This window comes from Nevskia sp. (assembly GCF_051860985.1).
GTDB lineage: Bacteria > Pseudomonadota > Gammaproteobacteria > Nevskiales > Nevskiaceae > Nevskia.
In genome coordinates, this window is the sequence record NZ_JBIMKV010000009.1 from 56,006 (window position 1) to 107,607 (window position 51,602).

The window sequence follows — 51,602 nt, forward strand, 5'->3', positions numbered from 1 at the left end:
GATCAGCGGTTCGGCCGCCAGCAGCGCCACCGTGTTCAGCCGCCGGCCGAGCGTGGCTTCATCGAAATGCGCGTGGATGAAGTCATGGCAGGGGCGGCACAGCCAGGCACCGCGCAGGCGCATTTCGGCCAGCGTGAAGTGATCGCGGAACCAGCGGCGGTCGTGCATGCGGCGCGGAATCAGGTGGTGGAAGCTCAGCGGCAGCGGCCGGCGGCACAGCGCGCAGCCGCCATCGTTGGGCGGTTTCGGGCGACGCGCCGCAAGCCGCGATTCGTCGGCTTCAGGCGGCAGGGCAGGACGGGCGCGCGGCATCGGCAGCGGTGCGGGCGGGGTCGACGGGAGCGTGGCTTCGGTACGATGCCACGATGATGCCGCAGTCGCCGCCGATCACGCCCGCCCACCTGAAACGCCTGCGCGATTACTGGCGCTCGGCCGGCTGGCCGGTGCGCGACAACCTGGAGATCGACCTGCTGGTCGCTGGCCTTGCCGAGCTGTACCGCGATCCGTCTGGCATCGAGACGATCCGCGTCAGCGCCGCCGGCATTGCCGCGCTCGGCAGTCTGCTGGCGCGCAACCGCGCCGCGCTGGACCGTCACGAGGGACTGGTCCGGCAGGTCGCCGCCCAGCTGCAGCGCGACGGCTGGATGACCTTCACCGGCCGCAGCTTCAAGGTGAAACCGGACGCACGCTGGATCACCGTGCGGCCGGATATCTTCGCGCTGCCGCGCACGCTCGACGAGCGCCGCATCCGGCCGCGTGTCTACGAAATCAAGGTGTCGCGCGCCGATCTGAAATCGGACCTGCGCAACGCCGCCAAGCGGCTCGGCTACGAACAGCTGTCGCAGCAGCTCTGGTACGTGCTGCCGGCAGCGATCGCCAGGCCCGCCGATCTCGATGCGATTCCCGAAACCTGCGGCGTGCTGCTCGGCGACGGCCACCGCCTGCGCGAGCACCGCCCGGCGCCGCTGCGCGCCGAGATCAGCCTGCGGCCGATCCACTGGCTGCAATTGCTGGCCAGCTGCCGTGACGCCGAAGCCGCCGAGCCGGCCCAGCGGCTGCTGGGCGAATCTATCGACGGTGCCGAAACCGTCGAAGTCGAAGCGCTGGCGGCGCCGCGCTGACCCTCATTCCCTCTTCCCGTTATCCCGCATGAACACGATCGCCATCGTCGGCGCCGGTGTCACCGGCCTGAGCGCCGCCCGTTCGCTGACCGCCGCCGGCTACGCCGTCACGCTGTTCGACAAAGGCCGCCGGCCGGGCGGCCGCATGGCCTCGCGCGAAGGCGCGGCCGGCAGCTTCGATCACGGCGTGCAATACCTGCGGGCCACGGCCGCCGAGGCAGACGCGATCGGCGCTGGCCAGCTGCTGTCGTGGCCGGCCATCACGCCCCGTGACGGCACCGGCGGCTGGCTGGCAGCGCCCACCTTCAACCACCTTGCCCGCCACTGGGCCAACGGGCTGGACGTGCGCTGCAGCCACACAGTCAGCACGCTGCAGCCGGGCGCTGCGGGCCACGGCTGGCGGCTGCGCTTCGCCGAGACCGACGCCGTGTTCGACTGCGACGCGCTGCTGCTGACCCTGCCGACACCGCAGGCGATCCCGCTGCTGGCGGCGGCCGGTATCGCCCCCGGCCGGCTGGCCGAGGTGCGCTACGACCCGAACTGGACGCTGATGTGGACGCCGGCCGATCCGCTGCCGGCCAGCTTCAGCCATCACGCCGGCGCGGCCGACGCGCCGCTGGCCTGGATCGCCCGCGAAGATCTGAAGCCCGGTCGCAGCGGTCCGCCACGGCTCACCGTGCAGGCCAGCGCCCGCTGGTCGACCATGCACCTGGAATTGCCGGCCGAGACGGCCGCGCTCGAACTGCAGTCGCTGGCTGCGCGGCAGTTGGGCATCGGCAGCAGCGGCCTGGCCGCCACTGCCCACCGCTGGCGCTATGCCTTCGTCAGCCGGCCGCTCGGCGAACCGGTGCTGACCCTGGGACGCGACCTGCATTACGCCAGCGACGCCGGCCTGGGCAGCCGGGTCACGCTGGCATGGCAGGCCGGGCGGGCCGCCGCCGCACGGATCGCCGCGCGCTGACGCGCCGATCATTCAGCCAACGCTCATCTGGAGCGCGCCACTCTCGCCGCGCCTGATGACGCCCCCGCGCATCGGCATCGGCCCGATCGGGGCCACCACCGGATCCTTTGACGCGCAATGAACATCAAGACGCTGCTGACCACCGCCGCCTTCCTCGCTCCCGTGTCCGCCTTTGCGCAGGGCGGGCCGGGCGTCGACCTGTACGGCTTCGCCGGCCTCAACTTCCTCGAATACAACGACGGCTTCGAGAAGGTGAAGCCGGAAGGTGCCGATCTCGGCGTGCGCGGCAAGCTGTACCTCGGCGACACCGGTCTGTTCCTCGGCGGCGAATACACCTACTCGGATACCGATACCGACTTCGCCGGCTCGAAGCTGACCTACCAGTCGGACGAGTACCGGCTCGGCGGCGGCGTGCTGCTGCCGATGTCGCCGGTGTTCCGCCTCGGCGGCTACGGCCACTACGTCAACCAGCAGGTCGACACCCGCTTCGAAGGGCTGACCACCCGCGGCGAGGCCAGCGGCTTCGATGTCGGCGCGCTGTTCGAGTACGACGCCACGCCGGACATCCAGACCTACGGTCGCATCGGCTACATGAACCTGTCGCCGGAAGGCAGCAATGACGATCAGGACCGCGTCGACGGCGTCGACCTGCTGGCCGGCCTGAGCTTCCGCGTCAGCCATTCGCTGAGCCTGTTTGGCGAATACCGCTACACGCACCTGGAAAACGACTTCACCGAGCAGGACTACAACTCGGTGCGCGGCGGCGTCCGTCTGCGCTTCTGAGGCCCGGCGGGCGCCGGCTGACGTAAGCTCGGCGGCATCTCCCTGCCGAGGCGTCGCCGATGCCCGCCCTGCTCCCGCCGCGCGAACTTCGCCAGCGCTTCGTCGCCGAAGCCACCGCGAAGTTCGCGCGCAACGTGCCTGACTTCGTTCGCCTGCAGCAGCTGATCGCCGCCCGTGGCGGCCGCTTCGTCAACGACCACGGCGCGATCCGTACGGCCGACCCGCAGCTGGCCGCGCTGTTCGTGCGCGCCGCCCGCGTGCTCGGCCTGCACCGCGACCGCGATTACCTGTTCCCGGCCAAGCGCCTGCGCAGCTTCGACCTGCAGGTGCCGGGCGACGACGCGCAGGCGTTCAAGATCTTCGTCAGCGAGGTCGACCTGGCCGCATTCCCGCCGCCGGTGGCCGCGCTGATCCGCGACGACTGCGCCGCCCAGGCCGCTGCCGTCGACCACACCGCGTTCATCGCGCAGATCGGCAAGGCCGAGGCCGCCGGCGGGCTCGCCGAGGCCGACGCGCGTGCGTTCATCCGGCACTTCTGCGAGGTGCTGATGGCCCGCAGCGGCCCGCCGCTGAAGCGCGCCACGCTCGACTCTGTGGCGGCGGAATCCGGCGAAGCCGCCAGCGCGCTAGCGCTGGGCCCGGATTTCAATCACGTCACCGTCGATGTCACGGCGGCCGGTTTCGGCGGCATCGAAGCGATGGCGGCGGCGATGCAGGCCGCCGGTCTGGTGCTGCTGCCGGCGATCCAGGGCGCGCCCGGCAGCATGCTGCGACAGACCGCGACGATGGCGGCGACGATGGCGACGCCGGTGATCGAGGCTGATGGCCGCACCGGCAGCGCCAGCACCGAAAAACAGTTCGTCGAGATCATCGAGCGCGGCCCGGCGCGCGACGCCGACGGTGCCGTGCTGTGGACCGACGACGGCCAGCCTCGCACCTACCGCCATTTCCTGGCCGCCAATGCCGAGCAGATCTTCGGCGCCGCCGCGACCCGCAGCCGCCCATCGCCACGCGGCTGACCGCAGCCCTCGCCGCCGCCGACGCGGCAGCCGACAATCCGCCCTGATCCCGAACTTCCCCACCCGCCGATGACGATGACCGCGCCCGACCGCAGCCTGATGACCCCTTCGCCCAAGCTCCTGCTGTGGGAACTGCGTGCGGTGCCGGAACTGCTGGGCAGCTTCCTGCCACGGCCGTTCGCCGCCGAGCCAGCACGCGGCCAGGGTCAGCCGGTGATGGTGGTGCCCGGCTTCGCGGCCGACGATCTGGCCGTGGCGCTGCTGACCCGGCGGCTGAAGGCGCTCGGCTATCACGCGATCAGCTGGGGCCTGGGCCGCAACACCGGCAACCTCAAGAAGCTGCAGCCCCGGCTGGTCGAGCAGGTGCAGCGTCTGGCCGCCAGCCGGGGCGCGAAGGTCAAGCTGGTCGGCTGGAGCCTGGGCGGCGCGATGGCCCGCGACATCGCCCGCGAGTATCCGGAGATCGTCGACCAGGTGATCACGCTGGGCTCGCCGGTGATCGGCGGCGCCAAGTTCACCGCCGTCGGCCGCAGCTACCGGAAGAAAGGCATGGACCTGGACCGGATGGCGCAGGCCGCCGATGCCCGCGAAACCGCCAAGACCATTCCGGTGCCGGTCACCGCGCTGTACGACCGCCACGACGGCATCGTCAGCTGGGGTGCCTGCATCGATCGCCACAACCGCCACGTGCGGCACATCGAAGTGCGCTGCAGCCATCTCGGCATGGTCGTCGACCGCAGCGTGTTCGGCATCGTCGCCGAGACGCTGGCGCGGCCGTGAAGCTCCACACCGACTACACGCAGCGGGTGGTGATCGACACCACGGCAATGGCGTGGACGCCGTCGCCGCTACCGGGTGTGGACCGCAAGCCGCTGGATCGCGACGGCGGCGAAGTGGCGCGCGCCACGAGCCTCGTCCGCTACGCGCCGGGCTCCGCCTTCAGCGCCCACACGCACGGCGGCGGCGAGGAGTTCTACGTGCTTGATGGCGTGTTCGAGGACGAGCACGGCGCCTACCCGGCTGGCACCTATGTGCGCAACCCGATCGGCAGCCGCCACATTCCGAAGTCGACCGCCGGCTGCACGATCCTGGTCAAGCTCTGGCAGTTCGAGGCCGGCGACAGCGCGCAGTTGGCGATTGATACGAATGCAGCCGAATGGCAGCCCGGCCGGGTGCCGGGCCAGCGGGAAATCCCGCTGCATCAGTTCGGTGACGAGGTGGTGAAGCTGATCGACTTCGCGCCCGGCTGCCGCTCGCTGGCCCACACCCACGGCGGCGGCGAGGAAGTGCTGGTGCTGGCCGGAACGCTGTCCGACGAGTTCGGCGACTACCCCGCCGGCACCTGGTACCGCGTGCCGCCTGGCTCCTCGCACACGCCGTTCTCGCGTGACGGCTGCCGGATCTGGTTCAAGGCCGGGCACCTGCCGCCACGGGCCAAGCTGCCTCAGTAGTGGTAGCGCAGCTGCGCGATGAGCACGGCACCATCCATCAGCTTGTAGACGATCCGGTGCTCGGCCGTGATCCTCCGCGACCACCAGCCTTTCAGCGCATGTTTCAAGGGCTCGGGCTTGCCGATGCCGCTGTGAGGATTTCGCAGGATGTCCTTCAGCAACTCATGGATGCGCTCGACGATCTTCGGGTCTGTCGCCTGCCACTGCAGGTAGTCCTCCCAGGCGCGGGGGGCGAACGTCAGGTTCACGCGCCCAGATCGATATCGCCGTTGACGCCCTGTCCACGCTCCAGCGCTTCAATCGATTCCAACAGGCGCCGGGCATTCGCCGGGCTCTGCAGCAGGTAAGCGGTTTCCTCCAGCGCCGAATAATCCTCGAGCGACAGCATCACGACCGCCTGATCGCGGTTGCGGGTGATGATCACGGGCGCATGGCTTTCGCAGACCCGATCCATGGTCGCCGCCAGATTCTCGCGGGCGGCGGTATAGCTGATGGCGTGCATGCCGTACAGATTGCTGTACAGATCATGCTGGCGTCAAGCGCGGCCTCAAACCCCCAGCCGCTCCGCGATCAACTCGATCCAGTGCTCCACGGGCCGCTTGGCATCGCTGGCCAGATGGGTCAGGCAGCCGATGTTGGCGGTGGCGATGCGGCTCGGCTGGCCGGCTTCGAGCGCCGCCAGCTTGTTGGCCTTGAGCGTCGCCGACAGCTGCGGCTGCAGGATCGAGTAGGTGCCGGCCGAACCGCAGCAGAGATGGCTGTCGGCGACCACGGTGGTGCGAAAACCCGCGACCGTCAGCAGCCGTTCGACCTGACCCTTGTTCTTCAGCCCGTGCTGCAGGGTGCAGGGCGAGTGGAAGGCGATCGCCTCCGGCCTGGCCGGCGTGCGCGCCAGCGCCGCATCGAAGGCGGCGGCTTCGCGGCTCAGCACGGTGGTGAGGTCGATCAGCGCCGCCGTGACCCGCTCGGCGCGCGCCGCGTAGGCCGGGTCGCCGTGCAGGTGGTGGGCGTATTCGGCAACGAAGCTGGCGCAGCCGGAAGCCGATACCACGATGCCTTCGGCGCCGGCATCGAGCGCGGCACAGAGCCGGTCGATCGCGATGCGTGCGGTGCCCAGGCCATCGGCCTGCGCGTTCAGGTGATAGGCCACCGCGCCACAGCAGCCGATCGCGACCGGCACCGCGCTGATGCCGATCGCATCCAACACGCGGGCGGCGGCGCTGTCGATGTCCGGCGCCAGCGACGGCTGCACGCAGCCACCGGCGATCACCAGCCGCCGCGTGTGGCGCGCGGATGGCCAGGCGCCGGCCGGACGCGGCAGCGGCACCGTGTCCTTCAGCACCTTCGGCAGCAGCGGCCGGAACAGCCGGCCGAACCACAGCAGCAGCCCGAACAAGGCCGGCCTCGGCAGCACCAGGCGCAAGCCCCAGCGGATCAGTCGCTGCGGCGCGCTGCGCGGCACTTTCGCTTCGACGACTTCGCGGCCGATGTCGACCAGCCGGCCGTACTGCACGCCGCTCGGGCAGGTTGATTCGCAGCTGCGGCAGGTCAGGCAGCGGTCGAGGTGATCGCGGGTTTCCTCGGTCACGGCTGCGCCTTCGAGCACCGACTTGATCTGGTAGATGCGGCCGCGCGGGCCGTCCAGTTCGTCGCCGAGCAATTGATACGTCGGGCAGGTGGCGTTGCAGAAGCCGCAGTGCACGCAGGCGCGTTGGATGCGGTCCGCCTCCAAGCCCTGCGGCGTGTCGCGGATGAAATCGGCGAGATTGGTCTGCATGGGCGACTCAGAGATCCGGATACAGGCGGCCGCGATTGAGAATGCCGGCCGGGTCGAAGCTGGCCTTCAGCCGCCGGTGCAAGGCCATCACCGGCGCTGCGGGCGGCTGGAAGGCGTGCCGACGATCGACACCGCGCCAGCCGCTGGCGTGACCGCCGTGACTGGCCGCCAGCGCCTGCACGGCATCCGCCGGCAGCGTGCTGCGCAGCCAGCGCTGGCCACCGCCCCAGTCGATCAGCTCGTCGATGCCATCGGCCGCCAGCGGGGGCGCGGTCGGCCTGACCGCCAGCCGCCACAGTGGCGCGGGTCCGGCGAAGAACGGATCGGTCTGCTCGCGGATCGCGGCCCAGAACGCGCCGGCATCCGGCAGCGTTTCGCCGCCGAGCCGGGCCAGTGCGGCGCCGACCGCCGCCGGGTTGCCGGCCAGCCGCAGCCGCAGGCGGCCGCCGTGATGCACCGCGCCGGCCAGTGGCAACGGCTGACCGGCCAGGCGGTTCATGGTCGCGATCGCGTCGGCGGCCGGCACCTCGAAGACGCGTGTCTCGTCGGCCTCCGGCGTCGGCAGCACCTTGAAGCTGACGTCGGTGATGAGGCCCAGCGTGCCCATCGCGCCGGCCTGCAGCCGGAAGGTGTCGAAGCCGGCGACGTTCTTCATCACCTGGCCACCGAACTTCAGGCAGTCGCCGCGGCCGTCGATCAGGCTGACGCCGAGCAGGTAGTCGCGCACCGCGCCGGTGTACGGCCGGCGCGGGCCGGACAGGCCGCTGGCGACGCAGCCGCCGACCGTCGCGCGGCCGCCGAACAGCGGTGGCTCGAACGGCAGGCACTGGCCGGATGCGGCGAGCGTGGCCGCCACCTCGGTCAGCGGCGTGCCGGCCCTGACGGTCAGCACCAGCTCGCTGGGGTCGTAGGCGACGATGCCGGCGTGGCCGCCGGTGTCGAGCGGTTCGCCAACGGGCTCGCCGCCGAGGAAATCCTTGCTGCCGCCGCCCCGGATGCACAGCGGCGCAGCGCTGGCCTGCGCGGCGCGGATGCGCGCCTGCGCCTGTTCGATGAAATCGGTCATGACGGGCTCAGAAGCGCGGCAGCTCGGGGTGCCGGGTCTGGCCGGCATGGATGTGCATGCGGCCCATTTCGGCGCAGCGGTGCAGGCTCGGCACCGCCTTGCCGGGATTGAGCAGCCCCTTGGGATCGAAGGCTGCCTTCACGGCATGGAAGGCTTGCAGTTCCAGCGCGTGGAACTGCGTGCACATGGCATCGATCTTCTCCACACCCACCCCGTGCTCGCCGGTGATGGTGCCGCCGACCGCGACACTCAGATCGAGAATCCGGTTGCCGAAGGCCTCGGCCTTTTCCAGATCGCCGGGCTTGTTGGCGTCATAGAAGATCAGCGGATGCAGGTTGCCGTCGCCGGCATGGAAAACGTTGGCGCAGCGCAGGCCGAACTCGTCGGAATAGCCGGCGATCTTGCGCAGCACGTCGCCGAGGTGGCGGCGCGGGATGGTGCCGTCCATGCAGTAGTAGTCCGGCGTGATGCGGCCCACGGCCGGGAACGCCGCCTTGCGGCCGGCCCAGAGCTTCAGGCGTTCGGCCTCGTCCTTCGAGGTGCGCATCGCGGTGGCGCCGCTGGCCTTGAGCACCGCTTCGATGCGCTCGATCTCGTTGGCCACTTCCTCCGGCGTGCCGTCGCTTTCGGCCAGCAGGATCGCCTCGGCATCGAGCGGATAGCCGGCCTTGACGAAGTCCTCGACGGCTTCGATCGCAAGCTTGTCCATCATCTCCAGCCCGGCCGGAATGATGCCGGCGGCGATGATCGCGGCGACGCCCTGCCCGGCTTTCTCGACGCTGTCGAAGCAGGCCATCACCACGCGCGCCAGCTGCGGGCGTGGCAGCAGCTTCACGGTGACTTCGGTGACCACGCCGAGCAGGCCCTCGGAGCCAACCAGCAGCGCCATCAGGTCGTAGCCGGGCGCGTCTGGCGCCTCGCTGCCCAGTTCGATGATCTGGCCGTCAGCGAGTGCCAGGCGGGCGGCGACCACGTTGTGCACGGTCAGCCCGTACTTCAGGCAATGCACGCCGCCGGAGTTCTCGGCGACGTTGCCGCCGATCGAGCAGGCGATCTGGCTCGACGGGTCCGGCGCGTAGTACAGCGCATGCGCCGCCGCTGCTTCGCTGATCGCCAGGTTGCGCACCCCGGGCTGCACGCGCGCCGTGCGGGCGACGGGATCGAGCGCCAGGATGCGGTTGAGGCGGGCCAGCGACAGCAGCACGCCGCCCTGTTCGGGCAACGCCCCGCCGGCCAGCCCGGTGCCGTGGCCACGGGCGACGACCGGCACGCCGCCGGCATCGCAGATCCGCAGCACGGCGGCCACCTGCTGCTCGTCGACCGGCAGCGCCACGCACAGCGGCAGGCGCCGGTACATCGACAGGCCATCGCATTCGTACGGCCGCATCTGTTCGACGGTGGTCAGCAGCGCGCCTTTCGGCAGCACCTCGGCCAGCGCGGAGAACAGGGCGGTGGAGTCGATCGGCGGAGGGGTCGGCGCGTTCATGGCCGCAGTGTAGCGGGCGGGTCCGGCCGTCGAAATTGGCTTTGTCGAGCCGGAAGCGGCCGGCTCAGCGCCCGCGCGCCGCGCAGCCGATCAGGTGATCGTTGACCACACAAACCGCCTGCAGATAGGCGTAGATGATCGTCGAGCCGACAAACTTGAAGCCGCGCTTGGCGAGCGCCTTGCTGATCGTGTCACTCAGTTCGGTACGCGCCGGAATCTGCTTCATCTCGGTCCAGTGATTGACCACCGGCTGGCCGCCGACATGGCGCCACAGCCAGGCATCGAGGCTGCCGTGCTCCTCGCACAGCCGGAGGTAAGCCTGGGCGTTGACGATCGTGGCGTTGATCTTGAGCCGGTTGCGGACGATGCCGGCGTCCGCCATCAGGCGTTCGCGATCGGCCTCGGTATAGGCGGCGATCTTCTTCGCATCGAAGCCGTCGAAAGCGCGGCGGTAGCCGTCGCGCTTGGCGAGGATCGTCGACCAGCTCAAGCCGGCCTGCGCGCCTTCGAGAATCAGCATCTCGAACAGCACGCGGTCATCGTGCTGCGGCCGTCCCCACTCGGCATCGTGGTAGGCGCGCTCGGCAGCCGTCTTCATCGCCCATGCGCAAGGCGTCGGCGGCGGGGCGGTGCTGGTCACGCGAACTGGATGCGGCTACCGAACGGCTGCGGGCGCAGCGCGCCGTCGCGGTAGACCAGCTTGCCGTTGACCCAGGTGGCGTCGATGCGCGACTTGAAGCGGTGGCCATCGAACGGCGACCAGCCGCACTTGTAGCGCACGCTTTCCGGCGTCACATCGGTGATGCCGCGCGGATCGACGACCACCAGATCGGCGTAGCCGCCTTCGCGCAGGTAGCCGCGATCGACGATGCCGAAGCGTTCGGCCGGCGCATGGCAAGCGCGCTCGACCACCGTTTCCAGCGGCAGTTCGCCGCGCTCCACCAGTTCCATCAGCGCCAGCAGGCTGTGCTGCACCAGCGGCAGGCCGCTCGGCGCCTTGAAGTAGCTGTTGGCCTTTTCGGCTGCGGTGTGCGGCGCGTGGTCGGTGGCGATGATGTCGATGACGCCATCGCGTACCGCCGCCACCAGCGCTTCGCGATCGGCCAGGGTCTTGACCGCCGGATTGCACTTCAGCTTAGAGCCGAGATGCGGGTAGTAGCTTTCGTCGAAATACAGATGATGGACGCAGGCCTCGACGCTGATCTGCTTGGTCTTGACGTTGCCGGCGGCGAAGAACGGCAGCTCGCTGGCCGAGGTCAGGTGCAGCACGTGCAGCCGGGTGCCGTGCTTCCTGGCGAGCCCGATCGCCAGTTCCGTGGACTTGTAGCAGGCCGCCGCACTGCGGATGTACGGGTGCTCGGAAAACGGCACGTCCTCGCCGTACTTGGCGCGCGCCGCGTCCTCGGCGACCTTGATCATCGGCGTGTCTTCGCAGTGGGTGACGATCATCACCGGCGCCCGCTGGAAGATCTTGTCGAGCGTGTCCGGATTGTCGACCAGCATGTTGCCGGTCGAGGCGCCCATGAAGATCTTGATCGCGCAGGCCTCGCCTTTCTTCAGCGCTTCCAGCTCCGACAGGTTGTCGTTGGTGGTGCCCATGTAGAACGCGTGGTTGGCGAAGGTGCGCCCGGCCGCGATGCGGTATTTGTCGGCCAGCGCTTCGCGCGTGATCGTCTGCGGATTGACGTTCGGCATGTCGAAGAAGCTGGTCACGCCACCAGCGACGGCGGCGGCAGATTCGGTGGCCAGATCGCCCTTGGCGGTCAGCCCCGGCTCGCGGAAATGCACCTGGTCGTCGATCAGCCCGGGCAGCAGCAGCCGGCCCTTGGCGTCGAACACCTCGACCCCGGCGGGTGCGGTGATCGTCGGCGCGATCTTCGCGATCCGCTCGCCGACGATCAGCAGATCGGCTTCGAAGCGCCGGCCTTCGTTGATGAGTGTGGCGTTGGTGATGAGCATGGGGTCGGGATCTTGGAAACCTGTCCAATTATGCGCCTCAGCCCAGGTCCCCCCACAGAACCTGCAGCGCCGCCAGGGTCGCGACCCCGGCGGTCTCGGTGCGCAGCACGCGCGGCCCGAGGCCGATGCCGATGCAGCCGGCGCGGCGGGCCGCGGCGATTTCTGCGTCGGACAGCCCGCCTTCCGGGCCAATCAGCAGCGCGATCGCCGCCGCCGCGTCCAGTGTCCGCAGCGACACCGATTCGGTGGGCGCCAGCACCAGCCGCAGCCGGCCTTCGGCGGGCGTGGCCAGCCAGGCGTCGAGCTTCTGCACCGCCGCGACTTCCGGCACTCGCGTTCGGCCGCTCTGCTCGCAGGCGGACACCGCGACGCCGCGCCAATGCTCCAGCTTCTTGTCCCAGCGTTCGGCATCGAGCTTGACCACGCTGCGCTCCGACAGCAGCGGCACAATCCGGCTGACGCCGAGTTCGACCGCCTTCTGGATCGTGTAGTCCATGCGGTCACCTTTCGACACGCACTGGGCCAAGGTCACGTCGAGACGCGATTCGCGGTCCACCGGATGGTGCTGGTCGATGCGCACACGCACGTCGCGGCGGCCGGCGTCGACGATCACCGCCGCGTACTCGCCGCCGCAGCCATCGAACAGGGTCAGCGCCTCGCCGGTACGCATCCGCAGCACCTGGGCGACATGGCGGGCGGCCTCGTCGGGCAGGTCGAGTTCGGCGCCGGCGGTCAGGGCGGTGGCAACGAAGATGCGGGTCATGGCAGCGGAGCGGTGGGGGTTTCGAGCGCCTGCCGGCGCGCGTCAGGGTCGGCCTTGGACAGCTTTTCAGCCGCCTTGTAGAAGGCCGGCAGGTCGCGGCCGGCGGCCTCGAACAGCCGGGCGAAGCCGGGAATCAGCGCGTGGTACAGGCCGAACGGCACCAGCTTGGCGTTGTTGATCTCGCCGTTCACGAAGTCGTCGTAGCCGGCATAGCCCTGCCATTCGCCGTCGCGCAGCGCGCGGTATTCGTCGCGCATCGTGGTGATCGCCTGCGCCTTGGCGCTGCGCTTGGCGTCATCCGTCTGGCCGCTGTCGTAGACCGCCTGCAGCCTCTCGCGCAGCCGCAGCATCAGGGCGATGAACTGCTCGGCGCGCACGCTGCGCAGGCTGCCCGCTTCCGGCAGGCCGCGCGCCGCCTGCCAGCGGCGCAGGCCCTCGCGCTCGACGAAGCTGGCGAAGGATTCGTTGAACGCGGTATCGCCGGGCAGGTACAGCCGCTGGTGGGCCAGTTCGTGAAAGACGGTGCCGATCAGCTCATCGTCGTCCCAGCGCAGCATGGTGTTGAGCACCGGATCGTCGAACCAGCCGAGCGTCGAGAACGCCGGCACGTCGCCGATGAACACGTCATAGCCCTCCGCCTTCAGACGGGCCGCTTCCTGGTCGGCCCGCGCGGCGTCGTAATAGCCGCGGTAGGCGACGCAGCCGGCAATCGGAAAGCACTGTTCGACCGGCTCCAGCGAAAACGCCTGCGCCGCGAACAGGTTCTTCAGCACCCAGGGCCGGCCGACGTCGGCGTAGTCGGTGTAGCTGCCGTTGCGCGGCAGCGCCAGCACGTCGGAAGCGAAGGCCCGAGCATCGAGCGCCAGCTGCAGCCGGGCGCGCAGGCGGGCATCGGTCGACGGCGCGGCAAGCAGTTCGGTGATCGGCTGGCGCGCCGCCAGCAGCCGGTACTGGCCCTGGGCCAGATGCGCGTAGTAGTCCAGGGTCGAGCAGCCGGACAGCGCGGCAAGCAGCAGGCCCGCGATCACCGCGCGCCGGATCATGCCGGGCGGGCCATCTCGAAATAGGAGCCTTCGATCAGCTGCTCACGGCTCACGCCGAGCGCGGCCAGTGTTGCGTCGACGAACGCGCGCTCGGCTTCCGGATCGCCGCCGTCCGGCACCACGGCCTCGATCTCGCCAAGCAGGCCCAAACCTTCGACCTCGTCCAGATGCAGCCGCACGTTGCGGCACAGCAGCAGGGTGCGGCGCTTGCGCACCTCGGCCAGCACGCCGAGCGTGCCGGCGAGCAGCGTCCGCATCGCCGCCGGATCGGGCACCGGCACCAGCTGGTAGTCGCTGAGCTGCAGGCCATCGCGCTCGACGCGGCCGTAGCCGATCAGGTAGCTGCGCTGGTCTTCCTCGCGCAGCTTGAGCTTGCCGGTGGCGACGACAAAAAAGGTATCGCGCTGGTTCAGCACCGCTTCCGGCCGGTAGCCGATGGCGATCGCGGCAGCCTGCGCGGCGGCATGATCCGGCAGCCGGAATTTCGCTTCGAGATTGAACATGCAGAGTTGGCGTAATCAGGCGGCGGCGACGGTCACCGGCACGCCGTTCAGCGCCGCATTGCCGCTGACCGGATCGAGCAGCAGCTCGTCGGTCAGATCGTTGGGGCTGACGCCGGCATGCGCCTCGGCAATCGCCATGCGGATGCCGGCGCGATCATGGCCCCAGCCATGCGGCAGGCTGACCACGCCCGGCATCATCGCCGCCGAGGCTTCGACCTCGACCTGCACCGCGCCGACTCTCGACGCCACCCGCACCGTCGCGCCATCGGCAAGGCCGCGCGCGGCCAGATCGTCCGGGTGCATCAGCAGCCGGTTGCGCACCGGGCCCTTCACCAGCCGCTGCGCGTTGTGCATCCACGAGTTGTTGCTGCGCACGTCGCGGCGGCCGATCAGCGACAGGCCGGCGGCCTCCGGCGCGGCGTCCAGATGACGGGCGAACGCGGCCAGCTCGGCCATCATCTCCGGCGGCGCGCAGAGCAGAAACTTGCCCGGCGTCTGCAGCCGCGCCGGCAGGCAGGGTTCCAGCGCGCCGAGATCCACCCCGTGCGGCGCGGCCTTCAGCACCGCCAGCGACAGCGCCTGCGGGTGCTTGCGCATCGTGCCGTAGGGGCCGATCTGCAGGCCCATGTCGATCACCTGATCGGGCCGCGGATGCGGGCTGCGCTTGACGCCGAGCCGCGCGGCGATGCGGGCACCGAGCGCTTCGAAGATCTCCCAGTCATGGCGCGCATGCGCCGGCCGCTCGAACAGCGGCGCGCTGTAGCGGGCGGTGTTGCGCACCGCGAAGGCATGGAAGATCAGGTCGTAGTGATCGTGCTCCAAGGTGCAGGTGGGCGGCAGGATCACATCGGCGTGGCGGGTGGTCTCGTTCAGGTAGAAATCGATCGACACCATGAAGTCCAGCGAATCCAGCGCCCGGTCGAGCTGGGTGCCGTTCGGCGTCGACAGCACCGGATTGCCGGCGACCGTGATCAGCGCCCTGACCTGCCCTTCGCCTTCGGTGAGGATTTCCTCGGCGAGCGCCGCCACCGGCAGCTCGCCACCGAACTCCGGCAGGCCGCGCACGCGGCTTTTCCAGCGGCCGAAGCTGCCGGGCTTAGAGGTCGGGTTGTCGATCAGATCGACCGCCGGCCGGGTGAACATCGCCCCGCCCTCGCGGTCGAGGTTGCCGGTGGCGATGTTCAACAGCTGGATCAGCCACTGGCACAGGGTGCCGCGCGCCTGCGTCGACACGCCCATGCGGCCGTAGGCGGCGGCGCGCGGCGCGGCGGCGAATTCGCGGGCGATGCGCTCGATGGTCGCCACCGGAATGCCGCAGTGCGCGGCCAGCTGGTCGAGCTTCAGCGCGCCGATGTCGGCCAGCGCCACTTCCAGGCCATCCTCGAACCCGGCCAGCCGACCCGGATCGCCGAGGTTCTCGTTGTCGATCACCTTCAGCAGGCCAGCGAGGAACGCGGCATCGGTACCCGGCCGGATGAACAGGTGCTCGTCAGCAACCTCGGCGGTTTCGGTGCGGCGCGGGTCGAGCAGCACCATCCGGCCGCCGCGCGCCTGCAGTGCCTTCAGGCGCTTCGGAAACGCCGGCACCGTCATCAGGCTGCCGTTGGAGGCCATCGGGTTGGCGCCGAGTACCAACAAATAGTCGCAGCGGTCGATGTCGGCGATCGGCACCATCAGCTGGTGGCCGTACATCCAGTAGGCGAGCAGCTGGTGCGGCAGCTGGTCGACCGAAGTCGCCGAAAAGCGGTTCCGGGTCTTGATCGTCGACAGGAAGCGCGGCCCGTGGGTGAGCCCGCCGTAGTTGTGCACCGTCGGGTTGCCGAGGTAGTTGGCCACCGCGTCCGGGCCGTGCTGCTCGACGATGCCGCACAGCCGCTCGGCGACCAGATCGAAGGCCGCGTCCCATTCCATCTCGACCCAGCCGTCGGCCGTGCGGCGGATCGGCTTGCGCAGACGGTCCGGGTCGTCGAACAGGTCTTTCAGCGCCACCGCTTTCGGGCAGATGTGGCCCTGCGACAGCGGGTCGGCCTCGTCCGGGCGGATCGACAGGATCTGTTCGCCGGTCACCCGGATTTCCAGCCCGCAGATCGCCTCGCAGAGATTGCAGGCGCGGTGGTGGATGCGTTCGGCAGTGTCGTGGTCGGTCATGGCGCGGCTTCCGTCCGGGGCGGCCGCTACGTTACCGCAACCGTGACGACGGCCGGCTGCCAGCGCCCCGCCGATATACTCGCCGCCCCGTCCCACCCCGCCGTCGCCATGCGCTTCAAGGCCGTCACGCTCGATCTGGATGACACGCTGTGGCCGGTCGCGCCGACCATTCGCGGCGCCGAGGCCGCCGCCAACGCCTGGTTTGCGGACCATGCACCGGCCGTGCTGGCCGACTGGGACCCGCCGGCGCGGCTGGCCTTGCGCCAGCGGATCGTCGAGGACCATCCGCAGCAGGCCCACGATCTGGGCTTCATTCGCCGCGAGATGTTCCGGCAGATGCTGGCCCGCAGCGGCCACGACAGCGGTGCTGCGGAAACCGTCCACGCGATCTTCATGCGCGCCCGCCAGCAGGTGACGCTTTACGACGGCGCAGCCGAGGCGCTGGCCGAACTCGCGGCGCGCTACCCGATCGTCGCGATCTCCAACGGCAATGCCGACCTGCGCGCGATCGGCCTCGACGCGCATTTCCGCGATGCGCTGTCCGCCAGCGATTTCGGCGCTGCCAAGCCTGATCCGGCGATCTTCCACGCCGCCTGCGCCACGCTGGCGCTGCCGCCGGAGGAGGTGCTGCATGTCGGCGACGACGCCCACACCGACGTGATCGGCGCGCGCCGCGCCGGGCTGCGGGCCGGCTGGATCAATGCCGGCGGGCAGGCCTGGACGGATAACGAACATGCGCCGGACATCGAGGCGGAATCGTTCGCGGCGCTGGTCGCGCGGCTGCTGCGCGGCTAGGCCCGGACCGCTCCGGGTCGCCGCGTCCGGTCGCGGATCAGGCGGTAGCGGTCCGCTGCTGCTTGTCCAGCCAGACGCCGAGCCCCTGGGCGTTCAGTTCCAGATCGAAGGCCAGCCAGTCGCGCGCGGTGTCGTCGCTGACCGGCGCTGCCATCGCCGCCAATTCTTCCAGCGCGTGCAGGGTCAGCGCCTCGACGATCCGGGCATGACGGTCCGGCACGTCGGCCAGATGCAGGGCGATGCTCTGGTACATCGCCAGATCGCCGCGCAGGTCGGCGGCCAGCTGCGGCACGTTGCCGACCCGGCCGTAATGGGTCAGGTACATCCAGGCCGGATCGGCGGCCAGGAAGCGATCGAGCGTCTGCAGCCAGGCCTCCGGCTCGAACTGCACCGGCGTCGTGGTCGGCAGCAGGGTCGCGCCGTTGGGGCCATCGAACACCCGGTAGGACAGGCCGAAGGTGTCGCCGGCGAACCAGCCACGGCTCTGCGCGTCCCAGATCGCGTAGTGGTGCCGGGCATGGCCGGGCGCGTCGATGAAGCGCAGCTCGCGGCCGCCGAGATCGAGCTGGAAGCCGTCGTCGGCGACGATCACGCGGCTGGCCTCGATCGGCACGATCTCGCCGTACATCGCGGCCATTTTTTCCGGGCCGTATACCCCGGTGGCACCGGCGATCAGCGCCGTCGGATCGATCAAGTGCTTCGCCCCGCGCGGATGCACCACCAGCTTCGCGTTCGGGCATTCGCGCATCAGCAGGCCGGCGCCGCCGGCGTGATCGAGATGGACGTGGGTCGGCATCACGTAGGCGATCTGCCCGAGCCCGATGCCGCGCGCCGCCAGCACCGCCTTGATGCCCGGCACCGACAGCGAGGTGCCGCAGTCGACGAATGCGTACTGGTCGCCGCCGCCGATCAGGTAGCAGCAGGCCTGGCCCGGTCGTACCTGTTCGGTGTCGATGCAGGTGATGGCGTTCGGATAGTCGACGGTGGCGGGAACGGCAGCGGACATGGCGATCGGTCGGTCTCGGCTCGCCCGGATTATAGGTTTCGCGCTGGCCCTTGCCTGTTCGGGTGGGCCAGCGCCCGCAGCGCAGGCGGCGCTCAGTCCTGCCGCCACTTGAACAGCGCGGCGCCGAGCGCGAGGTAGACCGCGCTCATGGTCGCCAGCGCCGCCAGCGGATAGCCGAGCTGGGCGAGCCCGGCGCCGTCGAGCATGATCGCCCGCGCCGCGTTCAGCAGATGGGTCAGCGGCAGGAACTCGGCGGCGATCTGCAGCGCCCGGGGCGCGCCATCCATCGAGAAGAACACGCCGCAGACCACCATCATCGGCGTCGAGATCACGTTCAGAATGCCGCCGGCCAGCTCCTCGCTGGCCAGCCGGGCCGACACCACCAGCCCCATCGCGATCATCGAGAAGGCGCCGATCGTGACCACCACCAGCAGGTCCAGATAGTGACCTTCCATGCGCAGGCCAAGCAGTAGCCGGCAGGCGCCAAACACCAGGGCGTTGACCACCAGGATCAGCGCCAGCCGGCTCAGCAGCTGGGCGATCAGGAACTCCACCGCGCGCAGCGGCGTGGCGTTGAGCCGCTTCAGGTAGCCGTTCTTGCGGTAGCGGACGATCACGTAGCCGATGCCGAACAGGCAGGCGAACATCATGTTCATGCCGAGCACGCCGGGCGCCACCCAGTCGACGTAGCGGATCTCGTGGCCGGCGGTTTCCTCGCGCTGCAACGCCGGGCCGCCGCTGCCGGCGATCAGGCGTTCCAGCAGCGCGCCCTTCGGCGACTGGGTGTTGACCCAGTAGCGCGGTGGCTGCGCGGCGAGATCGACCAGCAGGTCGATGCGGTGGCGCTGCACCTTGGGCAGCGCGACGGCCACCGTGTCCTCGCGGTAGAACTGCACCTGCGGCGTGCCCAGGAACGGATGCAGGCTGGCATCCAGCTTCACGTCGGCCGGGGCAATCACCGCGACCTTGAACAGCGGCTGGCCGGGGCCGGAAAACACGAAGGCCAGACCGGCGACCATCAGGATCGGAAACACCAGGTTCCAGCCCAGCGACGAACGATCGCGCACGAATTCCAGGCTGCGCGCCCAGGTGGCGGCGGCGATGCGGCGAACCATGTCCTTCATTCCCGCAGGCCTCGTCCGGTCAGTTCGATGAACAGGTCTTCGAGCGCGCGCGGCCGGATGCGCAGCTGCGCCAGCGACACGCCCTGCGCCAGCAATGCAGCGACCGCCGCGTTGACGTCCGGCGTCTGGATTTCCACGGTGTCACCCTGGGCGACGCCGCACAAACCGGCAGCCGCCAGCCGCGCAGCCTCGGCAGCCGGCAGTTCCAGCACCGAATCGTTGAAGTGCTCGGCCAGCAGCTGGCCCGGCGCGCCCCGGGCGATGATCCGGCCGCGATCGACGATGACGATCTCGTCGCACAGCCGCTGCGCTTCTTCCATGTAGTGCGTGGTCAGCACGATGGTCTTGCCGGCCGCCTTGATGTCGGTGACCAGGTCCCAGAAATTGCGCCGCGCCTGCGGGTCGAGGCCGGTGGTCGGCTCGTCGAGGAACAGCAGCTCCGGATCGTTGACCAGCGCGATCGCCAGCAGCAGCCGCTGGCGCTGGCCACCGCTGAGCTTCTTGGAATCGCGGTCGAGGAATTCCTCCAGCCGGCACAGCGCGATCAGTTCCTCGATCGGCCGCCGCACCGGATACAGCGCGCTGAAGAAGCGCAGGTTCTCGATCACCGTCAGGTGATCCTGCAGGGCGGTCGACTGGAACTGGATGCCGACCCGTTCGCGGTAGCGCGGCCCGAGCGGCTCGCCCCGGTACCGCACCGTGCCGGCGGTCGGCTTCAGCAGCCCTTCGCAGATCTCGATGGTGGTGCTCTTGCCCGCCCCGTTCGGGCCCAGCAGGCCGAAGCAGGTGCCGGCGAGCACCTCGAAACTCAGGCCGTCGACGGCCTTCACCTGCTTGAAATGCTTGACCAGATCGCGGACTTCGAGGACTGGCGGGGCGGCGGGATTCGTCATGCCGCGCAGTCTGCCGCAAGGCGATCCGCAGCGCCGGTAACGGCGATTTTCTGGCCCGGATTTGCCATTGCCGGCGCCGCTGGCGACGGCGATCCTGCACGGACAAGAACCATCTCGAGGAGACACCGATGCTTCGATCCCGCTGCCGGACCGCCGCGCTGGCCGCGCTGCTGCCGCTCGCCGCCGCTGCCGTGCCGGAAGGCCCGTCCTACCCGTCCGCCGCCTGGACGGCGCGCGAGACCGCCAACTACGCCAAGGTGCTGGAAGCGCCGACCGAACAGGTCGCCAACCCGGCGTTCATGCTGCGCCTCGGCACCCAGAGCACGCTGAACACCAGCAGCCTGCTGCTGCGGGATCTCCTCGACCCGAGCTGGGCGCTGGCCTATACGCCAGCGCAGGCGGCCGCGGTGGAGGCGCTGCGCGGGCCGAACCCGGTGCTGAAGACGCTCGACGAGATCACCGCGCTGATCCGCAACGATCCGGCCGCCTCGCTGCAGCTGCCGCTCGGCGTGCCGGTGGCGCTGCCGCTGTGCTCGAGCTACGCCGGACCCTGCGCCGGCGATCCCTACCGATGGCCGTCGGTCGATCCGTTCTACACGCTCGAGGCGGTGGTCGAACCGGTGGTGTTCTACGACGCCGGCTGCGCCCGGCTGTCCGGCCGCGTCTGGAAGCCGCGCCAGCTGCTCGGCCAGCGGCGGCTGCCGGGCATCGTCATCGAGAACGGTTCGGTACAGGCGCCGGAAACCGCGTACTGGTGGATGGCCCAGGCGCTGGTGCGCGCCGGCTATACGGTGCTGACCTTCGATCCGCGCGGCCAGGGGCGCTCCGATTTCGCGACGCCGACCCTTCAGCAGGGCACCAACATCAACCCCAGCGTGTTCTGGACCGGCCTGGTCAACGCCATCGATTTCATGCGCTCCCGCCCCGGCCGGCCGTATCCGCACGAAGCCCGCTGCGCCGGCACCTACCCGACCCGCACCGCCGCGTTCAACCCGCTCCACGCCGCGCTCGATCTCGACCGCTTCGGCATCGTCGGCCATTCGCTCGGCGCGATCGGCGTGTCGGTCGTGCAGGGCTACGGCGCACCCGGCGCCGACCGCTGGCCGGGGCTGATCGATGCCCGCAACCCGGTCGATGTCGCGGTTGCCTGGGACGGCCTGATCTCCCCGGCCGACGGCACGCCGGGCGGCGCTGGCGGTGCGCTGTTCGAACGGCTGCCGCAGTTGCTGACCACGGCACTGGTCGATCAGGTGATCACCCGCGACGAGCCGCGCTGGCGGCCGCGCGTGCCGACCATGGGCCAGTCCTCGGAGTACGGCATCGCGCCGCTGCCGCTGCTCGCGCCGCCGGACCCGGACGCGCATACCACCGGCTTCGCCGCCTGGAAGGCGGCCGGCATCCCGAGCTACGAGCTGACCATTCGCGGTAGCTCGCATTTCGAATGGAGCCTGATCCCGACCTTCCCGACCACCAGCTGGTGTCCGAGCACGCTGGGCGGCCGCTGCAACGGCGGCTGGGGCCGGCCGATGGCCGAGCACTACACGCTGGCCTGGCTCGACCGCTGGCTGAAGCTGCCGACCGAAGCCGGCTACGCGACGGCCGATGCCCGCCTGCTGGCCGATGCCGACTGGCGCGATCGCACCAGCTTCCACTTCCGTTCGGCCCGCAGCTTCGTCACCCGCAGCGGCCAGCGGAAGGTCTGCAGCGACATCCGCGCCGGCTGCCGCTGAGCCGGGAAACACGGGGAAGCGCGGCCGAGGCGCCAGGCCGTTCGCTGAGAATCCCGCCGAAGTGCCGTTGCCGGCACTTCGGCGGACGCGCTCATTTCTTCTTGCCGGGGCTCGTCTGGGCGCGCATCCGCACCAGGTCGATCAGATCCTCGCGGCGATAGATCGCCAGCTTCCGGTAGATGCGGGTGGTGTGGTTGGCGACGGTCGACACCGCGATACCGTACTGGCGGGCGATCGACTTCAGCGTCTTGCCGTTGCCGAGCGCACGGGCGATTTCCTGCTCGCGCGGCGACAGCGAATCCAGCGGCAGCGGCTTGCGCGCATAGATCAGGTACAGCTGGCCGGAGCGGCGCACACGCAAGTGCAGCGGGCCGTGCACGAACTCGCCGCCTTCCTCGCCGAGCACCGCTTCCGGCAGATCGAACGGCAGCCGCACCATCGGCGTCTCGGCCGCGTGATCGAGCATCTCCAGGAAGCGTTCGCTGGCGGCGAACAGCGTGCCTTCGGAATCGGCCATCGCCGCCGAGCCGCGATTGGCGCGGCCCATTGCCTGCAGCCAGTCGTCGCGACGGATGAACTGATGCAGCGCCAGCGCACCGGCCTCGACCAGATGGGCCAGGATCCGGCGCAGGGTTTCCGCAGACACCAGCTTGCGATCGAGCGGGAACTGCAGCAGCACCGTGCTGACGATGCCGCCGTCACGATGGGCGTAGTGCACGGCGAGGCCGTTGTGGCCGCGCACCGGCACTTCGATCACCGCTTCCTGACGACCGGTCTGGAACACCAGCGCATCGAGCGCCTCGACGGTGACATGCGGCGTCGGATGCTGGGTCAGCTCGCCACCGCGGGTGCCGATACCGCGCGACCACCAGGCCGCCGAGCTGGCGCCCAGCCGTTCGCAGACCTTCGCCAGCGCCTTGCCACGGTAGTCCTGCCATTCGTCGTCGACCGCGCTGCGGTAGAGGCCGTGAATCAGTTCGTCGGTCGAGTCCATCGTCTCAGCGAATCCTGCTGGTTCGTTTTATAGGTGTGATGCAACGGCCGGTGGAGGCACGCGGCGTTGACGCGTCATGCGCTGATCGAAGCATCCGCGTTATCGCCACGCCTGCGCAAGTGGTGGCCGGCGCAGGGGCGAACCCGCAGATCGGCAGCCGCAGCCGGCCGGATCAAGCCCGCATTCGGGCATGCTGCGCGCCGACCTGCCCCGCGCCGCGTACCCGCCCGTGACTCCCGATCTGTTCGATGCCCTGCACGCTGCCCTGGCCCGCCTGCCGGTCTTGCCGGGCAGCTTCAATCCGTGGCTAAACGCCAACGCCGACGATGCGGCCGACAACGGACCCGCGCGCCGGCGGGCTCATCTGCGCGCCCACGCGACGCGGCCGGGCCTGCGGCTGGTGCTGATCGGCGAGGCGGCGGGCTACCAGGGCTGCCGGATCTCGGGCATCCCGTTCACCTCCGAAGCGCTGCTGATCGACGGCAGCATTCCCGGCATCGCGGCCACGCCACGGCTGTCGACCCGACCTCGGCCGTGGAGCGAGCCGTCGGCGCGGGTGGTCTGGCGCACGCTGTACGAGCAGCAGCTGGCCGACTGCACGTTCCTGTGGAATGCCTTTCCGCTGCATCCGCACGAGCCCGACCGGCCGCATTCCAATCGCACGCCGAGCCGCACCGAACTGGCCGCCGGCGAACCGGTGCTGGCGGCGTTGCGAACCGCGCTGCCGGACGCCCTGCTGGCGGCGGTCGGCAACAAGTCGTCGGAGGCGCTGACCCGGCTCGGCTACGCGCACGTGGCGCTGCGCCACCCGGCCTATGGCGGGGTCAACGAATTCGTCGCCGGCGTCGGGCAGCTGGCCTTGCGTCTGCGATCGGAGCGGCCCGGCCGCTGAAACGCAGTAGCCGCCGCGCGGAAAACGATCAGGCCAGCTTGCGCAGCCCGCGGCCGATCGCCAGCTGCAGCAGCTGCTTGACCAGCGCCGCCGCCCCCGGCACGGCGGCCGTGAACTCGATCCGCCAGTGCACCTGGCTGCCGCCGCCGGGCAGCGCCTTGAACACCAGCCGGCCGTGGTGGTTCTTCAGCGGCCAGCCGCCACGGGTGATCTTGTAGTCGATCGACTTGTCGACCACTGCGCCGACTACGGTTTCCTCGATCGCCAGCGGACCCATGCCGATGCGGCGCACCGAACCGATGCCGTTGGGCGCCGACTTGCCGTCCTGGATGCGCTTGACCGGCACGCCCAGCACGCTGCCCAGCCGGTCGTGATCGGCCAGCGCCGCGTACAGGTCGGCAACGGCGCGGGACGATTCCTGGGTGATCTGGACAATCTGCATCGATGAACCTCGGCAGCGGAAAATGGAAAGAGACTGCAGCCTACAATGCCGCAGCGCAACAATGCCGATTTCCCCGCTGCCGGCGACCCCGCCTTACTTCTTGGCCGGCGCCGCGCCGGACACCGTCACGGTGATCTTTTCCGACTGCAGGCTCGGGTTGAAGGCCTGCTGCTTCCAGTCGGCGAACAGCAGCTGCAGCGTGTGGCTGCCCGGCGTCAGAGTCAGCGCGGTTTCGGTCTGGCCCTTGTCGAAATGGATGATCTTCGGGTTGTCGAGCGGCAGCGCCAGCGTGGCGTCGAACTGCGGATCGTCAACCAGCAGCACGTGGTGGCCGGTGTCGGCGCTCTGCACGCCCGGCGGCGACACGCCGGCGCCCTTCAGGCCGAACTGGACCAGCACCGGGCTGGCCACGGTGGCGCCGGTCTTCAGGTTGATGAAGTAGACCGAGGCGCCGGCCGGCGCCGGATTGGCGAGGCCCAGCGACTGTTCGACCTTGGCGCCGGCCTGCTGCTTGGCAGCGTCCTTCAGATCCTTCTTCCAGTCGGCAAGCGCCACGCCGGTGGCGGCGACAAACGTCAGAGCAACAAGAACTGCGCGCATCGGGAGATTCCTGGTCGGTGGTGAAATGGGGTGCTGTGGTCAGCGGCGGCAGTCTGCGCGGCAGCGGCTGAAAGCCGGCTGAACGCGTCGATGGTAGCGCGGCCGGATGATGCTTCGACGACCTCGGAAACGGGCGCGGCCGCGAATGACGGATCGCGCCCGGCGCGGCACACTCGCGGCTCCATCCCGTCCACCGGAAGCCGCCCGATGTCGACCGCCGCCGCTGCGCCGCTGTATCGCCTGTTCCACTCGCCGGGCGCCTGCTCGCTGGCGCCGCACATCGTGCTGGAACTGCTGGCCGAGACGCACGGCGTCCGCTACGAGCCGGTGCGGGTGGTGATTGCCGACGGCGCCAACCGCAAGCCGGAGTACCTGACGATCAATCCGCGCGGCCGGGTACCGGCGCTGGCCTTCCGCGACGCCGGCGGCGCCGAGCAGATCCTGACCGAATCAACCGCGATCCTGCTGTTCCTGGCCAGCCGCCATCCGGAAGCGGGCCTGGCGCCGACCGATCCGGTCGCCGCGATCCGGGTCGTCGAATTCCTCAGCTGGCTGGCCACCACCATGCACCAGACCGGCGTGCGGACCGTGTTCCGGCCCGAGCGCTTCACCACCGGCACCGACAAGGCCGCCCACGAAGGCATCGCCGAGCAGGGCCGGATCACCGTGCGTACCGGCTACGCCGAGCTAGAAGCCAGCCTGGCCGGCCGGCGCTACGCGCTGGGCGAAACCTTCAGCCTGGTCGACGCGATGCTGGTCGTGCATTACCGCTGGGGCAACCGCTGCGGCATCGACATGCGCCATGACTACCCGCGCTTCGCCGCGCTGGTCGACCGGCTGCGGGCGATCCCGGCCGTGGCCCGGGTGATCGCCCGCGAAGGCATCCAGGTCGACTGAGGTGCTGCGCGTGCGGCCTCAGTCCTTCGGCTGCGGCACCACGCGCAGGTACGGCTTGAGCGTCTTCCAGCCGTCCGGGAACAGCTTGGCGGCGTCCTCGTTCTTCAGCGCCGGCACGATGATCACGTCCTCGCCCTGCTGCCAGTTCACCGGCGTGGCGACCTTGTGGCGGTCGGTCAGCTGCAAGCTGTCGATGACCCGCAGGATCTCGTCGAAATTGCGGCCGGTCGAGGCCGGATAGGTCAGGCTCAGGCGCAGCTTCTTGTTCGGGTCGATGACGAACACGCTGCGCACAGTGAAAGTGTCGCTGGCGTTCGGGTGAATCATGTCGTAGAGGTCTGCCACCTTGCGGTCGGCGTCGGCGATCAGCGGAAAGTTCAGCGCCGCGCCCTGGGTTTCCTCGATGTCCTTGGCCCAGCCGTGATGGTCTTCGAGCTTGTCGACCGACAGGCCGATCGCCTTGACGTTGCGGCGCTCGAACTCCGGCTTCAGCTTCGCCGTGTAGCCGAGTTCGGTGGTGCACACCGGCGTGTAGTTCTTCGGATGGCTGAACAGCACGCCCCAAGACGTGCCCAGCCAGTCGTGGAAGCGGATCGGGCCTTCGGTGGTGTCGGCGGTGAAGTCCGGGACGATGTCGCCCAGTCGCAAAGTCATGTTCGTTCTCCAGTCTCGTGCAGCGGGGTCGACATGATGCGCGCGCCGGCCGGCCGATCAATGGCCGGGCCAATCACCGTTTTTCATGTCCTTGGAACCTTTTCGGACGGCCTGCGGCGGCCGGCCCGGACGCTTCAGGCTTCGGCCAGCCCCGAGGCCGGATGGCGGCGCACCAGCTTGGCCGACTTGTAGGCGAAGCGCAGCGTCAGGCCGAGCGCCGCCGCCGCCAGTCCGGCGGTCAGCCCCCACCACAGGCCGTCCGGACCCAGCTGGCGCTGGAACGCCAGCCACCATGCCACTGGCATGCCGATGCCCCAGTACGAGACCAGGGTCAGCAGCATCGGCATCCGGGTGTCCTTGAGCCCGCGCAGCGCGCCATTGGCGGTGGCCTGCACGCCGTCGAACAGCTGGAACGCCGCCGAGATCAGCAGGAAGCCGCCGGCCTGCGCGGCGATCACCGGATCGGCGGTGTAGACGCTGATGATCAGGCCCGTGAACAGCAGCATGATCGCTGCGTTCGAGGCCGCATTCAGCGTGCCCAGCCCGAGCCCGACCAGGCCGCGCCAGCGCGCGGCGGCGTGGTCACCGGCGCCGGCGGCATGGCCGACCCGCACGGTGGTCGCCATGCCGACGCCGAGCGGGATCATGAACACCAGCGACGAGAAATTGATCGCCACCTGGTACGAGGCCACCGTGGCTTCGCCGAAGCGCGCCATCAGCAAGGCCATCAGCACGAACAGGCCGCCCTCGGCAGTGATGATCGCGGCGATCGGCAGGCCCAGCCGGAGGATCTCGCGGCCGCCCTCGCCGGCTGCCGCGCGCGGGTCGCGCGAAGCCTGCATCGCCTCGCGCAGCACCGGCACCCGGCGGTACTGCAGGCCGAGCACGGCCACCATCAGGGCGGTCGCCAAAGTCGAGGCCAGCCCCAGCCCGTTGATGCCGAGCGCCGGCAGGCCGGCATGGCCGAACACCAGCAGCCAGCCGAACAGCGCGTTGGCGGCCAGGCCGGTCAGCCCGGCGATGACGATCGGCCGTACCTGGCCGAGCCCTTCGGCGGCAAAGCGCAGCACGAACCACAGCGCGGTCATGAAGCCGGCCATCGAGAACCAGCGCAGGAAGCCGATGGCGTCGGCGGTGGTGTCGGCCGACAGGTTCAGCTGGCGCAGCACGGTCGGCCCGGCCAGGTTCAGCAGGCCGGTCCACAGCAGGCCGGCGATCACGCCGAAACGCTGCGAGCGGCGCAGGAAGCCGCCAATCTCGGCCGCCGGCCGCTGCGCGCCGAACAGCTGCGCGGCGATCGGCGAGCAGGCCATCAGCAGGCCCATGAAGAAGATCAGGAACAGGTTGTAGACATTGACCGCGACCGCCACCGCCGCCAGCGCACGCGGGCCGAGCTGGCCGGCGTAGAGCGTGTCGATGGTGCCCATGCCGACGGCAGCGATCTGCGCCGCGATCAGCGGCAGGGCCAGACGAAGATTGGCTTTCGCTTCGTCGCGAAAGGCCGGCGGAAGAAGACGGGACATGGTTGCATCCGGGTTCCGGGCACGGCCGGGAAGGTGATCTCCCGAGGCCGGGCCGGCGGGAAAGGCCGCGCATTGTGCGCTCGCCGACGGCGGCCTTCCAGCCGCCGGCCACCCGGCCGGCACCGATCGCGCCATTGATCGAGACAGCAGCGCCGCCGCCTGTGCATCATCTGCCGTCCCCGTCGCTCCGCCCCGTCTTGAACCTTCCCGAAACCCAGTTCGCCGCGCTTGGCGATGACCGCGTGGCCTACCAGACCCTCGGGCCGCCGCCCGGCGTCGACGGCCGCGACCTGGTCCACACCACCGGCGTCTGGAGCCATCTCGACATCTTCTGGGAAGAGCCGGCCGCGGCCCGCTCGATGCGCCGGCTGGCCAGCTTCGCGCGGCTGATCCGCTTCGACCGGCGCGGCTGCGGGTTGTCCGACGCCCGGCCGCTCGATGGCGGCTCGATGGTCGACCACTGGTGCGAGGACCTGCTCGCCGTGCTCGATGCCTGCGCGTCGAAGCAGACCGTGCTGATGGGCAACATCGACGCCGGCCCGCTGCTGCTGGAATTCACCCGGCGTCATCCGGCGCGGGTGTCCGGGCTGATCTTCGTGTTCACCAGCGCCTGCTTCGCCCAGCGCCCGGACTACCCGCAAGGCCACCCGGCGGAAGTCGGCGAAGCGCTGATCGAGATGATCGCCCAGGGCTGGGGCCGCACCGAGTTTGCCGCCCGCTTCGACCCCAGCCAGGCCGACAACCCGACGACCCTGCGCTGGTACACCAAGCTGCACCGGGCCATGGCCAGCCCGCGCGCGGTGGTCGAGAACCTGCAGATCTCGGCCAGCCTCGATGCCCGCCACATCCTGCCGACGGTCGCCGTGCCGGCGCTGTCGATCGGCCGCCGCGACCTGGGCATTTTCCCGGCCGCGCAAAGCCGCTACATCGCCGATCACATCCCCGGCGCGCGCTACCTGGAATTCCCCGGCAGCGATGCCGACATGCTCTGGGAGAGCAGCGAGGAGATCCACGCCGCGATCGAGGAGTTCATGACCGGCCGCCGGCCGGTGGCCAGCACCGAACGGGCGTTAGCCACGCTGCTGTTCACCGACATCGTCGATTCGACCAAGCAGCTGGCCCGGCTCGGCGACACCGTCTGGCGCGACCGGCTCGACCAGCACGACCGCGCCGTGCGTGCGGCGATCGAGGCCCACGGCGGCCGGCTGGTCGATTCCGCCGGCGACGGCACGCTGGCGATGTTCCCGATGCCCGGGGCGGCGATCGACTGCGCGCAGTCGCTGCCGCCGACGATGGCGCGGCTCGGGCTCGACATCCGTGTCGGCCTGCATATCGGCGAAGTGGAACTGCGCGAAGCCGGCCGCATCGGCGGCATGGCGGTGCACATTGGTGCGCGCGTGCTCGGGCTGGCCGACGCTGGCGAGGTGCTGGTGTCGCGCACCCTGCGCGATGTCGTGATCGGCGGCCGCTACGAATTCAAGGAGCGCGGCGTGCACACGCTGAAAGGCGTGCCGAGCAAATGGCCGCTGTACGCCGTGGAGCCACCCGACGACGGCGACGAGGCCGACGGCGGCAGCCTGCGCGAGCGGCTGCGCAGCCTGCGGCGCTGAAACGCCGCAGGCTGCCGGTGCCTCAGCCCTTAGGGCTAGGCCTTGGCCTTGGCCTGATTGGCGACCGCTTCAGCGGCCGCCTTGGCGGCTTCCGGATCGCCCAGATAGCGGTGGCTGATGACCTTCAGCTGCTCGTCCAGCTCGAACAGCAGCGGGATGCCGGTCGGGATGTTGATTTCCAGGATCTCCGCCTCGCTGGCGCCGGTCAGGTACTTGTACAGCGCGCGCAGGGAGTTGCCGTGCGCGGCGACCAGCACGGTCTGGCCGGCCTTGAGCTGCGGCGCGATGGCGTCGTGCCAGTACGGCAGCACGCGGTCGAGCGTGGTGGCCAGCGATTCGGTGCCCGGCAGCGCGTTGATGTCGAGCTTGGCGTAGCGGGCGTCGTTGGCCGGGTGACCGGGATCATCGAGCGTCATCGACGGCGGCGGAATGTCGTAGCTGCGGCGCCAGACCTTGACCTGCGCCTCGCCGTGCTTGGCGGTGGTCTCGGCCTTGTCGAGGCCCTGCAGCGCGCCGTAGTGGCGCTCGTTCAGGCGCCAGGTCTTGGTGACCGGAATCCACTGCTGGTCCATCGCATCGAGCGCGGTGTTCAGCGTGCGGATCGCGCGCTTCAGCACCGAGGTATGGGCGCAGTCGAACTTCAGGCCTTCGGCCAGCATCAGTTCGCCGCCGGCGCGGGCTTCGGCGCGGCCCTGTTCGGTGAGGTCGACGTCGACCCAGCCGGTGAAGCGGTTTTCAAGATTCCACTGGCTCTGGCCGTGGCGCAGCAGCACGAGTTTGCGAGTCATGTCTGACGAAGCTCTGGGTGAGGGTTGCGGGAACGACAGGGCCTGACGATCAGCCCTGCAGGTAATGGTTCTTGACGCGGACGTAATGCTCGGCGGAGTAGCGCAGGTTGAAGATTTCCTGCTCGGTCAGCTTGCGGGCCGCGACCGCCGGGCTGCCGCGGTACAGCCAGCCGGATTCCAGCCGCTTGCCGGGCGACACCAGGCTGCCGGCGGCCAGCAGCACGTCGTCCTCGATCACCGCGCGGTCGAGCACCTTGGCACCCATGCCGATCAGGCAGCGGTGGCCGACGGTGCAGCCGTGCAGGATCGCCTGATGGCCGATGGTCACGTCGTCGCCGATGATCAGGCCCATGCCGCCGGGCAGCAGCGGGCCGTCGTGGGTGACATGCAGTATGGCGCCGTCCTGCACATTGCTGCGGTGGCCGATGCGGATGAAGTTGACGTCGCCGCGGACCACCGCCATCGGCCAGATCGAGACATCGTCGCCAGTCTCGACATCGCCGATCACGCAGGCCTGTTCGTCGACATAGGCCTGGTTGCCCAGTCGCGGCAAACGGCCGCGGTAGGCGCGGATCACGGCGTCGGGACGATCGTCTGCAGGCCGCCCGGGGCCGGCGGCGGCACCGGCTTGGCGGCGGCGCTGGTGGTCCGCTTGACGAAGTCGTTGATGTAGAACGCCACGTCGCTCTGGCCAACGGCGATCTGCACGATCGACGAGGTGGCGACCGAGGCGATGATCTTGCGGTGGCTCATCTTCGGGTAGATCACCGTTTCCACCGGGCCGTTGGCCTGCTGGATGCGCGCCGCGAGGCTTTCGGTATTCCGGACCAGCACGATCTCGTCGTCCTGCCCGTGCATCAGCAGCATCGGCGGGTTCTTGCCGTCCGGGTACAGCACCGGCTGGGTCTGGTCGTAGTTTTCCGGGGCGCCGAAGATGTCGCGGAGGTCCGGATCGGTGATCGGCAGGAAGTCGTAGGGGCCGGCCAGGCCGATGGTGCCGCGCAGCCAGGTGCGATCGCCGCCGACCGCCTTCAGCAGCTCCGGATTCAGGGTCAGCATCGCCGCGTTGTAGGCGCCGGAGGAATGGCCGAGCAGCACGATCTTGCCGGGATCGCCGCCGTACTGGGTCACCTGGTCGCGCACCCAGCGCACGGCGCGGGCGTTGTCCTGCAGGAACTTCGGATAGCGCACCTGCGGGTACTGCCGGAAGTCCGGAATCACCGCCACCATGCCGCGCGCGGCCAGCGCCTGACCGACGAACTTGTAGTCCTCCTTCTTGCCTTCGGACCAGCGGCCGCCATGGAAGAAGATCACCACCGGCGCGCCGCTGGCGCCGGCCGGGCTGTAGATGTCCAGCTTGAGCCCGGTGGTGGAGTCGAACACGATGTTCGACGACAGGCCGTAGCCTTTCTCCGAGGTCAGGTCGTTGACGATCTGCTGGCCGGAGCAGGCGCTCAGCAGCAGGGCGACGAACAGCAACAGAAACTTGCGCACGGTGGACATTCTCGTGTTCGGGGGATGTGACGGCGAGCCGCATGATACCGCGCCCGCCTGCCGGCTCCGGTGGCGGCGATGCCCCGGACAGCCGGTATCGACACCATTGGCAGGTTCAATTTTGGCGTCGCCGGAGCCCGTGCGACGATGCGCCTCGAAATCCGGCCGCCCGCCCCCATCACCGTTTCACGCTCCCGTCCGCTTGCCGAACCTGCAATGACCAATCCCCTGCTCGCTCCTGCCGAACCGAACACCCTGCCGGCGTTCTCGTCGATCCTGCCGGAACACGCCGAACCGGCGATCGACGCCGTGCTGGCCGACAACCAGGCCGCGCTGGATGCGCTGCTGGCCAGCGACACGCCGCCAAGCTGGGAAACGCTGATCGAGCCGCAGGAGGATTTCAGCGATCGCCTCGGCCGCGCCTGGGGGCCGGTGCAGCACCTGTTCGGCGTCAACTCGACGGCCGGCTGGCGCAAGGCCTTCAATGCCGTGCAGCCGAAGATCACCGAATACGGGCTGGCGCTGTCGCAGAACGAAGCGCTGTACCGCGCCTATGAACGCCTGGCCGCCAGCCCGGCCGCCGCGTCGTTCTCGCCGACCCGCCGCAAGGTGCTGAGCGATGCGATCCGCGATTTCAAGCTGTCCGGCATCGCCCTGCCGCCGGAGCAGAAGGCGCGCTTCAAGGCCATTGCGCTGCGGTTGTCGGAGATCCAGACCAAGTTCGAAGAGAACCTGATGGATGCCGTGCAGGCCTGGTCCAGGCACATCACCGACGAATCCCTGCTTGCCGGCATGACCGTCGAGGGCAAGGCGCAGGCGGCCGGCAAGGCGAAGGCCAAGGACCTGGACGGCTGGCTGCTGACCCTCGATTTCCCGAGTTTCGACGCGGTGATTTCCTATGCCGACAACCGCGATCTGCGCTTCGAGCTGTACCAGGCCTACGCAACCCGCGCCTCCGAACTCGGCCCGCAGGGCGGGCAGTTCGACAACACGCCGCTGATGCAGGAAATCATCAGCCTGCGCGACGAGCAGGCGCGGCTGCTCGGCTTCGGCAACTTCGCCGAGTACTCGCTGGCGACCAAGATGGCCGAGTCGCCGGACGCCGTCGAACGCTTCCTGCTCGAACTCTCGGCCAAGGCGCGGCCGTTCGCGCAGGCTGAACTCGACGAACTGCGCGCCTTCGCCCGGGAGCGCGACGGCCTGACCGATCTCGCGCCCTGGGACACCGCCTACTACTCGGAAAAGCTCAAGGAAAGGAAGCTCGGCTATTCGGAAGAAGAACTGCGCCCGTACTTCCCTGCGCCGCAGGTGATCCGCGGCATGTTCGAAGTGGTCGAGCGCATGTACGGCGTCACCATCGAGGAAGCCCCCGGCATCGAGACCTGGCACAAGGACGTCAGTACCTGGCGGCTGGCCGAGGCCGACGGCACCGAGATCGGCCTGTTCTATCTCGATCCGTTCGCGCGCACCGACAAGCGCGGCGGTGCCTGGATGGACGAATGCCTGGTCCGCCGCCGCACCGCCACCGGGCTGCAGCGGCCGGTCGCCTACCTGACCTGCAACTTCACGCCGCCGCTCGATGGCCAGCCGGCGCTGCTGACGCACGACGAGGTGCTGACCCTGTTCCACGAGTTCGGCCACGGCCTGCATCACCTGCTGACCCGGGTCGACGAGGCCTCGGTGTCCGGTATCCGGGGTGTGGCCTGGGACGCGGTGGAGCTGCCGAGCCAGTTCATGGAGAACTGGGCCTACGACCGCGCCACGCTGAACGGCTTTGCCCGCCACTGGCAGACCGGCGCGGTGATTCCCGATGCGCTGCTCGCCAAGCTCCAGGCCGGGCGCGGCTTCCAGGCCGGCTTGCAGACCCTGCGCCAGATCGAGTTCGCATTGTTCGACCTGCGCCTGCACCGCGATACCGCCGACGGCGTATCGATTCTCGACCGGCTGGCGGCGACCCGCGCCAAAGTCAGCGTCTTCCCGCCGCCGGAATGGAACCGGATGCCGAACTCCTTCGGCCACATCTTTGCCGGCGGCTACGCGGCCGGCTACTACAGCTACAAGTGGGCGGAAGTGCTGTCGGCCGATGCTTTCGCGGCGTTCGAGGAATCGGACTTCGCGCCGGAAACCGGCCGCCGCTTCCGCGACACCGTGCTGGCCAATGGCGGCTCGCAGGACGCGATGGACCTGTTCGTCGCCTTCCGAGGCCGCAAGCCGGATGTCGACGCGCTGCTGCGCCACTCCGGTCTGACCGCCTGAAGCCCGCGGCCGAGCACCCGCGCCGGTGCTCGGCCGTTCAGCGACGCTCGATGCGCAGCTCAGCCGGCGCAGCCACCGGCGCGTGGCTGCCGAGGTAGTCGATCAGCGCCTCGCGGTCGAGCCCGAAAGCCTGCCGTTCGGTACCGCTGACGAGCACCGAAAAGCCGTCGCCGCCGCTGGCAAGGAAGCCGTTGACGTTGACCCGGTAGCGGCGCGCCGGGTCGAGCACGATGCCGTCGAGCGTGATCGACGCCGGGTCGATCCGGTCGCCGACCGGTCGATGGGCGTCCCAGGCATAGCAGAAGCCGCGCGACGGCAGCAGCACCATGGCCGTGCCGCGTGGGCGCCACTGCTGCTCCAGCAGCGCCTCGATCTGCGCGCCGCTGAGGCTCATCGTCACCAGATCGCCGCCGAACGGCTGCACGCTGTAGACCTGCCCATAACTGACCGTGCCATCGCCGTCGAGCGGTTTGAGATCGGCGCGGACGCCGCCGGGATTCATGAAGGCGATCTCCGCGCGGGTGTCGGCCGACCGTGCGGCATAGGCCAGCTGGGCATCGGCGATCACCAGGCCCAGCGGCATCTCGCCGGCCTCGTTGCGGCTGCGGGACAACGGCGCCGCGATCCGGCCGACCGGCCGGGAGGTCAGCGGCAGCGCGCGCTGCCGCACGTCGTCGACCAGTACCGCCACGTCGGGCGCCGGCCGGCGCGGCGGGTACTGCTGCGGGGCCTCGTTGCCGGCCAGGTCGTTGACCACCGGCTGGTTGTCGGCGGTGCTCGACAGCACCTCGCCGGTCTGCGGGTCGAGCACCAGATCGATCGCGCTGACGAAGCGGCCGGCGTTGCCGGCGCTGGTCAGCAGCACGGTCCGCGCCGGATCGCGGCTGGCGATCCGGCAGCGGTAGGCCCGGTGCGTATGGCCGCTGACCACCACGTCGACGGCCGGATCGAGCGCCGCAACGATCGGCCCGATGTCGCCGCTGAATCCCGGGCAGGCGGGATCGTTGTAGGCCAGCGGCGGTTCGACCGCGCCGCCTTCGTGGATCAGCACGACGATCGCTTCGATGCCCTGCGCCCGCAGCTGGGCCACTTCGCGGTTGATGGTCTCGGCCTCGTCATCAAAACGCAGGCCGGTGATGCCGGCGCGCGACACCATGTCCGGCGTGCCCTTGAGCGTCAGGCCGATGAAGCCGATCGCCAGCGCACGACCGCCGCCGAGTTCGAAACGCCGGATCGTCGTCGCCGGCAGCAGCGGCTGGCCGCTGGCCACATCGACGACGTTGGCGGCCAGGTACTGGAAGCGGGCGCCGGGAAAGCGGCCGCCGATGCAGGTATCGACGCCGATCTCGCCGTCCGGCGCGCAGCCGCCGCGCTGCATCCGCAGCAGCGCCGCGCGACCGTCGTCGAACTCGTGGTTGCCGACGCTGCTGATGTCGAGGCCGATGGCGTTCAGCACCGTGATCGACGGTTCGTCGTGGAACAGCGCGCTTTCCAGCGGGCTGGCGGAAATGAGATCGCCGGCCGCCACCACGACGCTGCGCGGCTGCTGCGCCTTCAGCTGCGCGACGGCGGTGGCGAGATAGGCCGCGCCGCCCAGTGGCACCTTGACCGGCGTGTCTACCACCGGGCCGGGCAGCGGCGTGGGGCTGTCCGGCGGCAGCAGCTGGCCGTGGAAGTCGTTGATCGCGATCAGCCGCACGGCGACCGGCGCAGCAACGTCCGGTGTGTCCGTCGGCACCACCCGCACGGCGCAGCCGCCGGTCAGCAGCAGCGCCGCCAAGAGCGTTGCGATCAGGCCTCGGGAGACAGCGGGCGGGGTCGGCATGGCGGCGGGCGGAAATCGGCGGGTGGCGAGTCTGCGGCAGCATAGTGCGCGGGACACCGTGGCCGGGCCGCCGGCCGCCGGTTTCACCAATCCGTCATCAAGGTCCCGGATCATGCGCAGGTGGCCGGCGCGGTCGGCACCGCCAATGCTGCGCTGCGGTTAGACGTTCGCCGAAGCCGCGCGATAAACTCGAAACACTTCGTCCGCAGCCCCTTTGCCGCGCCCCGGCGCGCTGCTTGCTTCGGACTCCCGAAACCTGAGATTCCCCCGATGGCCAAGAAAAAGAACTACGAAGAGGCGGCGCTGGCGCCGGTCGCCGAAATCAACATCACGCCGATGGTCGACGTGATGCTGGTGTTGCTGATCATCTTCATGGTGACCTCGCCGCTGATGATGTCGCAGCTGCCGGTGACCCTGCCGAAGGCGAGCTCCACGCCTTCCGAGAATCCGAAGGAACCGACGGTGGTGGAGATCGACGCCGGCGGCAATTACTTCATCACCGCCGACCAGCTGCCGCGCTTCCAGGTGACGCCGGAGCAGCTGCAGCCAGAACTGCTGAAGCTGTCGGCGATCGACCCGGACCAGCTGGTGTTCGTCCAGGGCGACGCCAAGATCGACTACGGCCGGGTCGTCGACCTGATCGGCCTGGTCAGCGCCTCCGGCTTTTCCAAAGTCAGCCTGAAGTCCGCCAAGCTCAGCGGCGGCGCCGAAGGTGGCATCGTGCCGGTGCCCTGAAGCACCTCGCCCGCGCTACGGCGCGGGTTCCAGCCGCAGGATCTGGCCCTGCGGCGAATCGGTGGTGACATACAGCAGGCCGTCCGGTCCCTGACGCACACAGCGGATGCGCGCCTCCAGCTCGGTCAGCAGCGGCTGCTGCGCCACCACCGTGGCGCCATCGAGCGTGATGCGGTTCAGGTAGCCGAACTTCAGCGAACCGACGAACAGGTTGCCGCGCCAGGCGGGGAACCGGTCGGCCGTGTAGAACGCCATGCCGCTCGGCGCGATCGACGGCGTCCAGTAGTGCTGCGGCTGTTCCATGCCGGCACGCTCGACGCCGATGCCGATCGGCTGACCGTCGTAGTTGACACCCCAGGTGATGACCGGCCAGCCGTAGTTCCTGCCGGCTTCGTCGACATTGATCTCGTCGCCGCCCATCGCCCCATGCTCGTGCGTCCACAGCTGGCCGGTCTGCGGGTGGATCGCCGCGCCCTGCATGTTGCGATGGCCGTAGGACCAGATTTCCGGCCGCGCGCCCGCCGTCTTCACGAACGGGTTGTCGACCGGAATCGAGCCGTCCGTGTTGATGCGCACGGTCTTGCCGAAGTCGTTGTCGAGCGTCTGCGCCTGATCCTTGTGCAGGTAGCGGTCGCCCTGGGTGATGAACAGCGTGCCGTCCGGCGCAAAGGCCAGACGCGAACCGAAATGCAGGCCGCCGTCGGCCTTCGGCAGCTGCCGGTAGATCACCTCGACCGCCTCCAGCCGGTCGCCGGCCAAGGTGCCGCGCGCCACCGCCGTGCCGGCCTGACCGTCCGCGCCGGCTTCGGCGTACGAGAGATACACGCGGTGATTGCGCGCGAACGCCGGATCGAGCACGACGTCGAGCAGCCCGCCCTGACGCTCCGCGAACACCTTCGGCACGCCGCGCACCGGCGCCGAAAGGCGACCATCGGCGCCGACGATTCGCAGCCGGCCGGGCCGCTCGGTGACCAGCATTCGCCCGTCGGGGAGGAAGGCCAGGCTCCAGGGAAACTCCAGGCCCTCGGCAACCCGCTTGAGGCGATATGGCAGCGGCTCGTCCGCAGCTTGCACGGCCGGCGGAAGGCCGGTGACCAGCAGCGCGACAACGGCCATCGACAGCAGGACTGGGTTCATGGCGGCACTCGTGACGGAGGCGATATCCGGATGATGCCCGCCGGCGGCACTGCGTGGACCACCGCGCGGGCCGCAGAGGGAAAGGCCTCTGCTAACCTGTCGACGGACGCCGTTTCGCGTCCCCCACCCGCAACGACCGCATGAAATTCTGCTCAAACTGCGGCCACGCCGTGGATCACCGGATCCCGCCTGGCGACCATCTGCCGCGTGCCGTCTGCCCGGCCTGCGACACGATCCACTACCAGAACCCGAAGGTGATCGCCGGCTGCGTGCCGGTCTGGGACGGCAAGGTGCTGATGTGCCGGCGCAACATCGAACCCCGTCTCGGCCTGTGGACCTTCCCGGCCGGCTTCCTCGAGATGAGCGAGACCAGTGCCCAGGGTGCGGCCCGCGAAACGCTGGAGGAATCGCAAGCCGAAGTCGACATCGGCGGCCTGCTGGCGGTGATCAACGTGCCGTACGTGTCGCAGATCTACATGATCTACCGGGGCCAGATGCGCAGCCCGCACCACGCGGTGACCCCGGAAAGCTCGGAAACGCGGCTGATGCGCGAGGACGAGATTCCCTGGGATGACATCGCTTTCCCGACCATCTGGCACAGCCTGCGGTTCTTCTTCGAGGACCGCGCCAAGGGCATCGAAACCATCCACACGCTCGACCTGCTGACCCGCTACGGCCGCCGGCCGGAAGTCACCACCACGCCGGCCGACTGAAAAGCGCCGCCGCGGTCGCGCTCAGCCCGCGTTCAGGCAGGCGGCGTTACGGTGGCGGCCCTGGAATCGCGTTGCCGGCCTCGCCCGCAGCGCTGCTTCCAGCCCCGATCCCAGAACACGGAGACCCCCATGAACCGGAATTTCTTTGCCCCGCTCGCCGCCGCCGTGCTGGCGTTGACCGCCACTGCCGCCGCTGCCGATACCGCCGCCGAGCGGCAGGCCAAGCGCCAGGAAAACCGGGCCGAGCGCCAGGAAGAGCGCCAGGAAAACCGGGCTGACCGGCAGGAGCTGCGCCAGGGCAACCGCGCCGAACGTCAAGAAGAACGCCAGGGCAACCGGGCCGACCGGCAGGAGCTTCGCCAAGACAACCGCGAAGAGCGCCAAGCCGAACGTCAGGGCAATCGCGCCGAACGCCAGGAGCGCCGGCAGAAGAACCGCGCCGAACGCAAGGAATGACCGCCTGAGCTGGGTCTGGCGCCGCGCGGCGCCAGCCACCCGTCTCGCCGCAGGACAAGGACCGCCGCCCGGCGGTCCTTTTTCGTTGGTGGCAGGCGGCGCTCAGCGCGCGTGCCGGAACACGGCGAGGCCGAGGCCGGCGACCACGAACAGCGCGCCGAACACGCGGTTGGTGGTCCGCGCCACCGCCGGGTTCTGCAGCCAGCGCAGCGCCTGCACGCCGAGCGCGGTGTAACCGCTCATGCAGCAGACATCGACGACCAGCATCGTGCTCCAGACGATCGCGAACTGGAGCAGCTGCGGCGCCTGCGGGTCGATGAACTGCGGCAGGACCGACGCCGTGAACAGGATGCCCTTCGGGTTGGTCGAGTTGACGATCAGGCCGCGCAGGAACAGCGCCCGCGCGACCTGGGCATTCGCCGCCTGCGGCGACACGCCGTCGATCACCGCTGCCGGGGCCCGGATCGGCGCCCGCGCCGAGCGCCACTGCTGCACGCCGAGCCAGACCAGATAGCCGGCGCCGAACCACTTGATCGCCGTGAAGGCGCGTGGCGACGCCGCCAGCGCCGCCCCCAGCCCGACGCCGACCACGATCAGCGTCACCGTGGCCCCGGCCTGCAGGCCGGCGATGTTCCACAGCGCCGTGCGGAAGCCGTGCTGCAGCCCGGCGGTCACGCAGGACAGCACGCCCGGGCCGGGCGACAGGCAGATCAGCCAGGCGGCGACCATGAAGGCCAGCCAGGTATCGAGGGTCATGCGATTTCGAAAGGCGCGGTCGAAGTGCCATTGTCACCGGGCGCTGCCGGCGACTGCACATCCCGTGCCTCGCCGCTATCCTTCCCCGGCTTTTTCGCCTATCGAGCCCCCATGCAACTGCACAACACGCTGTCCGGCCGCAAGGAAGCCTTCGTTCCGCTGAACCCCGAGCGGGTGACGATGTACGTCTGCGGGCCGACCGTCTACTCCTTCGCCCATATCGGCAACGCCCGGCCGGCGGTGGTGTTCGACGTGCTGGCGCGGGTGCTGCGCCGCCGCTATCCACGCGTCGACTACACCCGCAACATCACCGACATCGACGACAAGATCAACGCGGCGGCGGCCAAGGAAGGGGTGGAAATCGGCGTCATCACGCGCCGCTATACCGACATCTATCACGAGGATCTCGATGCCCTCGGCGTGCTGCGGCCGACCTACGAGCCGAAGGTCACCGAGCATCTGGCGCACATCATCTCGATGGTCGAGCGGCTGATCGCCAACGGTTCAGCCTATGCCGCGCAGGGCCATGTGCTGTTCAACGTGACGAGCTACGCCGGCTACGGCGAGCTGTCGAAACGCGACCGCCGGGAACTGATCGCCGGTGCCCGCGTCGAGGTCGCCCCGTACAAGAAGGACGCGGGTGATTTCGTGCTGTGGAAGCCGTCGACCGACGACCAGCCGGGCTGGCCGTCACCCTGGGGCCGTGGCCGGCCGGGCTGGCACATCGAATGCTCGGCGATGGCCGAGGCGCTGCTCGGCGAGACCATCGACATCCACGGCGGCGGCCACGACCTGATCTTTCCGCACCACGAGAACGAGCGCGCCCAGTCGACCGCCGCGCATGACGGCAAGGTGTTCGCGCGCTACTGGCTGCACAACGGCTTCCTGACCATGGATGCCGAGAAGATGTCGAAGTCGCTCGGCAACGTGAAGAAGATTCGCGAATTAGTCGAGAATGAGAATGGGCGCGGGGAAGTGGTACGGCTGGCATTGCTTAGCGCTCATTATCGGCAACCGCTCGATTGGAGTGAGAGCCTGCTCTCCTCTTCTCGTGTACGAATCAACAAACTCTACCGAACACTGGAAGATGCCGGCGACGTTCCAGAGTCCAACGCTGTTGCTCCAGACAGTTTTCTAGCCGCATTAGAAGATGACCTGAACACGCCGCTGGCACTTTCTGAGTTATTCCAAATTCGCGACTCCCTGCAGCAAGCCATCCTTAGCCAAGCTAGTGCACAGGTCCGCGCGACGCTTGTGGCGCAACTTCGTGATGCCGCGTCGCTTTTGGGGTTACTTCGTCAGACGCCCGATGCTTGGTTCAAGAGCTTCCAATTGTCTGGAAAAGCAGGTGCTAACCCGACCGCATCCAGCAGCCTGGAAGGCGCTCTCACTGAAGCCGAAATCGAGGCCGCGCTGGCGGCCCGCAGCGCCGCCAAGGCGGCGAAGAACTATGCCGAGGCCGATCGCATCCGCGATGGCCTGAAGGCACGCGGCGTGCTGATCGAAGACAGCAAGGACGGCCAGCGCTGGCGCCGGCTGTGAACCGGCCGGCTGGCGACGAGGCGCTTCCGATCCGGCTGGTCAGGCCTCGAGCCAGTAGCCGCGCGGCCGCTTGCCAATCTCGAAGCGGGCGCGGCGCGGACCGCGCGAGCTGACCTGCTGCCATTCGATCGCGGTGACGTGCAGCGCGATCGCCGCGAAATCGGCCCGCCGACCGGCCTCTGCCAGTCCGTCGACATCGTCGAGGTCGACGTCCGGCGCGGCAGTCGGTGCGGCGGCCGCCAGCGCCCGACGCTGCTGGGCGCGGTGTTCGTCCTGCAGCCGCGTCCATTCGCGATCGGCCAGCGCGTCGTCGACATGGACCGTCGCCTGCGCCTCGATGCGCAGCTGCACGCGGCGGCCGGCATCGAAGATGTGCAGCGAGCAGGCCGGCTGGGCTTTCAACTCCTGCACCTTGCCGCTGCGCCGATCGGCATGCACGAAGACCATCGCGTTGCTGCGCGACACGCCGCGCAGCACCACGGTCCGCACGGCGGGCACGCCGCGCCGCACCGTGGCCAGGGTCGGCGTGTGGGCAGCGGCGAATCGCACCCGGACGCCCTGGGCCAGGATGTCCCAGACATCGTCGAGCAAGTAGTCGAGGAACGCGGCCTCGTCGTCGAAGCGCGACAGCGGCAGGGCTTCGACGACACCCGGCGATGACGACGGCATGGCTTGCAACATGGCGGCACTCCTGTGCGTGGGGCGGCGGGGCTGCGACTGCGTCACGGCGACGATCCGGTCAGCGGGCGGCGTCATGGCGGCATGTCATCCGGTGTCGGCGACGACCTGAGCGCACCATCGCAGACTTGCCGGGACAAATCAATCTTTGTTTATCTTTTATCTACTCTAAATCTTGACAATACCGCTTGATCGACTCATCCTTCGTCCCGTTGCTCCCCTGTAAGCCCACGTATCTTTCAAGCCGGCCTCGCGCCGGCTTTTTTTATGCCCGAGTGCCCGGCCTGACGATCACCGCGAGTCGCCCGGCGCACTTTCAGCCCACCGCCGGCATACCAGATGGCGGCAGCGGCGGCACCGCCACACCCTCGTGCGCCAGCACTTCGCCGAGCACCTGCTCCAGCACCGCCCGGCACTGCGCGGCGGCCGCATACAGCCGCGCGTGGATCAGCACATCGTCCTGGTTGCGGCTTTCGCAGCCGAGGCTGTACTGCTCGAAGGCATCCAGCCGGCCGAGCAGTTCAGCGAGGTGGTTCGGACATTCGCACTGCACCTGCGACGGCATGTCGCGCAGGCTGCGCAGGAAGGCGCGGTCGTAGCGGCGGGCCGGCGCCGGTGCGCGCAGCAGGCGTTCGAGCAGCGACGGGCCGTCGTCCGCCGCACCGGCCGCGAGCCGGCAGACCTGCAGCAGGTGCTGGGCATCGCCTGGCGCGCTGAGCGCAATCACGCCTTCCTGATCCAGCTGCGCCAGCGTCCGCCGCGTCGCATAGCTGTACAGCAGCACCGTGAACTGCGGCTGCACCGCTGCGCGTACACGGCGCAGCGCCTGCACGGCGGCGGTCGTCAGGGTCGGCAGTTCGACCAGCAGGCCATCGGCGTCCGGCAGCGAGGCCGGCAGACTGTCGAGATCGTCGAACACCGCGTCGATGCTCAGCTGTTCGCGATCGGCCAGCGCCGCCAGCCGCGCGGCCAGCAGTTCGCCGATGACGATCATCCGCTGCCGGCCAGACGGCAGCGCCACGGCCCGCTGCGGCAGCGCCTGCACGCGCTCGCGCAGCTGGGCGTCGCCAAGCTGCGCAACGGTGCCGATCTGGAAGCCGGCATCGACCGCCGCCTTCAGCAGCAGCAGCCGGTCGACGTCGGCGCGCGAATACAGCCGGCTGTTACCACTACTGCGCGCCGGCTGCACCGCCTGGTAGCGGAACTCCCAGATGCGGATGGTCGGCACCGGAATGCCGGTCAGCGTCGATACCGCCGCGATGCGGTACTGGCCGCCGTCGGCCGCAGCCGGCGAAACGGGCGCCGGGCCGGGCGCGGGGGTTGGCGTCGGGTGGTCGGACATGGGCGACGTCATCCTTGTTGAATAGGTTTTGAATAATCAAGACTAGCGCCTCCGCTTCCAAAGCGCCACGCGGCGGCGCGGAATTTGCTCGGGCCAGCCCAGGCAAAACAGAACAGGAGCGGACTAGGTGCGTGTCGTGCTGGTTGACGAGGATGCCGGCCGTCTGGCCCTGCTGGACGAAGCGTTGCAGGCAGCCGGCCACCAGGTCGTCGGCCGGCTCGATCCGGCGGCCGATCTCACCGCGGCGGTCGACCGGCTGCAGCCGGACATCGTGCTGATCGATGTCGACAATCCGTCCCGCGACACGCTGGAGTCGCTCGGCCAGATCAGTCGCGAGCGGCCCCGGCCGATCGTGCTGTTCGCCAAGGCCAGCGATCCCGACACCATCCGCCGCGCGGTCGCCGCCGGCGTGTCGGCCTATGTGGTCGACGGCATGAGCCCGGCGCGGCTGGCGCCGGTGATCGAAGTCGCGATCGCCCGCTTCCGCGACTACCAGGCGCTGCGCGAGGAACTCAACAGCACCCGGCTGAGGCTGGCCGACCGCCGCGACATCGAGCGCGCCAAGGGCCTGCTGATGAAGCGCAAGGGCCTTGACGAGGACGCCGCCTTCGCCGCACTCCGCAACCTGGCGATGGACCGCAATCTCCGGCTCGGCGAGGTCGCCCGGTCGCTGATCGCCGCCGCCGAACTGCTATGAGCCGGCCGCGCCTGAACCTCGGCCTGCTGCCGCTGGCCGATGCCGCGCCGCTGTACGTGGCGCGCGAATGCGGCTTCTTCGCTGGCCAGGGGCTCGACGTGCGGCTGTCGGTCGAAACCACCTGGGCCAGCCTGCGCGACAAGCTGGCGGCCAGCCTGCTCGACGCGGCCCAGCTGCTGGCGCCGATGCCGCTGGCGGCGCATCTCGGCGCCGACGGCCTCGGCGTGCCGATCGACACCGCGCTGACCCTGTCGCGCAACGGCAATGCGCTGACCGTGTCGACTGCGCTGTTCGAGCAGCTCGATCAGCCGCCGCCACTGCCGGCGGCAGCCGGCGCAGCGCTGAAGCGGCTGCTGGCGGCCGACCGCGCCGCCGGCCGGCCGAAGCGGGTGTTCGCCCACGTGTTCCCGTTCTCCAGCCACCACTACCTGCTGCGCGCCTGGCTGCTCTCGGCCGGCATCGATCCGGACCGCGAGGTGACGCTTGCCGTCGTGCCGCCGCCGCGCATGCTGGATGCCCTGCGCGCCGGCGAGATCGACGGCTACTGTGCCGGCGCGCCCTGGGGCAGCGCCGCCGAAGCGGCCGGTGCCGGCCAGCGCCTGCTGGCCACCCACCTGATCCGGCCCGGCTGCGCCGAGAAAGTGCTCGCGGTGACGCGCCACTGGGCCGCCAGCCACCGCGAGCAGCATCTGGCGCTGGTCGCCGCGCTGATCGACGCCGGGCGCTGGCTGGAACAGCCGGGCCACCGGCTCGACGCCAGCCAGATGCTTGTCGATGCCCGGCTGATCGACGTGCCGGCGTATTGCGTGCGCGAAGCGCTGCGCGACGACGCCGACGATCCGCGGGCCGCACAGATCGTGTTCGGCGCCAGCGCCAGCGCTTCGCCGCACCACGACGACGCCCGCTGGTTCCTGGCGCAGATGCAACGCTGCGGCCAGGTGCCGGCGGCAGTCGAGGTCGAGGACACCGTGGCGTCCAGCTACCGCCTCGGCCTGCACCGCGCGGCCGCCCTGCGGGCCACCTCGGTGCGCCATCCGGTGCTGCAGTAGCGCGCTGCGGCGGCCTGCGGCCGGCTCAGTCGACCACGGTCAGCGCGATCGACCGCTTCCACGACAATTCGCGGGCCAGGGTACGCGTGGCGCAGGCGCTGCCATCGGCATGCAGCGCCAGCACCCGGTTCAGCCCCAATTCCCGGGCCAGCGCCGGCCAGCGCTCGCGACCGGCGACGAACAGCGCGGCGCCGGCGGCATCGGCCAGCGCGCCGTCGGCGTGCACCACGGTCAGCGCCCGCATACCCTGCACCGGCCAGCCGCTGGCCGGGTCGAGCAGATGCGAATAGCGGCGGCCCTCGAACTCGAAGCCGCGCTGGTCGTCGCCATGGGTGACCACTGAAGCATCACCGGCCTGCAGGCTGGCCAGCACGTAGGCCTGCTCGCCCTGCTCGAACGGGTCGCGCAGGCCGGTGCGCCACGGCCGGTTGTCGCGCGTGCCGCGGGTGGCGACATGGCCGCCGGTATCGATGGAGACATCGCCAAAGCCGGCGGCGCGCAGGCTGTCGATCGCGCGGTCGACGATGTAGCCCTTGCCGAGCGCGCCGAAGTCCCAGCCGGTCTGCGGCGCCGGCCCGTACTGCGGGCCGCCGTCGTAATCCGGAGCCACCGCCAGCGCCGCCCGCAACGCGGCGATCTCGCCAGCATCGGGCGGCGCACTGCGCAGCCGGGCCGGATCGTCGAAGCCCCAGAGCCGCACCAGCGCCGCGACCCGGGGTTCAAACAGACCACCGCTGCTGCGGTGGATTTCCCAGGCCTTGGCGAACAGGCCGTGCAGCGACGGCGGGATGTTCACCACCTGGCCCGCCGCCTGCCGCCGGTTGAGCTGGGCCAGCGCGCCCTCGCCCCAGGCCCAGGCCTCACGGCCGAAGTCGATCAGCAGGTGGCGCGCGCTGTTCATCGCCTGCTCCACCGCCGCCTTCGAACGGCGGTCGGCGGCGACCGTCATCAGCACCTCGGTGCCCATCGCGAGGAAGCGCTGCCGGTAGGTCGTCTGGCGGGCCAGGAAGTGGCTGACGGCGTGCACGCGTGTCGGGAGTCGGACCGGGTACGGCGCGGCCTGGCCTTGGATGGCGGCCATCAGCCGTGCGCCGCGCGTTTGCGGCTCTGCTTGATGCGCCACCACGACCACACACCGCTGATCGACAGCAGCAGCGCCAGCAGACCGACCAGCGTGATGATCCAGGCCCCGACAGGGCCGAACAGCCGGCCGCTGTGCAGATCGATCAGCACCTGCTCGACCAGCACCGACGGCCTGGCGAACTGCTCGATCGCCTTGCGCTGCTCGCTCGGCAGCGGCTTCGGCTGCGACCAACTGACCGACTGCGGCAGCACCGGCGTCCAGCTGATGCCGCCATCGCGGCTTTCGTAGGCATCGAAATCCTGCACGGCGATGCCGCCTTCGGTGGTCCGTCCGATCCGCCGCAGCGACGACACCGGCAGGATCGGCGCGCGCAGCTCGTCGACCCGGGCCCCGTCCGGGCTGGTGATCACCAGGCTGTCGGCGGTGCCGATCACCAGCTGTGTGCCGGTCGGACCGTGGAGTGTCACCAGACCGATCGGCGGCGCGATGCGCGGCTCGACCTCGCGGGCGTCGAGCAGCGTGTTTTCCTTGGTCGCCGCCATCCAGTGGCCGGCCGCCTCGAAGCCCATGCGCGGCGGTTCGGCGTTGAGTCCGTACCAGGCGGTGAGCCAGTTCCAGTTCAGCCGCATGGCATCGAAGCCGAGTTGGTCACTGCGGCTCAGGATGGTGCCGCTGGCGCCAAGCCACAGCACGAACACTGCCGCCGTCAGCCCGACGCGCTGATGCCACTTGCGCAGCAGCGCCGTCAGCGACGGGCGTGCCTTGGCCTTCGCCGGAGCGCTGGGCGCCGCGCGGGCAACGGTTACGGGGATGGCCACCGCCGCTGCTTCAGAAGCGACCGGCGCCTTGTTGTCGACCGTCGATTGAGCGGACATGGTCAGGCCTTCGCGAGCGTGTCGAGCACCAGCGCCGTGGCGGCCATGCGCTGCATCATCTTCACCGACAGCGTGGCACCGGAAATGTTGTCGACATTCTGGTCGAGCGTCGTCCCCGCCAGCTTGCGGCCGCTGAGCTTCTTCAACCACGAACCCTCGGCGACCTGCTCGCCGCGCGATTCGCGATAGATCAGCACCCGGGCGAAATCGATGCTGTGATCCTTGACCACGAAGCCCGAGGTGGTGATCTGGTAGCCCTGTTTGCCGATGTCGTCCAGGATCCAGGCGCTGCGGCCGTTGGCTTTCCAGTAGCGCAGCTGCGACTGCGGATAGGCGCGGCCAAACACGGTGCCGATCTGCGCCTGCATGGCGGCGTCGAGTACCAGCACGCTGGGCGCCGGCGGCGCACCGAAGGCCTCGGCCAGAAAAGCCGCCGGCGTCTGGAACGTGGTCCACAGATCGTCGCCGGCGACGGCGAGCTTCGGCAGCAGCAGCGCACCGAACAGGCCGGCCGCCGATCGGAGCAGGGAGCGCCGTCCGGTGGGCGGCATCGTGCAATCGTGGTCGTGTGGAATGGGCATCGTCATCGGTCTCGGGGCGGTAGGCGGAATGCAGGGTGAAGCGCGGCGGCGACGGCGTCTCCGCCACCGGTCCAGTGCGTTCATGCGCCGGAACTCGTCTTCGAGCCGTGATGAACAGGCAGGATGCCGACAGCCGTCGAGCGGCGACGGGTCGGCATCGTTCAGGCAACCATCTTCGGACTGCGGGCGCTGCAGGGCCGTGGTCATTGATGGCGTCTCGGCAGCACGATCGCGCCGCGAAGACACCATGAATCACCCGGCAGGGAAGCCCGGCGGCGGCCACCGGGGGCCGCCGCCAGGTCCATCACATCGGATCGCGGAAACCGCAATCGCCGGTACTCAGCGCGTGACGATCGAACGCTTGAACGGCGCCAGCGCGGCGATCAGCTGGTTGCAGGTGTGATACGGCGTGCGCAGATCCTCGCAGGCCAGGTAGGCGTCTTCCACGACCGCGTTGAACTGCGTCAGGGTGATGCCCATTTCCTCATGCGCCGCGCTCATGCTGGCGCCCTGATACTCCACGCCCGGCGCGCCCAGCATCACCGCCACCAGCTGCTGGTTGAGCTTGATCTGGCGATCGATCTTGCCGTGCGCCGCGAAGATGTAGTTGATGCGGTTGTCGAGCATGATGTACTTGAACAACGACTCCACCCAACGGTCCATGCCGTACTTGCCGCCGAACTTCTCGTAGGCGTCCGAGGAAATCGGCGGATAGGTCGCCTGCACTTTCCCTTCCGGGGTTTCGGAGCCGGCGAACGCCGACATCGACAGTAGCCCCATCGCACCGGCGGCCAGCAGCTTGTTCAGTGATTTCATGTGCTTTCTCCTGCAATTAGTGAAGACCAACGTAGAACCCGGTTTCGGCCACTTTTAGAAGCTCGCCTGCACCGAGAAGTAAGCACCCGTCTGCTTGGGGGTCAGCGTGATGTTGCCGAGGTTCGCGTACGCGGCGACGAACGACAGATTCTTGCTCGGGAAGTAGGCGAAGAAGACGTCGAACCAATCGCTTTCGCGCTGCGTCAGCGTGTCGTTCAGATTGTTCGCAAGATTTCCGACCGGACCGCCAACTCCGATGTTGTTCAGCGCGCCAGTGATTGAGCCCAGCACCGACGTATCGACGTTGCCGCCGACCGCCACGCCGCGACCATCGGTGTTCTTGCCATGTGCTGCGTACTCGGCGCCGATGGCGATGTTCTTCGCCAGCAAGTAGGCAAACGACACTTCGGGGCGAAACTCGCGCTTGTTCTTGTTCGGCCCGCCGAAGCCGGTCAAGCCGGTCTGGTTGGCTGCCGTGTAGCGCACCGTGACGTTCACCAGCAGGTCGAGCGGGAAGAAGATCTTGGTGATCGCCACATAGGCCTCGAAGTCCTTGGTCTTGTTGGCCAGAAGCGTTTTCATCAGTTCCTGATTGTGGTTGATCTTGTAGAAGCCACCGAGTGCCACCTGCGGCATCAGGCTGTCGGAGTCGTAGATCGACTCGCCGATCACGCGCAGCTTGGCGCCGAAGATATCCATGCGGATCGCCGTGTTGAACGGATCGATGCCACTGTCTTGCACGACGACACCTGCCAGCGTGTTGGTCAGCAGGCCCACGGTGTTGAACGTGCTGCCGGTCGGCAGCAGATCGTAGGCGTACGATAGTTCGAGTCGATCATAGAAGCCGATCGCGGCGCCCAGCGAATTCAGGCTGTAGTTCGGCAGATTCGCGTAGGTGTAGTGGATGCTGCCGTTGATGCCCTGGTTGGTTTCATAACCGGCAATCACGGCCCACGGCGTGATGCCACCGCCCGCCGCACCATCGGTGATGTTGACGCCACTGGTGGCCAGCACCTTGCCTGCATCGTAGATGCCCGCCTGTGCCGGGCTGGAAACTGCCGCGATGCTCGCGCCGAACGCGAGAACTGTGGCTGCCTTGATACCGAATCCCCTGATGTTGCCGTTCATGCTGACTCCTTGATTTTGGATGTGCCCACGGGTGCGCGGCGATTGTTCCGAACCGGAAAAAAGCCAAAAAAAATCCACGCGCAGGCTGCATTGCCTATGCGTGGACTTCGGTGTCCATGGATCCAGACAGCATTGGCTGGGTCCGTTATGTGTACTGCGTAACAAAAGCGACTTCAGTGTTCTAAACAGCAAACCTCATGCCAAACCAATCCAATCATTGATGTCAATCGATATGACGCTTGAAATATCGACGAACGAGACTGAATGCTCAGGGCTGCCGCACGTTGGCAAACTCCAGCGATGCGAATTCCACGGCTGGATGGCCGTGACGCTGCAGCTGCAACCAGCCCAGCGGATCGGCGGCATCGAAAATGGAGCCATCCAGCATCGCATCGGAGCCGAGCATGATCGATCCACCGTCGGTCGACGGGGTCGATGAACCAATATGGCGCGCGCCTTCGGATTTGTACTCGGCGCGCGGGCACGGCTCGCCAACCAGGGCAGCCGCTTCGCGATAGGTTTCGCAGCGATAGACGTCGCTGGCGACATCGGCGAAGTTCGGTGCCATCCAGCACTGCTTCCAGCGCAGCATCTGGAGAATGAACCACACCGCGTGCGACCGCCATGGATAGGTTGCCGCACCACGATGAAACACGATGCCGCCGGTGCGCATGCGCAGCGAGGCGACGATGCTGGCGGCCGGCGCGTTGACCACGCTGTCGCGCACCATCAGCGCCGCAGCCTCCAGCCGGTTCTCCGGCTGGTCGAGCCAGCGCGCCGCTTCGATCATCGCCGCGACCATGGCCCGATGCGTGTTCGGATGCTCGTGCGCCCATTCGCGGGTCACGCCGAGCACCTTTTCGGGGCTGTTGTTCCAGATTTCGTGCTTGCTGGCGACCGCCACGCCGACACCGCGCTGCAGCGCCACTTCATTCCATGGCTCGCCGACGCAGTAGCCGTCGATCCGCCCGGACTCCAGTTCGCTGACCATCTGCGACGGCGGCACCACGCACAGCTGCACATCGTTGTCCGGATCGATATCGGCGCTGGCGAGCCACATGCGCAGCTCGTAGTGATGCGCCGAAAACGGGAAGACATGCGCGAATACCGGGCGCCGTTCACCGCTGGCGCGCTGCTCCTCGATCACCCGGGCCAGCGCGATCGCGGCGGCGCCGGCATCGGCCACATCCGGCAGATGACGGCTCATCCGCGCATGCAGATGCTTGGATACGGTGATCGAGTTGCCATTCAGGCTCATCACCATTGCCGTGACCATCGGCACCGCGAAGCCGTCCAGGCCCAGCGTGGCGGCGATCGGCATCGGCGCCAGCATCTGGCCGCCATCGAGCACGCCGGCGGCGACCTTGTCGCGCAACGCCGCCCAGGCGCGCTCGACGCTCAACTCCACTTCCAGGCCATGCTTCGCGAAGAAGCCATACGAGCGGGCCACCAGCAGCGGCGCGGCATCCACCAGCGGCAGCATGCCGAGGCGGATCCTGCATTTCTCCAGTCCATTGATCATCGTGGCGGCCTCCGTTCGCGCCTACAGCACATCCGACGCGGCCAGCAGCAGGCGCGCGTAGTCGCCGATGCGCTGCTTCCGGTCCATCGCCATCTTGCGGAGCATGCCGTAGGCCTCCTCCTCGTCGATCTTGCGGCGCTTCATCAGCAGGCCCTTGGCCTTCTCGATGTCGCGCTGGTCGGCCAGCCGGGCATTGGCGGCGAGCAGTTCGCGGCTCAACGCCTGATGCACTTCGAAGCGGGCGATGGCGACATCGAGCAGCGCGCTCAGGCGCGTCGGATGCAGGCCATCGACAACATAGGCGCTGACGCCGGCATGAACCGCGCGGTGCGCGGTCTCGGCATCGCTGCGCGCGGCAAACAGCACGATCGGCCGTGGCCGTTCGCGATTGATCTGGCCGAGTGACTCCAGCGTGTCGCGGCTCGGGGCATCGACATCGATGAAGATCACATCCGGCTGGTGCAGGGTCACGCCGGCCAGCAGATCGGCCTGGGCATCCAGCCGAACGACGATGACATGTCCTTCCGCCACCAGCGCCTGCTCCATCATGGCCAGGCGCGTCTGGTCGTCATCGACCAGCATCACTCGCAAACCTCGGTTGGCGTGTTTCATCGCAGCTTTCGTGTCACCACCAGAGCGGTTCCGGATCGGCATGGCAGCCGGCCGCAGGGCCACCGCCGAATCGACCGTAGGGTCCTTCTCCACAGGCATCCTGGACATTGCAAGGTTGACTCCAGCAGCGGCGCTGGCCGCCGGCGAACCGGCGGCCGGCGCGTAAATCACGGCACCACCACCACCGAGCCGAACATCGTCGGGTGGATGCCGCACTTGTACTCGTAGGTTCCGGCCGTGGCGTAGCTGCGGCTGTAGGTTTCGGCCGCCTTCACC

At 69.1% G+C, this 51,602-nt stretch carries 53 protein-coding genes (1 of these 53 cut by a window edge); 18 read left to right on the forward strand and 35 right to left on the reverse strand.

Features of this window, described 5'->3' with window-relative positions:
* A protein-coding gene (locus ACTIGJ_RS10655; RefSeq protein WP_439640289.1) for a hypothetical protein crosses the window boundary here: on the reverse strand, positions 1–312 show its 5' portion. The gene continues 48 nt to the left of window position 1, outside the view; 312 of the gene's 360 nt are visible here — the first part of the coding sequence; the start codon lies at positions 310–312; the stop codon falls past the left edge of the window.
* Between the two features lie 53 nt (positions 313–365).
* On the opposite strand from ACTIGJ_RS10655, the gene ACTIGJ_RS10660 reads away from it, so the two are divergent.
* The 6 genes from ACTIGJ_RS10660 to ACTIGJ_RS10685 all read left to right on the forward strand — a co-directional run bounded on the left by ACTIGJ_RS10660 (position 366) and on the right by ACTIGJ_RS10685 (position 5,335).
* Positions 366–1,121: a hypothetical protein gene (locus ACTIGJ_RS10660; protein ID WP_439640290.1), complete on the forward strand. Its 756-nt coding sequence runs from the start codon at positions 366–368 to the stop codon at positions 1,119–1,121.
* A 28-nt stretch (positions 1,122–1,149) separates the two neighbouring features.
* Positions 1,150–2,082 (forward strand): NAD(P)/FAD-dependent oxidoreductase, encoded by a 933-nt coding sequence (locus ACTIGJ_RS10665; protein ID WP_439640291.1) that lies wholly within the window; start codon positions 1,150–1,152, stop codon positions 2,080–2,082.
* Between the two features lie 117 nt (positions 2,083–2,199).
* Entirely contained in the window at positions 2,200–2,865 is a 666-nt protein-coding gene (locus ACTIGJ_RS10670) for an outer membrane beta-barrel protein (RefSeq protein ID WP_439640292.1), read from the forward strand.
* A 59-nt stretch (positions 2,866–2,924) separates the two neighbouring features.
* The gene (locus ACTIGJ_RS10675) at positions 2,925–3,884 is read left to right on the forward strand and encodes a 2-oxoadipate dioxygenase/decarboxylase family protein (protein WP_439640293.1); all 960 of its coding nucleotides are present in this window, start codon (positions 2,925–2,927) and stop codon (positions 3,882–3,884) included.
* Positions 3,885–3,959: 75 nt separating this feature from the next.
* On the forward strand, positions 3,960–4,664 hold the full coding sequence (locus tag ACTIGJ_RS10680) for an esterase/lipase family protein (protein ID WP_439640294.1): 705 nt from the start codon (positions 3,960–3,962) through the stop codon (positions 4,662–4,664).
* Positions 4,661–5,335, forward strand: a complete 675-nt coding sequence (locus ACTIGJ_RS10685; RefSeq protein WP_439640295.1) for a cupin domain-containing protein — start codon at positions 4,661–4,663, stop codon at positions 5,333–5,335. Before ACTIGJ_RS10680 ends, ACTIGJ_RS10685 begins: the two co-directional genes overlap by 4 nt.
* Here the strand turns inward: ACTIGJ_RS10685 and ACTIGJ_RS10690 are convergent.
* The 11 genes from ACTIGJ_RS10690 to ACTIGJ_RS10740 form a co-directional block, all read right to left on the reverse strand.
* A complete protein-coding gene (locus ACTIGJ_RS10690; RefSeq protein ID WP_439640296.1) occupies positions 5,329–5,583 on the reverse strand; it encodes a Txe/YoeB family addiction module toxin in 255 nt (84 codons plus the stop codon). The two genes, ACTIGJ_RS10685 and ACTIGJ_RS10690, sit on opposite strands and share 7 nt — an antisense overlap.
* On the reverse strand, positions 5,580–5,837 hold the full coding sequence (locus ACTIGJ_RS10695) for a type II toxin-antitoxin system Phd/YefM family antitoxin (protein ID WP_439640297.1): 258 nt from the start codon (positions 5,835–5,837) through the stop codon (positions 5,580–5,582). Before ACTIGJ_RS10695 ends, ACTIGJ_RS10690 begins: the two co-directional genes overlap by 4 nt.
* 45 nt (positions 5,838–5,882) lie before the next feature.
* Positions 5,883–7,112: a glycolate oxidase subunit GlcF gene (gene glcF / locus ACTIGJ_RS10700; protein WP_439640298.1), complete on the reverse strand. Its 1,230-nt coding sequence runs from the start codon at positions 7,110–7,112 to the stop codon at positions 5,883–5,885.
* Positions 7,113–7,119: 7 nt separating this feature from the next.
* A complete protein-coding gene (gene glcE, locus ACTIGJ_RS10705) occupies positions 7,120–8,178 on the reverse strand; it encodes a glycolate oxidase subunit GlcE (RefSeq protein WP_439640299.1) in 1,059 nt (352 codons plus the stop codon).
* Positions 8,179–8,185: 7 nt separating this feature from the next.
* On the reverse strand, positions 8,186–9,664 hold the full coding sequence (locus ACTIGJ_RS10710; RefSeq protein WP_439640300.1) for an FAD-linked oxidase C-terminal domain-containing protein: 1,479 nt from the start codon (positions 9,662–9,664) through the stop codon (positions 8,186–8,188).
* A 64-nt stretch (positions 9,665–9,728) separates the two neighbouring features.
* Positions 9,729–10,262, reverse strand: a complete 534-nt coding sequence (locus ACTIGJ_RS10715) for a DNA-3-methyladenine glycosylase I (RefSeq protein ID WP_439640301.1) — start codon at positions 10,260–10,262, stop codon at positions 9,729–9,731.
* Between the two features lie 38 nt (positions 10,263–10,300).
* Positions 10,301–11,623 carry a dihydroorotase gene (locus ACTIGJ_RS10720; protein WP_439640302.1) on the reverse strand — a complete coding sequence of 441 codons (1,323 nt, stop codon included), beginning with the start codon at positions 11,621–11,623 and terminating at the stop codon, positions 10,301–10,303.
* Between the two features lie 37 nt (positions 11,624–11,660).
* Complete coding sequence (locus ACTIGJ_RS10725) at positions 11,661–12,386, reverse strand: 16S rRNA (uracil(1498)-N(3))-methyltransferase (protein WP_439640303.1); 726 nt, start codon at positions 12,384–12,386, stop codon at positions 11,661–11,663.
* Complete coding sequence (locus ACTIGJ_RS10730; RefSeq protein WP_439640304.1) at positions 12,383–13,429, reverse strand: aminopeptidase; 1,047 nt, start codon at positions 13,427–13,429, stop codon at positions 12,383–12,385. Before ACTIGJ_RS10730 ends, ACTIGJ_RS10725 begins: the two co-directional genes overlap by 4 nt.
* The gene (locus ACTIGJ_RS10735) at positions 13,426–13,932 is read right to left on the reverse strand and encodes a class IV adenylate cyclase (RefSeq protein WP_439640305.1); all 507 of its coding nucleotides are present in this window, start codon (positions 13,930–13,932) and stop codon (positions 13,426–13,428) included. The genes ACTIGJ_RS10730 and ACTIGJ_RS10735 overlap by 4 nt, the downstream gene beginning before the upstream one ends.
* 15 nt (positions 13,933–13,947) lie before the next feature.
* On the reverse strand, positions 13,948–16,080 hold the full coding sequence (locus ACTIGJ_RS10740; RefSeq protein ID WP_439640306.1) for a molybdopterin oxidoreductase family protein: 2,133 nt from the start codon (positions 16,078–16,080) through the stop codon (positions 13,948–13,950).
* A 108-nt stretch (positions 16,081–16,188) separates the two neighbouring features.
* On the opposite strand from ACTIGJ_RS10740, the gene ACTIGJ_RS10745 reads away from it, so the two are divergent.
* Entirely contained in the window at positions 16,189–16,875 is a 687-nt protein-coding gene (locus ACTIGJ_RS10745) for an HAD family hydrolase (protein ID WP_439640307.1), read from the forward strand.
* Positions 16,876–16,912: 37 nt separating this feature from the next.
* Here ACTIGJ_RS10745 and ACTIGJ_RS10750 read toward each other — a convergent pair whose 3' ends face one another.
* The 3 genes from ACTIGJ_RS10750 to ACTIGJ_RS10760 all read right to left on the reverse strand — a co-directional run bounded on the left by ACTIGJ_RS10750 (position 16,913) and on the right by ACTIGJ_RS10760 (position 19,898).
* Positions 16,913–17,881: an MBL fold metallo-hydrolase gene (locus tag ACTIGJ_RS10750; RefSeq protein ID WP_439640308.1), complete on the reverse strand. Its 969-nt coding sequence runs from the start codon at positions 17,879–17,881 to the stop codon at positions 16,913–16,915.
* Between the two features lie 92 nt (positions 17,882–17,973).
* The gene (locus ACTIGJ_RS10755) at positions 17,974–19,005 is read right to left on the reverse strand and encodes an ABC transporter permease (protein WP_439640309.1); all 1,032 of its coding nucleotides are present in this window, start codon (positions 19,003–19,005) and stop codon (positions 17,974–17,976) included.
* The gene (locus ACTIGJ_RS10760) at positions 19,002–19,898 is read right to left on the reverse strand and encodes an ABC transporter ATP-binding protein (RefSeq protein WP_439640310.1); all 897 of its coding nucleotides are present in this window, start codon (positions 19,896–19,898) and stop codon (positions 19,002–19,004) included. The genes ACTIGJ_RS10755 and ACTIGJ_RS10760 overlap by 4 nt, the downstream gene beginning before the upstream one ends.
* 128 nt (positions 19,899–20,026) lie before the next feature.
* Here ACTIGJ_RS10760 and ACTIGJ_RS10765 point away from each other — a divergent pair, with 128 nt between their 5' ends.
* The gene (locus ACTIGJ_RS10765) at positions 20,027–21,628 is read left to right on the forward strand and encodes an alpha/beta hydrolase family protein (RefSeq protein ID WP_439640311.1); all 1,602 of its coding nucleotides are present in this window, start codon (positions 20,027–20,029) and stop codon (positions 21,626–21,628) included.
* Between the two features lie 91 nt (positions 21,629–21,719).
* Here the strand turns inward: ACTIGJ_RS10765 and ACTIGJ_RS10770 are convergent, their stop codons facing one another.
* On the reverse strand, positions 21,720–22,622 hold the full coding sequence (locus ACTIGJ_RS10770; RefSeq protein ID WP_439640312.1) for a helix-turn-helix transcriptional regulator: 903 nt from the start codon (positions 22,620–22,622) through the stop codon (positions 21,720–21,722).
* 229 nt (positions 22,623–22,851) lie between these two features.
* Here ACTIGJ_RS10770 and ACTIGJ_RS10775 point away from each other — a divergent pair, with 229 nt between their 5' ends.
* Positions 22,852–23,514, forward strand: a complete 663-nt coding sequence (locus tag ACTIGJ_RS10775) for a uracil-DNA glycosylase (protein WP_439640313.1) — start codon at positions 22,852–22,854, stop codon at positions 23,512–23,514.
* A gap of 28 nt (positions 23,515–23,542) precedes the next feature.
* Here the strand turns inward: ACTIGJ_RS10775 and ACTIGJ_RS10780 are convergent, their stop codons facing one another.
* The gene (locus ACTIGJ_RS10780) at positions 23,543–23,956 is read right to left on the reverse strand and encodes an SRPBCC family protein (RefSeq protein ID WP_439640314.1); all 414 of its coding nucleotides are present in this window, start codon (positions 23,954–23,956) and stop codon (positions 23,543–23,545) included.
* Positions 23,957–24,049: 93 nt separating this feature from the next.
* Positions 24,050–24,556: a DUF4399 domain-containing protein gene (locus ACTIGJ_RS10785; RefSeq protein WP_439640315.1), complete on the reverse strand. Its 507-nt coding sequence runs from the start codon at positions 24,554–24,556 to the stop codon at positions 24,050–24,052.
* A gap of 207 nt (positions 24,557–24,763) precedes the next feature.
* Here ACTIGJ_RS10785 and ACTIGJ_RS10790 point away from each other — a divergent pair, with 207 nt between their 5' ends.
* Positions 24,764–25,453, forward strand: a complete 690-nt coding sequence (locus tag ACTIGJ_RS10790; protein WP_439640316.1) for a glutathione S-transferase family protein — start codon at positions 24,764–24,766, stop codon at positions 25,451–25,453.
* An 18-nt stretch (positions 25,454–25,471) separates the two neighbouring features.
* On the opposite strand, the gene ACTIGJ_RS10795 is transcribed toward ACTIGJ_RS10790, so the two are convergent.
* Together ACTIGJ_RS10795 and ACTIGJ_RS10800 are read right to left on the reverse strand one after the other, a co-directional pair.
* Positions 25,472–26,107 (reverse strand): peroxiredoxin, encoded by a 636-nt coding sequence (locus ACTIGJ_RS10795; protein WP_439640317.1) that lies wholly within the window; start codon positions 26,105–26,107, stop codon positions 25,472–25,474.
* Positions 26,108–26,241: 134 nt separating this feature from the next.
* Positions 26,242–27,630 carry an MATE family efflux transporter gene (locus tag ACTIGJ_RS10800; RefSeq protein ID WP_439640318.1) on the reverse strand — a complete coding sequence of 463 codons (1,389 nt, stop codon included), beginning with the start codon at positions 27,628–27,630 and terminating at the stop codon, positions 26,242–26,244.
* 197 nt (positions 27,631–27,827) lie between these two features.
* On the opposite strand from ACTIGJ_RS10800, the gene ACTIGJ_RS10805 reads away from it, so the two are divergent.
* The gene (locus tag ACTIGJ_RS10805; RefSeq protein ID WP_439640319.1) at positions 27,828–29,240 is read left to right on the forward strand and encodes an adenylate/guanylate cyclase domain-containing protein; all 1,413 of its coding nucleotides are present in this window, start codon (positions 27,828–27,830) and stop codon (positions 29,238–29,240) included.
* 35 nt (positions 29,241–29,275) lie between these two features.
* Here the strand turns inward: ACTIGJ_RS10805 and gpmA are convergent, their stop codons facing one another.
* From gpmA to ACTIGJ_RS10820, 3 genes are read right to left on the reverse strand one after another with little or no spacing between them, the layout of a single operon-like run.
* The gene (gene gpmA / locus ACTIGJ_RS10810) at positions 29,276–30,028 is read right to left on the reverse strand and encodes a 2,3-diphosphoglycerate-dependent phosphoglycerate mutase (protein WP_439640320.1); all 753 of its coding nucleotides are present in this window, start codon (positions 30,026–30,028) and stop codon (positions 29,276–29,278) included.
* Between the two features lie 49 nt (positions 30,029–30,077).
* The gene (locus ACTIGJ_RS10815; protein ID WP_439640321.1) at positions 30,078–30,605 is read right to left on the reverse strand and encodes a gamma carbonic anhydrase family protein; all 528 of its coding nucleotides are present in this window, start codon (positions 30,603–30,605) and stop codon (positions 30,078–30,080) included.
* On the reverse strand, positions 30,602–31,531 hold the full coding sequence (locus ACTIGJ_RS10820; RefSeq protein ID WP_439640322.1) for an alpha/beta hydrolase: 930 nt from the start codon (positions 31,529–31,531) through the stop codon (positions 30,602–30,604). Before ACTIGJ_RS10820 ends, ACTIGJ_RS10815 begins: the two co-directional genes overlap by 4 nt.
* A gap of 207 nt (positions 31,532–31,738) precedes the next feature.
* Between ACTIGJ_RS10820 and ACTIGJ_RS10825 the strand changes: the two genes are divergently transcribed.
* Positions 31,739–33,778: a M3 family metallopeptidase gene (locus ACTIGJ_RS10825; protein WP_439640323.1), complete on the forward strand. Its 2,040-nt coding sequence runs from the start codon at positions 31,739–31,741 to the stop codon at positions 33,776–33,778.
* Between the two features lie 37 nt (positions 33,779–33,815).
* Here ACTIGJ_RS10825 and ACTIGJ_RS10830 read toward each other — a convergent pair whose 3' ends face one another.
* Positions 33,816–35,603, reverse strand: coding sequence for a bifunctional metallophosphatase/5'-nucleotidase (locus tag ACTIGJ_RS10830; RefSeq protein ID WP_439640324.1), 1,788 nt, complete (start codon positions 35,601–35,603; stop codon positions 33,816–33,818).
* Positions 35,604–35,873: 270 nt separating this feature from the next.
* Here ACTIGJ_RS10830 and ACTIGJ_RS10835 point away from each other — a divergent pair, with 270 nt between their 5' ends.
* Positions 35,874–36,338 carry an ExbD/TolR family protein gene (locus ACTIGJ_RS10835; RefSeq protein ID WP_439640325.1) on the forward strand — a complete coding sequence of 155 codons (465 nt, stop codon included), beginning with the start codon at positions 35,874–35,876 and terminating at the stop codon, positions 36,336–36,338.
* 15 nt (positions 36,339–36,353) lie between these two features.
* Here ACTIGJ_RS10835 and ACTIGJ_RS10840 read toward each other — a convergent pair whose 3' ends face one another.
* Positions 36,354–37,475: a PQQ-dependent sugar dehydrogenase gene (locus ACTIGJ_RS10840; protein WP_439640326.1), complete on the reverse strand. Its 1,122-nt coding sequence runs from the start codon at positions 37,473–37,475 to the stop codon at positions 36,354–36,356.
* 140 nt (positions 37,476–37,615) lie between these two features.
* Between ACTIGJ_RS10840 and ACTIGJ_RS10845 the strand changes: the two genes are divergently transcribed.
* The gene (locus ACTIGJ_RS10845; RefSeq protein WP_439640327.1) at positions 37,616–38,188 is read left to right on the forward strand and encodes an NUDIX hydrolase; all 573 of its coding nucleotides are present in this window, start codon (positions 37,616–37,618) and stop codon (positions 38,186–38,188) included.
* A 129-nt stretch (positions 38,189–38,317) separates the two neighbouring features.
* Complete coding sequence (locus ACTIGJ_RS10850; RefSeq protein ID WP_439640328.1) at positions 38,318–38,644, forward strand: hypothetical protein; 327 nt, start codon at positions 38,318–38,320, stop codon at positions 38,642–38,644.
* Positions 38,645–38,746: 102 nt separating this feature from the next.
* On the opposite strand, the gene ACTIGJ_RS10855 is transcribed toward ACTIGJ_RS10850, so the two are convergent.
* A complete protein-coding gene (locus ACTIGJ_RS10855; RefSeq protein WP_439640329.1) occupies positions 38,747–39,400 on the reverse strand; it encodes a LysE family transporter in 654 nt (217 codons plus the stop codon).
* 111 nt (positions 39,401–39,511) lie between these two features.
* Between ACTIGJ_RS10855 and cysS the strand changes: the two genes are divergently transcribed.
* Positions 39,512–40,942, forward strand: a complete 1,431-nt coding sequence (cysS, locus tag ACTIGJ_RS10860) for a cysteine--tRNA ligase (protein ID WP_439640330.1) — start codon at positions 39,512–39,514, stop codon at positions 40,940–40,942.
* Between the two features lie 39 nt (positions 40,943–40,981).
* Here the strand turns inward: cysS and ACTIGJ_RS10865 are convergent, their stop codons facing one another.
* Together ACTIGJ_RS10865 and ACTIGJ_RS10870 are read right to left on the reverse strand one after the other, a co-directional pair.
* Positions 40,982–41,623 carry a pyridoxamine 5'-phosphate oxidase family protein gene (locus tag ACTIGJ_RS10865; RefSeq protein ID WP_439640331.1) on the reverse strand — a complete coding sequence of 214 codons (642 nt, stop codon included), beginning with the start codon at positions 41,621–41,623 and terminating at the stop codon, positions 40,982–40,984.
* Between the two features lie 313 nt (positions 41,624–41,936).
* On the reverse strand, positions 41,937–42,962 hold the full coding sequence (locus ACTIGJ_RS10870) for a MerR family transcriptional regulator (protein ID WP_439640332.1): 1,026 nt from the start codon (positions 42,960–42,962) through the stop codon (positions 41,937–41,939).
* A 127-nt stretch (positions 42,963–43,089) separates the two neighbouring features.
* On the opposite strand from ACTIGJ_RS10870, the gene ACTIGJ_RS10875 reads away from it, so the two are divergent.
* Positions 43,090–43,659 (forward strand): ANTAR domain-containing response regulator, encoded by a 570-nt coding sequence (locus ACTIGJ_RS10875; RefSeq protein ID WP_439640333.1) that lies wholly within the window; start codon positions 43,090–43,092, stop codon positions 43,657–43,659.
* Positions 43,656–44,708 carry an ABC transporter substrate-binding protein gene (locus tag ACTIGJ_RS10880; RefSeq protein ID WP_439640334.1) on the forward strand — a complete coding sequence of 351 codons (1,053 nt, stop codon included), beginning with the start codon at positions 43,656–43,658 and terminating at the stop codon, positions 44,706–44,708. Before ACTIGJ_RS10875 ends, ACTIGJ_RS10880 begins: the two co-directional genes overlap by 4 nt.
* A 25-nt stretch (positions 44,709–44,733) precedes the next feature.
* Here the strand turns inward: ACTIGJ_RS10880 and ACTIGJ_RS10885 are convergent, their stop codons facing one another.
* From ACTIGJ_RS10885 to ACTIGJ_RS10915, 7 genes are all read right to left on the reverse strand, one after another.
* Positions 44,734–45,789, reverse strand: coding sequence for an FAD:protein FMN transferase (locus ACTIGJ_RS10885; RefSeq protein WP_439640335.1), 1,056 nt, complete (start codon positions 45,787–45,789; stop codon positions 44,734–44,736).
* Positions 45,789–46,667: a PepSY domain-containing protein gene (locus tag ACTIGJ_RS10890; protein ID WP_439640336.1), complete on the reverse strand. Its 879-nt coding sequence runs from the start codon at positions 46,665–46,667 to the stop codon at positions 45,789–45,791. Before ACTIGJ_RS10890 ends, ACTIGJ_RS10885 begins: the two co-directional genes overlap by 1 nt.
* A 2-nt stretch (positions 46,668–46,669) precedes the next feature.
* Entirely contained in the window at positions 46,670–47,218 is a 549-nt protein-coding gene (locus ACTIGJ_RS10895; RefSeq protein ID WP_439640337.1) for an FMN-binding protein, read from the reverse strand.
* Positions 47,219–47,587: 369 nt separating this feature from the next.
* Entirely contained in the window at positions 47,588–48,064 is a 477-nt protein-coding gene (locus ACTIGJ_RS10900; RefSeq protein WP_439640338.1) for a group I truncated hemoglobin, read from the reverse strand.
* A 54-nt stretch (positions 48,065–48,118) separates the two neighbouring features.
* The gene (locus ACTIGJ_RS10905; protein ID WP_439640339.1) at positions 48,119–49,192 is read right to left on the reverse strand and encodes a DUF3034 family protein; all 1,074 of its coding nucleotides are present in this window, start codon (positions 49,190–49,192) and stop codon (positions 48,119–48,121) included.
* Between the two features lie 268 nt (positions 49,193–49,460).
* Positions 49,461–50,714 (reverse strand): CmpA/NrtA family ABC transporter substrate-binding protein, encoded by a 1,254-nt coding sequence (locus tag ACTIGJ_RS10910; RefSeq protein WP_439640340.1) that lies wholly within the window; start codon positions 50,712–50,714, stop codon positions 49,461–49,463.
* A 21-nt stretch (positions 50,715–50,735) separates the two neighbouring features.
* On the reverse strand, positions 50,736–51,326 hold the full coding sequence (locus tag ACTIGJ_RS10915) for an ANTAR domain-containing response regulator (protein ID WP_439640341.1): 591 nt from the start codon (positions 51,324–51,326) through the stop codon (positions 50,736–50,738).
* Positions 51,327–51,602: the final 276 nt, after the last annotated feature.

Bases quoted from the DNA above. Each gene is read 5' to 3' on its own strand.
- ACTIGJ_RS10840 (WP_439640326.1), bottom strand. From the start codon at position 37,475: ATGAACCCAGTCCTGCTGTCGATGGCCGTTGTCGCGCTGCTGGTCACC.
- ACTIGJ_RS10915 (WP_439640341.1), bottom strand. From the start codon at position 51,326: ATGAAACACGCCAACCGAGGTTTGCGAGTGATGCTGGTCGATGACGAC.
- ACTIGJ_RS10715 (WP_439640301.1), bottom strand. From the start codon at position 10,262: ATGAAGACGGCTGCCGAGCGCGCCTACCACGATGCCGAGTGGGGACGG.
- cysS (WP_439640330.1), top strand. From the start codon at position 39,512: ATGCAACTGCACAACACGCTGTCCGGCCGCAAGGAAGCCTTCGTTCCG.
- ACTIGJ_RS10790 (WP_439640316.1), top strand. From the start codon at position 24,764: ATGTCGACCGCCGCCGCTGCGCCGCTGTATCGCCTGTTCCACTCGCCG.
- ACTIGJ_RS10900 (WP_439640338.1), bottom strand. From the start codon at position 48,064: ATGAAATCACTGAACAAGCTGCTGGCCGCCGGTGCGATGGGGCTACTG.
- glcE (WP_439640299.1), bottom strand. From the start codon at position 8,178: ATGACCGATTTCATCGAACAGGCGCAGGCGCGCATCCGCGCCGCGCAG.
- ACTIGJ_RS10845 (WP_439640327.1), top strand. From the start codon at position 37,616: ATGAAATTCTGCTCAAACTGCGGCCACGCCGTGGATCACCGGATCCCG.
- ACTIGJ_RS10770 (WP_439640312.1), bottom strand. From the start codon at position 22,622: ATGGACTCGACCGACGAACTGATTCACGGCCTCTACCGCAGCGCGGTC.
- ACTIGJ_RS10865 (WP_439640331.1), bottom strand. From the start codon at position 41,623: ATGTTGCAAGCCATGCCGTCGTCATCGCCGGGTGTCGTCGAAGCCCTG.
- ACTIGJ_RS10735 (WP_439640305.1), bottom strand. From the start codon at position 13,932: ATGTTCAATCTCGAAGCGAAATTCCGGCTGCCGGATCATGCCGCCGCG.
- ACTIGJ_RS10725 (WP_439640303.1), bottom strand. From the start codon at position 12,386: ATGACCCGCATCTTCGTTGCCACCGCCCTGACCGCCGGCGCCGAACTC.
- gpmA (WP_439640320.1), bottom strand. From the start codon at position 30,028: ATGACTCGCAAACTCGTGCTGCTGCGCCACGGCCAGAGCCAGTGGAAT.
- ACTIGJ_RS10820 (WP_439640322.1), bottom strand. From the start codon at position 31,531: ATGTCCACCGTGCGCAAGTTTCTGTTGCTGTTCGTCGCCCTGCTGCTG.
- ACTIGJ_RS10780 (WP_439640314.1), bottom strand. From the start codon at position 23,956: ATGCAGATTGTCCAGATCACCCAGGAATCGTCCCGCGCCGTTGCCGAC.
- ACTIGJ_RS10835 (WP_439640325.1), top strand. From the start codon at position 35,874: ATGGCCAAGAAAAAGAACTACGAAGAGGCGGCGCTGGCGCCGGTCGCC.
- ACTIGJ_RS10680 (WP_439640294.1), top strand. From the start codon at position 3,960: ATGACCGCGCCCGACCGCAGCCTGATGACCCCTTCGCCCAAGCTCCTG.
- ACTIGJ_RS10750 (WP_439640308.1), bottom strand. From the start codon at position 17,881: ATGTCCGCTGCCGTTCCCGCCACCGTCGACTATCCGAACGCCATCACC.
- ACTIGJ_RS10755 (WP_439640309.1), bottom strand. From the start codon at position 19,005: ATGAAGGACATGGTTCGCCGCATCGCCGCCGCCACCTGGGCGCGCAGC.
- ACTIGJ_RS10890 (WP_439640336.1), bottom strand. From the start codon at position 46,667: ATGTCCGCTCAATCGACGGTCGACAACAAGGCGCCGGTCGCTTCTGAA.
- glcF (WP_439640298.1), bottom strand. From the start codon at position 7,112: ATGCAGACCAATCTCGCCGATTTCATCCGCGACACGCCGCAGGGCTTG.
- ACTIGJ_RS10855 (WP_439640329.1), bottom strand. From the start codon at position 39,400: ATGACCCTCGATACCTGGCTGGCCTTCATGGTCGCCGCCTGGCTGATC.
- ACTIGJ_RS10745 (WP_439640307.1), top strand. From the start codon at position 16,189: ATGCGCTTCAAGGCCGTCACGCTCGATCTGGATGACACGCTGTGGCCG.
- ACTIGJ_RS10675 (WP_439640293.1), top strand. From the start codon at position 2,925: ATGCCCGCCCTGCTCCCGCCGCGCGAACTTCGCCAGCGCTTCGTCGCC.
- ACTIGJ_RS10730 (WP_439640304.1), bottom strand. From the start codon at position 13,429: ATGATCCGGCGCGCGGTGATCGCGGGCCTGCTGCTTGCCGCGCTGTCC.
- ACTIGJ_RS10720 (WP_439640302.1), bottom strand. From the start codon at position 11,623: ATGCTCATCACCAACGCCACACTCATCAACGAAGGCCGGCGCTTCGAA.
- ACTIGJ_RS10910 (WP_439640340.1), bottom strand. From the start codon at position 50,714: ATGATCAATGGACTGGAGAAATGCAGGATCCGCCTCGGCATGCTGCCG.
- ACTIGJ_RS10660 (WP_439640290.1), top strand. From the start codon at position 366: ATGATGCCGCAGTCGCCGCCGATCACGCCCGCCCACCTGAAACGCCTG.
- ACTIGJ_RS10695 (WP_439640297.1), bottom strand. From the start codon at position 5,837: ATGCACGCCATCAGCTATACCGCCGCCCGCGAGAATCTGGCGGCGACC.
- ACTIGJ_RS10670 (WP_439640292.1), top strand. From the start codon at position 2,200: ATGAACATCAAGACGCTGCTGACCACCGCCGCCTTCCTCGCTCCCGTG.
- ACTIGJ_RS10760 (WP_439640310.1), bottom strand. From the start codon at position 19,898: ATGACGAATCCCGCCGCCCCGCCAGTCCTCGAAGTCCGCGATCTGGTC.
- ACTIGJ_RS10830 (WP_439640324.1), bottom strand. From the start codon at position 35,603: ATGCCGACCCCGCCCGCTGTCTCCCGAGGCCTGATCGCAACGCTCTTG.
- ACTIGJ_RS10850 (WP_439640328.1), top strand. From the start codon at position 38,318: ATGAACCGGAATTTCTTTGCCCCGCTCGCCGCCGCCGTGCTGGCGTTG.
- ACTIGJ_RS10765 (WP_439640311.1), top strand. From the start codon at position 20,027: ATGCTTCGATCCCGCTGCCGGACCGCCGCGCTGGCCGCGCTGCTGCCG.
- ACTIGJ_RS10880 (WP_439640334.1), top strand. From the start codon at position 43,656: ATGAGCCGGCCGCGCCTGAACCTCGGCCTGCTGCCGCTGGCCGATGCC.
- ACTIGJ_RS10665 (WP_439640291.1), top strand. From the start codon at position 1,150: ATGAACACGATCGCCATCGTCGGCGCCGGTGTCACCGGCCTGAGCGCC.
- ACTIGJ_RS10905 (WP_439640339.1), bottom strand. From the start codon at position 49,192: ATGAACGGCAACATCAGGGGATTCGGTATCAAGGCAGCCACAGTTCTC.
- ACTIGJ_RS10870 (WP_439640332.1), bottom strand. From the start codon at position 42,962: ATGTCCGACCACCCGACGCCAACCCCCGCGCCCGGCCCGGCGCCCGTT.
- ACTIGJ_RS10825 (WP_439640323.1), top strand. From the start codon at position 31,739: ATGACCAATCCCCTGCTCGCTCCTGCCGAACCGAACACCCTGCCGGCG.
- ACTIGJ_RS10895 (WP_439640337.1), bottom strand. From the start codon at position 47,218: ATGCCGCCCACCGGACGGCGCTCCCTGCTCCGATCGGCGGCCGGCCTG.
- ACTIGJ_RS10795 (WP_439640317.1), bottom strand. From the start codon at position 26,107: ATGACTTTGCGACTGGGCGACATCGTCCCGGACTTCACCGCCGACACC.
- ACTIGJ_RS10710 (WP_439640300.1), bottom strand. From the start codon at position 9,664: ATGAACGCGCCGACCCCTCCGCCGATCGACTCCACCGCCCTGTTCTCC.
- ACTIGJ_RS10885 (WP_439640335.1), bottom strand. From the start codon at position 45,789: ATGGCCGCCATCCAAGGCCAGGCCGCGCCGTACCCGGTCCGACTCCCG.
- ACTIGJ_RS10785 (WP_439640315.1), bottom strand. From the start codon at position 24,556: ATGCGCGCAGTTCTTGTTGCTCTGACGTTTGTCGCCGCCACCGGCGTG.
- ACTIGJ_RS10800 (WP_439640318.1), bottom strand. From the start codon at position 27,630: ATGTCCCGTCTTCTTCCGCCGGCCTTTCGCGACGAAGCGAAAGCCAAT.
- ACTIGJ_RS10740 (WP_439640306.1), bottom strand. From the start codon at position 16,080: ATGACCGACCACGACACTGCCGAACGCATCCACCACCGCGCCTGCAAT.